Source organism: Pseudomonas sp. B21-019 (assembly GCF_024749225.1).
In the GTDB taxonomy this organism is placed as follows: Bacteria; Pseudomonadota; Gammaproteobacteria; order Pseudomonadales; family Pseudomonadaceae; genus Aquipseudomonas.
In genome coordinates this window covers 980,362-1,038,032 of the sequence record NZ_CP087193.1, presented here as the reverse complement: position 1 = coordinate 1,038,032, position 57,671 = coordinate 980,362, and the positions used below count along the sequence as shown (strand labels likewise).

At 59.9% G+C, this 57,671-nt stretch carries 48 protein-coding genes, 1 other RNA gene, 1 pseudogene and 1 riboswitch (2 of these 51 only partly in view); of the genes and pseudogenes, 14 read left to right on the top strand and 36 right to left on the bottom strand.

Annotated elements, in window-relative coordinates; genetic code table 11:
* From ftsA to rsmI, 16 genes are all read right to left on the bottom strand, one after another.
* Positions 1 to 224, bottom strand: the 5' end (the start) of a protein-coding gene (ftsA, locus tag LOY36_RS04555; protein ID WP_007939849.1) for a cell division protein FtsA. It extends 1,036 nt beyond the left edge of the window; the window shows 224 of its 1,260 coding nt (coding positions 1-224); the start codon lies at positions 222 to 224; its stop codon lies off the left edge, out of view.
* Between the two features lie 15 nt (positions 225 to 239).
* Positions 240 to 1,109: a cell division protein FtsQ/DivIB gene (locus LOY36_RS04550; RefSeq protein WP_007939848.1), complete on the bottom strand. Its 870-nt coding sequence runs from the start codon at positions 1,107 to 1,109 to the stop codon at positions 240 to 242.
* A 4-nt stretch (positions 1,110 to 1,113) separates the two neighbouring features.
* Entirely contained in the window at positions 1,114 to 2,070 is a 957-nt protein-coding gene (locus tag LOY36_RS04545) for a D-alanine--D-alanine ligase (protein ID WP_258672400.1), read from the bottom strand.
* Complete coding sequence (murC, locus tag LOY36_RS04540; protein ID WP_018930135.1) at positions 2,067 to 3,527, bottom strand: UDP-N-acetylmuramate--L-alanine ligase; 1,461 nt, start codon at positions 3,525 to 3,527, stop codon at positions 2,067 to 2,069. The genes LOY36_RS04545 and murC overlap by 4 nt, the downstream gene beginning before the upstream one ends.
* Complete coding sequence (murG, locus tag LOY36_RS04535; protein WP_258672399.1) at positions 3,520 to 4,590, bottom strand: undecaprenyldiphospho-muramoylpentapeptide beta-N-acetylglucosaminyltransferase; 1,071 nt, start codon at positions 4,588 to 4,590, stop codon at positions 3,520 to 3,522. Before murG ends, murC begins: the two co-directional genes overlap by 8 nt.
* On the bottom strand, positions 4,580 to 5,797 hold the full coding sequence (gene ftsW, locus LOY36_RS04530; protein ID WP_408981106.1) for a putative lipid II flippase FtsW: 1,218 nt from the start codon (positions 5,795 to 5,797) through the stop codon (positions 4,580 to 4,582). Before ftsW ends, murG begins: the two co-directional genes overlap by 11 nt.
* On the bottom strand, positions 5,794 to 7,140 hold the full coding sequence (gene murD / locus LOY36_RS04525; protein ID WP_258672398.1) for a UDP-N-acetylmuramoyl-L-alanine--D-glutamate ligase: 1,347 nt from the start codon (positions 7,138 to 7,140) through the stop codon (positions 5,794 to 5,796). The genes ftsW and murD overlap by 4 nt, the downstream gene beginning before the upstream one ends.
* Before the next feature lie 5 nt (positions 7,141 to 7,145).
* Entirely contained in the window at positions 7,146 to 8,228 is a 1,083-nt protein-coding gene (gene mraY / locus LOY36_RS04520; RefSeq protein ID WP_008016698.1) for a phospho-N-acetylmuramoyl-pentapeptide-transferase, read from the bottom strand.
* The gene (gene murF / locus LOY36_RS04515; RefSeq protein ID WP_258672397.1) at positions 8,228 to 9,595 is read right to left on the bottom strand and encodes a UDP-N-acetylmuramoyl-tripeptide--D-alanyl-D-alanine ligase; all 1,368 of its coding nucleotides are present in this window, start codon (positions 9,593 to 9,595) and stop codon (positions 8,228 to 8,230) included. Before murF ends, mraY begins: the two co-directional genes overlap by 1 nt.
* A complete protein-coding gene (locus tag LOY36_RS04510; RefSeq protein ID WP_258672395.1) occupies positions 9,588 to 11,051 on the bottom strand; it encodes a UDP-N-acetylmuramoyl-L-alanyl-D-glutamate--2,6-diaminopimelate ligase in 1,464 nt (487 codons plus the stop codon). The genes murF and LOY36_RS04510 overlap by 8 nt, the downstream gene beginning before the upstream one ends.
* A complete protein-coding gene (locus tag LOY36_RS04505) occupies positions 11,051 to 12,790 on the bottom strand; it encodes a penicillin-binding protein 2 (protein ID WP_019651807.1) in 1,740 nt (579 codons plus the stop codon). The genes LOY36_RS04510 and LOY36_RS04505 overlap by 1 nt, the downstream gene beginning before the upstream one ends.
* Positions 12,790 to 13,083: a cell division protein FtsL gene (gene ftsL / locus LOY36_RS04500; RefSeq protein ID WP_003205353.1), complete on the bottom strand. Its 294-nt coding sequence runs from the start codon at positions 13,081 to 13,083 to the stop codon at positions 12,790 to 12,792. Before ftsL ends, LOY36_RS04505 begins: the two co-directional genes overlap by 1 nt.
* Positions 13,080 to 14,027: a 16S rRNA (cytosine(1402)-N(4))-methyltransferase RsmH gene (gene rsmH / locus LOY36_RS04495; RefSeq protein WP_408981105.1), complete on the bottom strand. Its 948-nt coding sequence runs from the start codon at positions 14,025 to 14,027 to the stop codon at positions 13,080 to 13,082. The genes ftsL and rsmH overlap by 4 nt, the downstream gene beginning before the upstream one ends.
* Positions 14,024 to 14,479, bottom strand: coding sequence for a division/cell wall cluster transcriptional repressor MraZ (gene mraZ, locus LOY36_RS04490; RefSeq protein WP_003205355.1), 456 nt, complete (start codon positions 14,477 to 14,479; stop codon positions 14,024 to 14,026). Before mraZ ends, rsmH begins: the two co-directional genes overlap by 4 nt.
* A 354-nt stretch (positions 14,480 to 14,833) precedes the next feature.
* Positions 14,834 to 15,187: RNase P RNA component class A (rnpB, locus tag LOY36_RS04485), an RNA gene on the bottom strand.
* A 76-nt stretch (positions 15,188 to 15,263) separates the two neighbouring features.
* On the bottom strand, positions 15,264 to 16,169 hold the full coding sequence (gene rsmI, locus LOY36_RS04480) for a 16S rRNA (cytidine(1402)-2'-O)-methyltransferase (RefSeq protein WP_018930125.1): 906 nt from the start codon (positions 16,167 to 16,169) through the stop codon (positions 15,264 to 15,266).
* Positions 16,170 to 16,346: 177 nt separating this feature from the next.
* Between rsmI and LOY36_RS04475 the strand changes: the two genes are divergently transcribed.
* The 4 genes from LOY36_RS04475 to LOY36_RS04460 all read left to right on the top strand — a co-directional run bounded on the left by LOY36_RS04475 (position 16,347) and on the right by LOY36_RS04460 (position 19,814).
* The gene (locus tag LOY36_RS04475; protein ID WP_258672394.1) at positions 16,347 to 18,179 is read left to right on the top strand and encodes a penicillin-binding protein activator; all 1,833 of its coding nucleotides are present in this window, start codon (positions 16,347 to 16,349) and stop codon (positions 18,177 to 18,179) included.
* Positions 18,179 to 18,541 (top strand): YraN family protein, encoded by a 363-nt coding sequence (locus LOY36_RS04470; RefSeq protein WP_019582357.1) that lies wholly within the window; start codon positions 18,179 to 18,181, stop codon positions 18,539 to 18,541. The genes LOY36_RS04475 and LOY36_RS04470 overlap by 1 nt, the downstream gene beginning before the upstream one ends.
* 104 nt (positions 18,542 to 18,645) lie before the next feature.
* Positions 18,646 to 19,239, top strand: coding sequence for a phosphoheptose isomerase (locus LOY36_RS04465; RefSeq protein ID WP_007904374.1), 594 nt, complete (start codon positions 18,646 to 18,648; stop codon positions 19,237 to 19,239).
* Positions 19,236 to 19,814, top strand: a complete 579-nt coding sequence (locus LOY36_RS04460) for a BON domain-containing protein (RefSeq protein ID WP_258672393.1) — start codon at positions 19,236 to 19,238, stop codon at positions 19,812 to 19,814. Before LOY36_RS04465 ends, LOY36_RS04460 begins: the two co-directional genes overlap by 4 nt.
* A gap of 127 nt (positions 19,815 to 19,941) precedes the next feature.
* Here LOY36_RS04460 and LOY36_RS04455 read toward each other — a convergent pair whose 3' ends face one another.
* From LOY36_RS04455 to rplM, 7 genes are all read right to left on the bottom strand, one after another.
* The gene (locus LOY36_RS04455) at positions 19,942 to 20,355 is read right to left on the bottom strand and encodes a ClpXP protease specificity-enhancing factor (RefSeq protein ID WP_007939829.1); all 414 of its coding nucleotides are present in this window, start codon (positions 20,353 to 20,355) and stop codon (positions 19,942 to 19,944) included.
* Positions 20,356 to 20,371: 16 nt separating this feature from the next.
* Entirely contained in the window at positions 20,372 to 20,989 is a 618-nt protein-coding gene (locus LOY36_RS04450; RefSeq protein WP_007905304.1) for a glutathione S-transferase N-terminal domain-containing protein, read from the bottom strand.
* Between the two features lie 150 nt (positions 20,990 to 21,139).
* Positions 21,140 to 21,922 (bottom strand): cytochrome c1, encoded by a 783-nt coding sequence (locus LOY36_RS04445; RefSeq protein WP_258672392.1) that lies wholly within the window; start codon positions 21,920 to 21,922, stop codon positions 21,140 to 21,142.
* Entirely contained in the window at positions 21,922 to 23,133 is a 1,212-nt protein-coding gene (locus LOY36_RS04440; protein WP_018930119.1) for a cytochrome bc complex cytochrome b subunit, read from the bottom strand. Before LOY36_RS04440 ends, LOY36_RS04445 begins: the two co-directional genes overlap by 1 nt.
* On the bottom strand, positions 23,133 to 23,726 hold the full coding sequence (gene petA / locus LOY36_RS04435; protein ID WP_007939825.1) for a ubiquinol-cytochrome c reductase iron-sulfur subunit: 594 nt from the start codon (positions 23,724 to 23,726) through the stop codon (positions 23,133 to 23,135). Before petA ends, LOY36_RS04440 begins: the two co-directional genes overlap by 1 nt.
* Positions 23,727 to 23,993: 267 nt before the next feature.
* Positions 23,994 to 24,386, bottom strand: a complete 393-nt coding sequence (gene rpsI, locus LOY36_RS04430; RefSeq protein WP_003228056.1) for a 30S ribosomal protein S9 — start codon at positions 24,384 to 24,386, stop codon at positions 23,994 to 23,996.
* Between the two features lie 14 nt (positions 24,387 to 24,400).
* Positions 24,401 to 24,829 (bottom strand): 50S ribosomal protein L13, encoded by a 429-nt coding sequence (gene rplM / locus LOY36_RS04425; protein ID WP_007939824.1) that lies wholly within the window; start codon positions 24,827 to 24,829, stop codon positions 24,401 to 24,403.
* A gap of 245 nt (positions 24,830 to 25,074) precedes the next feature.
* Here rplM and LOY36_RS04420 point away from each other — a divergent pair, with 245 nt between their 5' ends.
* Entirely contained in the window at positions 25,075 to 26,115 is a 1,041-nt protein-coding gene (locus LOY36_RS04420) for an NADP(H)-dependent aldo-keto reductase (RefSeq protein WP_258672391.1), read from the top strand.
* A 50-nt stretch (positions 26,116 to 26,165) separates the two neighbouring features.
* Here the strand turns inward: LOY36_RS04420 and LOY36_RS04415 are convergent, their stop codons facing one another.
* Positions 26,166 to 27,302, bottom strand: a complete 1,137-nt coding sequence (locus LOY36_RS04415; protein WP_018930117.1) for an acyl-CoA dehydrogenase family protein — start codon at positions 27,300 to 27,302, stop codon at positions 26,166 to 26,168.
* A 244-nt stretch (positions 27,303 to 27,546) separates the two neighbouring features.
* On the opposite strand from LOY36_RS04415, the gene LOY36_RS04410 reads away from it, so the two are divergent.
* Positions 27,547 to 28,443, top strand: a complete 897-nt coding sequence (locus LOY36_RS04410) for a GlxA family transcriptional regulator (RefSeq protein ID WP_258674137.1) — start codon at positions 27,547 to 27,549, stop codon at positions 28,441 to 28,443.
* A 183-nt stretch (positions 28,444 to 28,626) separates the two neighbouring features.
* Here the strand turns inward: LOY36_RS04410 and zapE are convergent, their stop codons facing one another.
* From zapE to LOY36_RS04395, 3 genes are all read right to left on the bottom strand, one after another.
* Positions 28,627 to 29,721 carry a cell division protein ZapE gene (zapE, locus tag LOY36_RS04405; protein ID WP_019582361.1) on the bottom strand — a complete coding sequence of 365 codons (1,095 nt, stop codon included), beginning with the start codon at positions 29,719 to 29,721 and terminating at the stop codon, positions 28,627 to 28,629.
* A 90-nt stretch (positions 29,722 to 29,811) separates the two neighbouring features.
* A complete protein-coding gene (locus tag LOY36_RS04400; protein WP_258672390.1) occupies positions 29,812 to 31,167 on the bottom strand; it encodes a tryptophan--tRNA ligase in 1,356 nt (451 codons plus the stop codon).
* A gap of 24 nt (positions 31,168 to 31,191) precedes the next feature.
* Positions 31,192 to 31,821, bottom strand: coding sequence for an alpha/beta hydrolase (locus tag LOY36_RS04395; RefSeq protein ID WP_258672389.1), 630 nt, complete (start codon positions 31,819 to 31,821; stop codon positions 31,192 to 31,194).
* A 144-nt stretch (positions 31,822 to 31,965) separates the two neighbouring features.
* Here LOY36_RS04395 and LOY36_RS04390 point away from each other — a divergent pair, with 144 nt between their 5' ends.
* Complete coding sequence (locus LOY36_RS04390) at positions 31,966 to 32,400, top strand: YhcB family protein (RefSeq protein WP_258672388.1); 435 nt, start codon at positions 31,966 to 31,968, stop codon at positions 32,398 to 32,400.
* 150 nt (positions 32,401 to 32,550) lie between these two features.
* On the opposite strand, the gene LOY36_RS04385 is transcribed toward LOY36_RS04390, so the two are convergent.
* Complete coding sequence (locus LOY36_RS04385) at positions 32,551 to 33,282, bottom strand: OmpA family lipoprotein (RefSeq protein WP_007939811.1); 732 nt, start codon at positions 33,280 to 33,282, stop codon at positions 32,551 to 32,553.
* 104 nt (positions 33,283 to 33,386) lie between these two features.
* The gene (locus LOY36_RS04380) at positions 33,387 to 34,031 is read right to left on the bottom strand and encodes an MBL fold metallo-hydrolase (protein ID WP_258672387.1); all 645 of its coding nucleotides are present in this window, start codon (positions 34,029 to 34,031) and stop codon (positions 33,387 to 33,389) included.
* A gap of 202 nt (positions 34,032 to 34,233) precedes the next feature.
* Between LOY36_RS04380 and LOY36_RS04375 the strand changes: the two genes are divergently transcribed.
* Positions 34,234 to 40,500, top strand: coding sequence for a M10 family metallopeptidase C-terminal domain-containing protein (locus LOY36_RS04375; RefSeq protein ID WP_258672386.1), 6,267 nt, complete (start codon positions 34,234 to 34,236; stop codon positions 40,498 to 40,500).
* Positions 40,501 to 40,613: 113 nt separating this feature from the next.
* Here the strand turns inward: LOY36_RS04375 and LOY36_RS04370 are convergent, their stop codons facing one another.
* The 5 genes from LOY36_RS04370 to LOY36_RS04350 all read right to left on the bottom strand — a co-directional run bounded on the left by LOY36_RS04370 (position 40,614) and on the right by LOY36_RS04350 (position 50,213).
* Entirely contained in the window at positions 40,614 to 43,352 is a 2,739-nt protein-coding gene (locus LOY36_RS04370; protein WP_019651174.1) for a LuxR C-terminal-related transcriptional regulator, read from the bottom strand.
* A 230-nt stretch (positions 43,353 to 43,582) separates the two neighbouring features.
* Positions 43,583 to 44,947, bottom strand: a complete 1,365-nt coding sequence (locus LOY36_RS04365; protein ID WP_258672384.1) for a DUF1329 domain-containing protein — start codon at positions 44,945 to 44,947, stop codon at positions 43,583 to 43,585.
* Between the two features lie 28 nt (positions 44,948 to 44,975).
* Entirely contained in the window at positions 44,976 to 46,865 is a 1,890-nt protein-coding gene (locus LOY36_RS04360) for a DUF1302 domain-containing protein (RefSeq protein ID WP_019651172.1), read from the bottom strand.
* A 333-nt stretch (positions 46,866 to 47,198) separates the two neighbouring features.
* On the bottom strand, positions 47,199 to 48,881 hold the full coding sequence (locus tag LOY36_RS04355; RefSeq protein ID WP_019651171.1) for a fatty acid--CoA ligase: 1,683 nt from the start codon (positions 48,879 to 48,881) through the stop codon (positions 47,199 to 47,201).
* Positions 48,882 to 49,028: 147 nt separating this feature from the next.
* Complete coding sequence (locus tag LOY36_RS04350) at positions 49,029 to 50,213, bottom strand: MFS transporter (RefSeq protein ID WP_258672383.1); 1,185 nt, start codon at positions 50,211 to 50,213, stop codon at positions 49,029 to 49,031.
* Between the two features lie 84 nt (positions 50,214 to 50,297).
* On the opposite strand from LOY36_RS04350, the gene LOY36_RS04345 reads away from it, so the two are divergent.
* The gene (locus tag LOY36_RS04345) at positions 50,298 to 51,068 is read left to right on the top strand and encodes a helix-turn-helix domain-containing protein (RefSeq protein WP_019651169.1); all 771 of its coding nucleotides are present in this window, start codon (positions 50,298 to 50,300) and stop codon (positions 51,066 to 51,068) included.
* A gap of 13 nt (positions 51,069 to 51,081) precedes the next feature.
* On the opposite strand, the gene LOY36_RS04340 is transcribed toward LOY36_RS04345, so the two are convergent.
* Positions 51,082 to 51,711, bottom strand: coding sequence for a LysE family translocator (locus LOY36_RS04340; protein WP_019582369.1), 630 nt, complete (start codon positions 51,709 to 51,711; stop codon positions 51,082 to 51,084).
* A gap of 290 nt (positions 51,712 to 52,001) precedes the next feature.
* On the opposite strand from LOY36_RS04340, the gene LOY36_RS04335 reads away from it, so the two are divergent.
* The 3 genes from LOY36_RS04335 (at position 52,002) to LOY36_RS04325 (ending at position 54,851) form a co-directional block, all read left to right on the top strand.
* A complete protein-coding gene (locus LOY36_RS04335) occupies positions 52,002 to 52,967 on the top strand; it encodes a 2-hydroxyacid dehydrogenase (protein WP_204125520.1) in 966 nt (321 codons plus the stop codon).
* 33 nt (positions 52,968 to 53,000) lie between these two features.
* Complete coding sequence (locus LOY36_RS04330) at positions 53,001 to 53,999, top strand: class I SAM-dependent methyltransferase (protein WP_019651167.1); 999 nt, start codon at positions 53,001 to 53,003, stop codon at positions 53,997 to 53,999.
* A 52-nt stretch (positions 54,000 to 54,051) separates the two neighbouring features.
* A riboswitch (yybP-ykoY riboswitch) is annotated at positions 54,052 to 54,174 on the top strand.
* Positions 54,175 to 54,266: 92 nt separating this feature from the next.
* Positions 54,267 to 54,851: a TMEM165/GDT1 family protein gene (locus tag LOY36_RS04325; protein ID WP_026286682.1), complete on the top strand. Its 585-nt coding sequence runs from the start codon at positions 54,267 to 54,269 to the stop codon at positions 54,849 to 54,851.
* A 129-nt stretch (positions 54,852 to 54,980) separates the two neighbouring features.
* On the opposite strand, the gene LOY36_RS04320 is transcribed toward LOY36_RS04325, so the two are convergent.
* A complete protein-coding gene (locus LOY36_RS04320) occupies positions 54,981 to 55,799 on the bottom strand; it encodes a M48 family metallopeptidase (protein ID WP_018929596.1) in 819 nt (272 codons plus the stop codon).
* A 275-nt stretch (positions 55,800 to 56,074) separates the two neighbouring features.
* On the opposite strand from LOY36_RS04320, the pseudogene LOY36_RS29095 reads away from it, so the two are divergent.
* Positions 56,075 to 57,361 (top strand): annotated as a pseudogene (locus LOY36_RS29095) (HAMP domain-containing protein); the annotation flags it as partial.
* Between the two features lie 12 nt (positions 57,362 to 57,373).
* Positions 57,374 to 57,671 carry the 5' portion of a methyl-accepting chemotaxis protein gene (locus LOY36_RS29090; protein ID WP_370695251.1) on the top strand. It continues 545 nt past the right edge of the window, so only the first 298 of its 843 coding nucleotides appear in the window; the start codon lies at positions 57,374 to 57,376; its stop codon lies off the right edge, out of view.

Sequence of the window (57,671 nt, the reverse complement as noted above, 5' to 3'; positions counted from 1 at the left end):
CGGCAACCGGCCATCAGCTGCGCTTCTTCGATAGCGCGCTGGATCGACTGGACGGTGGACTCGATGTTCACCACTACGCCTTTTTTCAGGCCGCGGGACGGATGTGTACCGATCCCGACGATTTCGAGCGTGCCGTCGTCCGCAACCTCGCCGACCAGCGCCACCACCTTGGAGGTGCCGATATCGAGACCGACGATCATTTTGCCGCTTTGCACGTTTGCCATGGGTCCTGCCTCTTCTTAATTCTTTGCGACAGCGGGTTGGGCTGTCGTCGGCGCTACAGGTTCCCGCCAGCCAACGGCGAGGCCGTTGGCGTAGCGCAGATCGATGCGCGCAATGTTCGTAATCTGCTCTTTGAGCGTCTTGTCATAGATGGCAATGAAGCGGCGCATCTTTTCCACCAGGTTGCCGCGTCCCAGCAGCAGTTCGATTCCGGGACCGGCGCTGCCTGCGCCGGTGGTCAGGAACCAGCTGCCTCGTTCACGCAACTCCAGGCGTGCAATCGAGAAACCCAATGGCCTGAGCATCTGGCTCAGCACCTGGTATTGCTGCATCACTTGCTGCTGGGCCCGCTGGGGGCCGAACAGCTGTGGCAAGTGTTCGTAGTTCGCCAGCTCGCGCGGGGTGAACGCCTGCCCCTGGTTGTTCAACAGCGACTCATCGCCCCAACGGGCCACCGGCAGTTGTTCTTCCAGGCGAATCACGACCTGATCCGGCCACACCCGACGCACTTCGGCGTGGGCAATCCATGGCATCTGTTCCAGCTCGGTGCGCATGCTCGCCAGGTCGATGGTGAAGAAGCTCGACGCCACGTACGGGGCGATCCGCTGCTGCACCGCTTGCTGGCTGATGTAACTCAAGTCGCCCTGCACGGCGATTTTGGTGATCGGCCGGTCGGCGTACGGCAGCAAACGCTGTGCGCCTTCGTAAGTACCGAACCCCAACGCCACCAGCAACACGGGCCAGAACAGGCTTTTCAGAAAACCGAAGTTGGCTTTCGGCAGGCGCACGGACATCGGCTCTTTGGCCACCATTCGGCTGGCACCCCGCGGCACCGGCTTGCGGCCGGGTGGTGCGGAGGGCTGATGTCTCAGCTGTGCGCCTTGCATGGTCTTACCCTCGTGGCTCAATGCTTGCGGCCAGAATCGCCAGAACCAGTTGCTGGAAATCCAGGCCGGCGGCACGGGCCGCCATTGGCACCAGACTGTGATCGGTCATGCCCGGTGCGGTGTTGACTTCCAGGAACCAGAACTGCCCGTCGGCGTCCTGCATCACGTCTGCCCTGCCCCAACCGGCGATACCCAGCGCCTCACAGGCTTTGGCCGTGAGCTCCATGAGTTCCTTTTCTTTGTCGCTGTCCAGGCCGCACGGAATGCGGTACTGGGTATCGTTGGCGATGTACTTGGCGTCGTAGTCGTAGAAACTGTGCGTCGTGCCCAGGGCAATTGGTGGCAACACCTGGTCACGCAAGGTGGCGATGGTGAACTCCGGACCATGAATCCATTGCTCGACCAACACTTGCGAATCGTAGGTACTGGCCGCTTTCCACGCCTCGATCAACTCGGGCGCGGACGTCACTTTGGCCATCCCGATACTGGAACCTTCATGGGCCGGTTTGACGATCAGCGGGAAGCCCAGTTCCGTGGCCGCCGAAATACAATCGGCCTCGGAGCTCAGTACCGCGTGGCGTGGCGTCGGAATGCCGAGGCTGTGCCAGACCTGCTTGGTGCGCAGTTTGTCCATGGCCAGGGCCGAGGCCAGAATGCCGCTGCCGGTGTACGGAATCCCTGCGCATTCGAGCAGGCCCTGCATGCTGCCGTCTTCACCGCCACGACCGTGGAGGATGATGAAGGCGCGGTCGATTTTTTCGTTCAGCAGGCGTTGCAGAAGGTCATCGCCCACATCAATACCGAACGCGTCCACACCGGCGCTTTGCAGTGCATCGAGCACCGCGTTACCCGACTTCAGGGACACTTCACGCTCGGCACTCTTGCCGCCGAACAGCACGGCAACGCGACCGAAATCCTTCGGCGCGACAGTGGAGACGAGGTTGGCGTAAGCAGCAGTCATTTCAACTTCCCCTCTACCGGTGCGGCAACGGCCCCGGCGAACAACGGACTGTTCAACAGTTTGGGTGCGAGGCCACCGATATCACCGGCGCCCTGGCACAGCAGAATGTCGCCGGCACGCAGCAGCGGCTTGACGATCGGCGCGAGGTCGATGCCGCGCTCGATGTAGATCGGGTCGAGCTGACCGCGCTGACGGATGCTGTTGCACAGCTTGCGGCTGTCGGCGCCTGGAATCGGCTCTTCGCCGGCCGGATAGACTTCCATCAGCAGCAGCACGTTGGCATCGGCCAGCACATTGACGAAATCGTCGTACAGATCGCGGGTGCGGCTGTAACGGTGCGGCTGGTAGACCATCACCAGACGGCGCTCCGGCCAGCCACCGCGCACGGCTTTGATCACGGCCGCGACTTCGGTCGGGTGGTGACCGTAGTCGTCCACCAGCATCACGTTGCCGCCTTCGACCGGCAGTTCGCCGTACACCTGGAAGCGACGGCCAACACCCTGGAACCCAGACAAGCCCTGGACGATGGCTTCATCGCTGACGCCTTCGTCGGTGGCGATGCAAATGGTCGCCAGCGCGTTCAGCACGTTGTGGTTGCCCGGCATGTTTACCGAGACATCCAGCGGCTCGCGATCAGGGCGCAGCACGGTGAAGAAAGTCTGCATGCCTTGCTGGCGTACGTTGATGGCGCGTACGTCGGCGTCATCGCCGAAGCCGTAAGTGACCGTCGGACGCTTCACCAGCGGGAGGATTTCACGCACCACCGGATCGTCCAGGCACACCACCGCCAAACCGTAGAACGGCAGGTTGTGCAGGAACTCGACGAAGGTTTTCTTCAGCTTGTTGAAGTCGCCGTCGTAGGTCGCCATGTGATCGGCGTCGATGTTGGTGACCACGGCCACCAGCGGCTGCAAGTGCAGGAAGCTGGCATCGCTTTCGTCGGCTTCGGCGATCAGGTAGCGGCTGGTGCCAAGCTGAGCATTGGTGCCCGCGGCATTCAGACGGCCACCGATGACGAACGTCGGGTCCAGGCCACCGGCGGCGAACACCGAAGCGATCAGGCTGGTGGTGGTGGTTTTGCCGTGGGTACCGGCGACGGCGATGCCGTGGCGGTAGCGCATCAGCTCGGCGAGCATCTCGGCACGCGGCACCACCGGAATCCGGCGTTCCAGCGCGGTCGCGACTTCCGGGTTGGACGTGTTGACGGCGCTCGACACCACCAGCACGTCGGCGGCTGCGGCGTTCTCGGCACGGTGGCCGATGAAAATATGCGCACCAAAAGATTCCAGGCGCTCGGTCACCGGCGAAGCTTTCAGGTCGGAACCGGACACTTGATAGCCCAGGTTCAGCAACACTTCGGCGATACCGCACATACCCACGCCGCCAATTCCGACGAAGTGGATACGACGGATACGGCGCATTTCCGGTTGTGGCATGGCTTTCTTGTTCTCAACCATGGGCCACCTCAAGGCAAGTATCGACCACGTTACGAGTGGCATCGGGTTTGGCCAGGCGGCGTGCCGCGCTGGCCATGTCGTTGAGTCGTTGCGGTTGCATCAAGACCTCTGTCAGGCGAGCGGCAAGGTCCGCTGCGCCAGTCGTTCTTTGCGGCATCAGGAAGGCAGCGCCTTCACGGGCCAAATAATCGGCGTTGCGGGTCTGGTGATCGTCGATCGCGTGGGGCAAAGGCACCAGCATCGAGGGCAGACCGGCGGCCGCCAGTTCACTGATGGTCAGCGCTCCTGCGCGGCACACCACCAGGTCGGCCCAGCCATAGGCTTGGGCCATGTCTTTGATGAATGGCTGCACTTGTGCCTCGACGCCAGCTGCGCGATAGCGCTCTGCAGTCACTTCATCGTGGTTTTTGCCGGCCTGATGGAACACGTCCGGGCGCAGGTCGGGGGCGACTTGCGACAGGGCTTCAGGCAGCAACTTGTTCAACGGCTCTGCGCCCAGGCTTCCGCCCAGGATCAGCAAACGCGCCTTGCGACCGGCCAGGGCAGGTCGCGGTGTTTCGAGGAACAGCTCGGTGCGCACCGGGTTCCCGGTGGTCCGACGGCTGTCCGACAGGGTAAAGGTGTCGGGGAACGCTTCACAGACTCGGGCGGCCAACGGCACCAGCAACCGATTGGCGGTACCGGCCACGGCGTTCTGCTCGTGAACGATGACCGGCACGCCGGCCAGTCTGGCTGCAACGCCGCCAGGACCAGTCACAAAACCACCAAAGCCGACCACACAGACTGGCTGCAGCTGACGAATGATCGCCCGCGCCTGCCAGATCGATTTGAGCAACATGACCGGCGCCTTGAGCAGGGACAATTTGCCCTTGCCGCGCAAACCGCTGGCGTGGATCCGATGCAATTCAATACCGGCCGCCGGCACCAGATCGTTTTCGATCCCGCGGGGCGTGCCGAGCCAGTGCACGGTGTAGCCGCGGGCCTGGAACTCACGCGCACAGGAAAGTGCCGGGAACACATGGCCCCCGGTGCCGCCGGCCATGATCAGTACGTTAGCGCCCATGCTTCGGCTCCTCGGCGAAGTCGCTCTCATGGAATTCCATTTCTTCGCTGCCCAAATGGGTTCGACTCTCCCACTCGATGCGCAGCAACAAGCCAAGACAGGCACAGCAGATCACCAACGAACTGCCGCCATAACTGAGGAATGGCAGGGTCAGACCTTTGGTCGGCAGCAGGCCGACGTTCACGCCGATGTTGATCAGGAACTGGCCGATCCACAGGAACGACAAGCCGTAAGCAACGTAGGCGGCAAAAAACTGTTTGGCTTTCTCGGCCCACAGGCCAATGTACATGCCCCGAATACACACGAAGACGAACAGCGCCACCGTGCACAAGGAACCCACGGCCCCCAGCTCTTCAGCCAGCACCGAAAACACGAAGTCGGTGTGGGCTTCCGGCAGGTAGAACTGTTTCTGCACGCTGTTGCCCAGGCCGACGCCCAGCCATTCGCCGCGACCGAAAGCGATCAAGGCCTGGGAGAGCTGATAGCCGGCACCGAACTGGTCGGCCCACGGATCGGCAAAGTTGGTCAGACGCGCCATTCGATACGGCTGCATCTGAATCAACAACACCACCGCCGCGACAGCCAGGACCACCATCAGGGAAAACCGGAACAGCCCGACCCCGCCGAGGAACAGCATCGCCGCAGCTGCCCCCATCATCACGACGGTGGCACCGAAGTCCGGCTCCATCAGCAACAGACCCGCCATTGGCAACAGCACGATGAATGGCTTGAAGAAGCCCATCCAGCTTTCACGCACTTCTTTCTGGCGACGCACCAGATAACCGGCGAGGTAGATCACCACGAACACCTTGGCGATCTCGGAAGGCTGAACGTTGAAGAAACTGAAGCCGATCCAGCGCATCGAACCGTTCACTTCCCGACCGATCCCCGGGACGATCACCATCACCAGCAAGCCGAACGCACCAATCAGCATCAGCCAGCCCAGGCGTTGCCAGGTGGCAATCGGAATCATCATGGTGACGATGCAGGCACCCAGGCCCAGCACAACGTAGATCAGGTGGCGAATCATGTAGTACAGGGCACTGCCCGACTGCACCGCCCCCACCTCGGTCGATGCCGAGGCAATCATGATCAGCCCCAGGCCGAGCAGTGCCAGGCAACCGGCGAGCATCGGGAAATCGAGGTCGATACCGCGTCCGGTGATCAGCGGCGATGGATACGGCTTGATGATGTTCTTCAAGCTCATGCCAGATCCTCCACGGCGCGGACGAACTGGTGACCACGGTCTTCATAGTTCTTGAACATGTCGAAGCTGGCGCAAGCCGGCGACAGCAGCACCGCGTCGCCCTTTTCGGCGATGGCGCGGCATTGCTCGACCGCTTCGATCAGCGAGCCGACGCGAATCAGTGGCACGGCATCGCCGATGGCCTCACCGATCTTGTCGGAATCACGGCCCATCAAAATGACGGCGCGGCAGTTGGCCGCCACCGGATCACGCAAATCCTTGAATTCGGCGCCCTTGCCATCGCCACCGGCGATCAGCACAAGCTTGCCGTCGATGTCCGCCCCCAGGCCTTCGATGGCCGCCAATGCGGCGCCGACGTTGGTGGCTTTGGAATCGTTGTAGTAGCTCACGCCATCAAGGTCGCGGACCCACTGGCAGCGATGCTCGAGCCCGGCGAAATTGCGCAGGGCTGAAAGCATGGCGTCGAATGGCAGGCCGACGGCGTGGCCGAGCGCCAATGCCGCGAGGGCGTTGGACTGGTTATGCGCACCACGAACTTTCAGCTCGCGTACCGGCATCAGGTTCTGGAATTCAAAGGCCAGGTATTTCTCGCCATCCTCTTCCCGAATGCCGAAGGCCTTGAAGTCGGGTTTGTTCAAACCGAAGGTCCAGCACGGCTGACCTTCACCCATCAGCGGACGGCTCAGGGCGTCCTGACGGTTGACCACAAACTGCCTGGCGCCCCGGAAGATCCGGTGCTTGGCCAAGTGATAGGCCGGCAGACCGCTGTAGCGGTCCATGTGGTCTTCACTGATGTTGAGCACGGTCGCCACTTCGGCGTTGAGCTGATCGGTGGTTTCGAGCTGGAAGCTCGACAGTTCCATCACGTACAGCTCGATGTCGTCGCTGAGCAAATCCAGCGCCGGTGTGCCGAGGTTGCCACCAACGGCAACACGCTTGCCGGCCGCAGCCGCCATCTCGCCGACCAGGGTGGTGACGGTGCTTTTGGCGTTGGAACCGGTAATGGCGACAATCGGCGCTTTCGCGTTACGCGCGAACAGCTCGATGTCTCCGGACATTTTCACGCCACGGGCGGCGGCAGCCTGCAGGGCCGGGGTCGCCAGCGCCAGGCCGGGGCTCACGTAGAGCTCGTCGGCACGGCACAGGAATTCGACGTCCAGCTCGCCACAACGCACTTCCACGTGCGGATAGTCACGCTTGAGCGTGGCCAGTTCCGGTGGATTTTCCCGCGTATCGGCGACAGCAAACGACACGCCCCGGTTCGCCAGGAAGCGAACCAGGGACATGCCGCTCTTGCCGAGGCCGACAACGATGCGGAAGTGGTCAGAAGCGATCAGAGACACTCGTTCTACCTCAGCTTCAGGGTGGCAAGGCCGATCAACACGAGAATCACGGTGATGATCCAGAAACGGACGATCACACGCGGCTCGGGCCAGCCCTTGAGTTCAAAGTGGTGGTGAATCGGTGCCATGCGGAACACACGGCGACCGGTCAGCTTAAAGGAGGCGACCTGAATGACGACTGACAGGGTCTCCATCACGAACACACCGCCCATGATGAACAGGACGATTTCCTGACGGACGATCACTGCGATGGTGCCCAGGGCCGCACCCAGCGCCAGCGCGCCAACGTCGCCCATGAAGACTTGTGCCGGATAGGTGTTGAACCAGAGGAACCCCAGGCCAGCACCGATCAAGGCGCCGCAGAACACAATCAGCTCACCCGCGCCCGGTACGTAAGGAATCAGCAGGTATTCGGCGAACTTCACGTTACCCGACAGGTAGCAGAAGATCCCCAGGCCGCCGCCGACCATCACGGTGGGCATGATCGCCAGACCGTCGAGGCCGTCGGTCAGGTTGACCGCGTTGCTCGAGCCGACAATCACGAAATAGGTCAGGACGATGAAGCCTGCGCCCAGCGGAATGCTGTAGTCCTTGAGCATCGGCAGGATCAGGGTGGTTTCCACCGGCGTCGCGGCAGTCATATAAAGGAAGATTGCCGCGCCCAGGCCGAACACCGACTGCCAGAAATATTTCCAGCGGCTCGGAAGGCCGCGGGAGTTTTTCTCGATGACTTTGCGATAGTCGTCAACCCAGCCGATGGCGCCGAACAGCAGGGTCACCAACAACACGACCCAAACGTAACGGTTGGTCAGGTCAGCCCAAAGCAAGGTGCTGACGCCGATGGAGGAAAGAATCAGCGCGCCGCCCATGGTCGGGGTGCCCGACTTCGACAGGTGCGATTGCGGGCCGTCGTTGCGAACGGATTGACCGATCTGACGGTTCTGCAGAGTGCGGATCATCCACGGGCCATAGCACAGCGACAAGACCAGCGCGGTCAGTACACCGAGAATCCCGCGCAGGGTCAGGTACTGAAAGACCGCGAAGCCTTTGTAGAACTGTTGCAGATACTCCGCTAGCAGCAGCAGCATTAATGTTTCTCCAGACTGGTCCCGCACAAAGCGGCAACGATGTTTTCCATCGCAGCGCTACGCGAGCCCTTGATCAAAAAGGTAGTGTTTGTGTCCTGCTCAGCTTCCAGCGCCTTGATCAGTTCAGCCTGTGTGCTGAAGTGAAAGGCCTGCTCGCCGAAAGCGTTCACGGCGTGAGCCATCATTGGCCCGACGGCGTAAAGCGCGGAAACCTTGCCGCGGGCGTACTCGCCCACATCGCGGTGCCCCTGCTCTGCCCACGCGCCCAACTCGCCGATATCCCCGAGCACCAAAACGGTGCGGCCGGAAAAGCCGGCGAGTATATCAACGGCGGCGCACATAGAGGTGGGGTTCGCGTTGTATGTGTCATCGATTACGCGCATGCCGTTAGGCGCCAGTTGCGCGACGGTGCGGCCCTTGACCGGTTGCACCGCGCCAAGGCCGGTGGCGATGCCGAACAGCGACACACCCAAGGCATGCGCGGCAGCGGCAGCGGCCATGGCATTGGCCACGTTGTGGGTGCCGAGCAGATTCAGCTGAACCCGTTCCACACCTTCAGGGCTGTGCAGGTTGAACGCCGGGCAACCGCGGGCATCGCGGTCCAGGTCGCTGGCATGGAAATCGGCGTTGACGTTGCTCAGGGCAAAAGTCAGCACTTTTCGACCGGCGGCACGGGTCTTCCAGATGTCGAAGGCCTTGTCGTCGAGATTCAGCACGGCGATGCCATCGGCATCCAGCCCTTCGAGAAGCTCGCCCTTGGCTTCGACGATTTTTTCCGGCCCGCCGAACTCACCAACGTGGGCGGTCCCGGCGTTGTTGATGATGGCCACGTGGGGTTTGGTCATGGCGACGGTGTAGGCAATCTCGCCAATGCGCGAAGCGCCGAGTTCGATCACGGCGGCGGTGTGTTCCGGCGCCAGTTCGAGCAGGGTCAGCGGAGCACCGAGGTCATTGTTCAGGTTGCCACGGGTCGCCAGCACCGGACCGCGCGTGCGCAGGATGCTTGCCAGCATTTCCTTGACCGTGGTCTTGCCGCTGGAACCGGTAACGGCCGCGACCGGCTGAGTGAACGCGGCACGGTTGATCGCACCCAACTGGCCGAGGGCCTGGCGGGTGTCCTTGACCAGCAGTTGCGGCAGCGAGCTGTCGGCAACTTCGCGTTCGACCAGAGCACCCACGGCGCCTTTGGCGGCGACGTCATTCAGGTAGTCATGGCCATCGAAACGCGGGCCGGCCAGAGCAATAAACAATTGGCCGGGCTTGATCGCCCGGCTGTCGATGCTGACGCCGTCGAAGCTGGTATCACCGGCAATCAAACGAGCATTCAGTGCGCCGGTCAGTTCGCTCAGTTTCAAGGCTTTAAGCATGGGCCACCTCCCACGCGGTCAGGGCATGATCGGCCTCGACCAAATCGGAGAAAGCGAGGCGTTCGCCATTGATTTCCTGATAGTCCTCATGACCTTTACCAGCCAGGACAATCACGTCATCCGCCGAAGCGCTGGCGATCAACCGGGCAATCGCCTGGCCACGACCGGCGACGAAGGTGACTTTATCCACAGCGGTGAAACCGGCACGGATGTCGTCGAAAATCGCGGCCGGGTCTTCGGTGCGCGGGTTGTCGTCGGTGACCAGCACACCATCGGCCAGACGCTCGACCACTTCAGCCATCAGCGGACGCTTGCCGCGGTCGCGATCACCGCCGCAACCGAACAGGCACAGCAACCGGCCTTTGGCGTGAGGACGCAGGGCCATCAAGACTTTTTCCAGCGCATCCGGTGTGTGGGCGTAATCGACCACCACCAACGGCTGAGTGCCGCCGCCCAGACGCTGCATGCGACCGGCCGGGCCTTCGAGTTTCGGCAGCACGTTGAGGATTTCGTCCAGCGCGTAGTCCAGACCGAGTAAGGCACCGACCGCGGCCAACACGTTGCTCAGGTTGAAACGGCCGAGCAAGGTGCTGCGCAAATGGTGTTCGCCCTGCGGCGTAACCAGCGTGGCGCGCACGCCTTCGTCACTGAACTGCGCTTCGCGGCAATACAGGTAAGCGCGGGAGTCTTCCAGGCTGTAAGTGATCAGCCGCGACTCCCCCTCATCAGCCGCCAGTTGCCGGCCAAAATCGTCGTCGAGGTTGACCACCCGGCACTTCAGATCATTCCAGGCAAACAACTTGGCCTTTGTTTCGCCATAGGCCTGCATGGTGCCGTGGTAATCCAGATGATCGCGCGACAGGTTGGTCATCACCGCCACATCGAAGGCCAGTGCGGTTACGCGGCCCTGATCCAGCCCATGGGAAGAGACTTCCATGGCCACGGCTTTGGCACCGGCCTTTTTCAGGTCGGCGAGGGTTGCTTGCAGCGCAATCGGGTTCGGCGTGGTGTGCAAGCCGCTTTCCAGCGCGCCATGGAAACCGGAGCCCAGAGTGCCAACGATACCGCAGTGTTGACCGAGCAAATCGAGGGCTTGCGCGACCAATTGGGTCACGCTGGTTTTACCGTTGGTGCCGGTCACGCCGATCAGGTTCATGTGACGGCTCGGGTCGCCGTAAAAGCGCCCGGCGATATCCGACAGCTGCGCCGCCAGGCCTTTGACCGGAATCAGCGGCACGTCGGTAATCGGCAGCACGGTCGCGCCTTCGACTTCATAAGCCACGGCGGCAGCACCGCGCTGCAAGGCGTCGGCGATGTGCGCACGACCGTCGAACTTGCCACCAGGGACCGCAAGGAACAAATCACCTGCCCGTACGTTACGGCTGTCCAGCGCCAATTCGCGGATCAATAGATCATGGCCGGCGTGGGCGAAAATCTTGTTCAGGCTCAGCGACATCAGCCGCGCCCTCCATTAGCTTTCAGCGGAACGACCGGTGCGGCGTTCGCTTGTTGAGTGGCTGGCAGGTTGTCCGGGGTGATGTTCATCAGGCGCAAGGTCCCGGACATCACTTTGCTGAACACCGGCGCCGATACCAGACCACCGAAGTAACCGGCCTTGGTCGGTTCGTCGATCACCACCACGATCGCGTAACGCGGGTCGCTCATCGGGCCGAAACCGGCGAACAGCGAGCGGTAGGAGTTCTCGGCGTAGCCTTTGGTTCCGACCGACGTCTTACGCGCAGTACCCGACTTGCCGCCCACGTGATACGCCGGCACCTGCGCACGGAATACGCCGCGCGGGGCTTCGATCACTTGTTGCAGCATGCCTTGCATGGTTTTCGCGACGGCTTCCGGCAGCACCTGAGTGGTTTGCGGCGCCTTGTCGGTTTTGATCAGGGTCAACGGCGCGAGGCGACCATTGTTGGCCAGGGCCGAGAAGGCGTGGACCAACTGGATCGCGGTCACGGAAATACCGTAGCCGTAGGACAGCGTGGCGGTTTCAGCCTTGCGCCATTCGCGGTAGTTCGGCAGGTTGCCGACGCGCTCACCCGGGAAACCCAAGCCGGTGTCCTGGCCGAGGCCAACTTTCTGTGCCAGGCGGAAAATCGTTTCGCCACCGATATCGAACGCGACCTTACTCATGCCGACGTTACTGGAATTGATCAGGATACCGGTCAGGTCGAGCACCGGACCTTCGGTCTTGGATACGTCCTTGATGGTGTATTTACCAATCTGCAAGCTGCCCGGGTACACCTCGACGGTGTCGCTCGGTTTCCAGCGCCCGGTTTCGATCGCGGCGCTCATGGAGATCGCTTTCATGGTCGAACCCGGCTCGAACACGTCGATCATCGCGCGGTTGCGCATCATCGCCGGTTGCAGGTTGCGACGGTTGTTCGGGTTGTAGGTCGGCTGGTTGACCATGGCGAGAATCTCGCCGGTCTTCACGTCCATGATCACCAGGCTACCGGCCTTGGCGCCGTTCTCGATGATCGCGTTGCGCAGCTCGCGGTTGGCCAGGTATTGCAGGCGCAGGTCAATGGACAACGCCAAGGGCTTGCCGGCCTTGGCGTTTTTGGTGACCTGGACATCTTTAATCAACCGGCCGCGCCGGTCCTTGATGACCTGTCGCTTGCCGGGCACCCCGGCCAGCCATTCGTCGTAGGCCAGCTCGACGCCTTCGCGCCCGTGATCGTCGATGTCGGTAAAGCCGACCATGTGGGCAGTGACTTCACCGGCCGGGTAGAAACGCCGGAACTCTTCGATGCCATAGACGCCCGGCACTTTCAGATCGAGCACAGCCTGGCCCTGCTCGGGGGTCAGCCCGCGCACCAGGTAAATGAATTCTTTGTTGGCCTGGGCTTCGAGACGTTCGGCCAGGGCTTTGGGGTCCTGCCCCAGGGCAGCCGCCAGTGCCGGCCATTTCTCTTTGGCCAGCTGCATTTCCTTGGCGTTGGCCCACAGGGTGGTGACCGGGGTACTCACGGCCAATGGCTCGCCGTTACGGTCGGTGATCAGACCACGGTGAGCCGGAATCGGAATATGACGAACACTGCGCGCGTCGCCCTGACCTTTAAGGAAGTCACGGTCGACCACTTGCAGATCAATGATGCGCCAGGAAATCGCCGCCACCATGATGCCGAGCAAGCCCAGCACCAGACGGAATCGCCACGGGAAGAGTGCGCCTTCGAGTTTCATCATGGCGCCACCATCTGCACTTCAGCAGCGCCAGGAATACGCATCTTCAGTTGCTCGGTCGCCAACACTTCGATACGGCTGTGGGCGGTCCAGGTGCTTTGTTCGAGAATCAACCGGCCCCACTCCGCCTGCGCCTTGTCGCGCACGCTCAATTCGTTGTACAGCGAATTCAACAACTGACGGTTCCAGTGGGCGCTATAGGACACGCCGATGGCCGATACGAGCACACCGATAAACAGCAGCAGCATGAAAAAGCTTCCGCCGGGAAGTGGTTTGGCGAAAAGCTTGCTCACCGCAGTTTCTCCGCGACGCGCATGATGGCGCTACGGGAACGTGGGTTGGCTTTGAGTTCGGCCTCGGAGGCGGACTGCGCTTTGCCATGGACTTTGATTTTCGGTTCGAAGGCGACGTGACGGACCGGCAAGTTGCGCGGCAGGTTATCAGCCTCGCCCTTCACCAGTTTGCGCATGAACAGTTTGACGATGCGGTCTTCCAGCGAGTGGAAGCTGATCACTACCAGACGACCGCCGACTTCCAGGCACTCCAGCGCGGCTTCGAGACCGGTTTCCAGATCGCCCAGTTCGTTGTTGACGTGAATACGCAGCCCCTGGAATGCACGGGTCGCCGGGTTCTTGCCCTTTTCCCACGCAGGGTTGGCGACTTTCAGCACTTCCGCCAGATCGCCAGTGCGTTCGAATGGCTTGATGTCGCGACGTTCGGCCACGGCACGCGCCATGCGGCCGGAGAAACGTTCTTCGCCGTACTCCTTGAACACCCGGGCGATTTCTTCCACCGGCGCGGTGTTGACGAACTCGGCGGCGCTGATCCCGCGGGACGGGTCCATACGCATGTCCAACGGGCCGTCGTTGAGAAAACTGAAGCCGCGCTCAGGGTCGTCGAGCTGAGGCGAAGACACGCCCAGGTCAAGCAGAACACCGCTGACCTTGCCGGCCAGACCGCGTTCGGCGACTTCCGAACCGAGCTCGGCAAAGCTGCGCTGTACAACGACAAAGCGGCCGTCTTCGGCCGCTAGCGTTTGCCCGGTGGCAATCGCTTGAGGATCTTTGTCGAACCCGAGCAACCGACCATCGGGCCCGAGCTTGCTGAGGATCAACCGGCTATGTCCGCCGCGTCCGAACGTGCCGTCCAGATAGCAGCCATCAGGACGTACGGCGAGAGCCTCGACGGCTTCGTCAAGCAGTACGGTGATGTGGTTAAAGCCGCTATCAATAGTCACAGGATCAAATCACGCAGTTCATCAGGCATGGCGCCCGGTTGTTGAATAGCAGCCAGGTCAGCGGCAGAAACCGCATTCCAGGCATCCTCGTCCCACAATTGGAACTTGTTCAGTTGGCCTACCAACATCGCGCGCTTATCCAACTTGGCATATTCGCGAAGACGCGGCGGAACCAGAAAACGACCACTGCCATCGAGTTCGAGGTCGACGGCATTACCAATGAGTAAACGTTGCAGGCGGCGGTTTTCTTCGCGAAGCGAAGGCAGTGCGCGCAGTTTGGTTTCGATAATTTCCCACTCATCGAGGGGATAAACACACAAACACGGATCAACGGCATCGATGGTGACGATTAATTGACCGGAACTACGCGAAACGAGCTCGTCACGGTACCGGCTCGGCATGGCGAGACGGCCCTTTGCATCGAGACTGATAGCGTTAGCTCCGCGAAACACGTCAGCGTTTCTCCAAATATTAGCGTTTTGCGCTCAAAAAACCCACTTCATGCCACTTTCCGCCACTTGCGCACACTATAGGAATGCGCCCACCACACCGTCAAGGCGCGGATAGAAGGAAAAGCCTTACAGAACGGAGATTTAGGAGCGTAAAAGGAGGGGAAACGAGAATCTGACGGGTGAATTTGTTCAATAACTTGAGTCAGCACAGAAGGCTGCGCTCAGAAGTTAAAGTAGTTTGTTAAGAGTAAGATTTTTTCGGTATTACAAAAGCGCTTCTGCTATTGATTCAGCAGGGAGGGAAATTGCCATTACGCATATCGCTGCCAATGATTGAAGCAGAGAAGAAAAAAGGTGGAGAGTCGATCTGTAAGCCGGGTTCTGTCTTGAACAGTCATTCGTCTACGATGGCCATCACTGGACATCTTTAGCAACCTACCCGGTCCCAGCGCGGGCCACGCCTTGGGACCCTATTTGGTCTTGCTCCAAGTGGGGTTTACCTAGCCACGAACTGTTGCCAGACGTGCGGTGCGCTCTTACCGCACCTTTTCACCCTTACCGGCGCCGAAGCGCTTAGGCGGTTATTTTCTGTGGCACTTTCCGTAGGCTCACGCCTCCCAGGCATTACCTGGCACTTCGCCCTATGGAGCCCGGACTTTCCTCCCCCCCCTAATTTTCATAGAGGGCAGCGACTGTCCGATCGACTCTCCGCCGCGAAGGTTAACGGCAGAGCGGCCGAAGAACAAGCTCTAAAAGCCTCTGGCCGGCGCTGCGCGTCGCTTTTTTACTCGCCCTTCTGCTTATCCAGCGCAACCTGATAGAGCACATTCTTGCGCTCGCCAGTAATTTGCGCCGCCAATGCCGCCGCACGCTTGAGCGGCATTTCTTCAAGCAGCAGATTGAGAATACGCATGGCTTCGCTGCTGACAGCGTCCTCAGTCTCGGGAGCAGACCAGCCAGCGACCAGCACTACGCACTCGCCGCGCTGCTGGTTGCTGTCCGATTCGACGAACTCGCGCAACTCGGCCAGCGGCAAGCCTTTAAGGGTTTCGAAGGTCTTGGTCAGCTCGCGCGCCAGCAATGCCGGACGATCGGCGCCGAATACCAGCTCCATGTCTTGCAGGCATTCAAGGATGCGGTGTGGAGCCTCATAAAAAATCAGCGTGCGCGGCTCTTCTTTTATCAGTTCCAGGCGAGCGCGCCGGCCGACAGCCTTGGCCGGTAGAAACCCTTCGAAGATGAAACGGTCCGATGGCAACCCCGCCGCCGAGAGCGCCGCAATCAATGCACAGGCCCCCGGAACCGGCACCACATTGATCCCAGCGGCACGGGCCTGACGCACCAGGTGATAACCCGGATCGGAAATCAGCGGCGTCCCGGCATCGGAGATCAATGCCACATCGTCGCCAGCGAGCAAGCGAGTGATAAAGCGGCTGCCTTCATCCCGTTCATTGTGTTCATGGCAGGCCGCCAGCGGCGTGGGGATGCCGAAGTGCTGCATCAATCGCTGGGAATGGCGAGTGTCTTCGGCAGCAATCAACGAAACCTCGCGCAGGATCTTCAGCGCACGCGCACTGATGTCGTCCAGGTTGCCGATGGGCGTCGCCACCACATAAAGCGAGCCAGCAGCGGAATTCAAAGCACCTGGAGCAGTCAAAGCGCACACCTCATGATCGGTAAAAGCCGCCATTGTAGCGCGTAGCGACATTCGCGATACCTGCAAGCAACCCTCGGTTTTCCAGCCTTTTGTGCAGTGCCGCAACATTTGCACGAGCTAAATTGATCGATTCACGCCAGTAACATCGCGCCCCGGCCAGCGCTTGGGTACAATTCCACGCTTATTTGATCGAGTATCAGGAACACTTACATGATCGCTTGCCTGCGGCTGTTCTCTGCCCTCTGCCTCGCTGCCTTGCTGGCGGCTTGCGCCAGCTCGCCCTCCTCCAGCCTTGGCGAACTTCCACGGACCCCGGATGCCAGTGTCGAGCAACTGCTCGAACAGGCCACTCAAAGTAAAACGCCGGACAAGGCAGCCTTGCTGCGCTTGAGCGCGGCAGACCTGGCTTATCGTCAGGGCAATGCCGGCCAATCCGCGCAAATCCTGCAACAAGTACCGATGGAACAACTCAAGCCTGGCCAACAGGTCTTCGCCAGCACCCTGGCGGCTGAATTGGCCATGGTGCGCAATCAGCCCAAAGCGGCGCTGACGGCCCTGAGCCATCCGAGCCTGCAACGCCTGGGTGAACTGCCGGTCGAGCAACAGGTTCGCACTGGCACCGTCCATGCCCGCGCCCTTGAGGCTGACGGCCAGACCCTGGCCGCCGCACGGGAGCGCATCTTCATCGCCCCCATGCTGAGCGATCAAGCCGCGAGCAAAAACCACGAAGCCATCTGGACCCTGATCGCTTCACTGCCGACCGATCAATTGCAACCGACCACCGACGACGACCTCGGCGGCTGGTTGAGCCTGGCCCGGGCAGTGAAAACAGCCGGCACCCTGGAACAGCAGCAAGCCGCGATCGACAACTGGCGCGCGAACAATCCAAAGCACCCGGCCGCCATCCAGCTGCCGCTGCCATTGACCAAACTCAAGGATCTGGCCAGCCAGCCCCTGAGCAAAATCGCCGTGCTGCTGCCTCAAGCAGATGGCCCGCTGGCGGCTGCCAGCAAGGCACTGCGTGAAGGTATCGTGGCTGCTCACTACCAGGCGCAACAAGCCGGGCAGAATCCGCCAGCCATCGTATTTTATGACAGCTCGATAATGACCACTGTGCCGCCGCGGATGTCGCTGGACGAGTTCTATCGCAAGGCCCAGGCCGACGGCGTGCAATTGGTGATCGGCCCGCTGGAAAAACCGCTGGTCAAGCAGCTCAGCGCTCGCCCGCAACTGCCGATCACCACCCTGGCGCTGAACTACAGCGAAGGCGAACAAGGTCCGGCCCAGCTGTTCCAATTCGGCCTTGCCGCTGAAGACGAAGCCCGCGAAGTGTCCCGTCGTGCGCGCGCCGATGGCCTGCATCGCGCCGCCATCATGGTGCCGAAAGGCGAATGGGGTGACCGCGTACTCAGAGCATTCAGCCAGGATTGGCAAGCCAACGGCGGCAGCATTGTCGCGACCGAGCGCGTCGACCAACCGGTGCAACTGGCCCAGCAAATTGCCGACATGTTCCAGCTGCGTCAGAGCGAAGGCCGCGCCAAGAGCCTGCAAAACACCGTTGGCTCGCAGGTAGCCGCCCAGCCTTCGCGTCGTCAGGACATCGAGTTCATCTTCCTGGCCGCGACGCCGCAACAGGCTCAACAGATCAAACCGACCCTGAACTTCCAGTACGCGGGTGACGTGCCGGTTTACGCCACCTCTCACGTATTCAGCGCCAGCGGCGACCAGAACCAGTACAACGACATGAACGGTATTCGCTTCTGCGAAACCCCATGGCTGCTGGATGCCAACGACCCGCTGCGCAAACAGGTCACCGCACAATGGCCACAAGCCGCTGGCAGCCTGGGCCGCCTATACGCGATGGGCGTTGACGCCTATCGCCTGGCACCACGCCTGGGGCAACTCAAGGCCTTGCCGGACAGCCGCATCGAAGGTCAATCGGGCAGCCTGGGCATGACTCAGAATCAACGGGTCGTGCGTCAGTTGCCATGGGCAGAGTTCGTCAACGGTCAGGTTCAACGCCTGCCGGACACCTCGCACTGATGCCCGACAGGTCACGCCAGCAAAGCGGTAAGGATGCCGAGCGCCATGCGCTCGAGCATCTTCAGCAACAAGGTCTGCGCCTGCTGGCGCAGAACTGGTTATGTAAACGCGGCGAGCTTGATCTGGTCATGCTTGATGGCGATACAGTAGTATTCGTCGAAGTCCGCTACAGAAAAAACACCCAATGGGGTGGCGCGCTCGATAGCATCGATGAGCGCAAACGGCAGAAACTGATTTTCGCCGCGCAGTATTTTCTTCAGCGCGAGTCGCGTTGGGCCAATTCCCCTTGCCGCTTCGACGTGGTTGCCATCGACAGCAACCTTGATCAGTTGAACTGGTTGCAGAATGCCTTCGACAGCTGATCGCTTGCGCCCCGAACCGGACACCTTCACCCAACACTTTTGCTCTTTGCTTTGCGGGCTGCACATTCATGTGCCGAGTAGCCGCGCTAATTAAGGTCACACAGATGGACATGCAATCGCGAATTCGCCAGCTTTTTCAGGCCAGTATCGACACCAAGCAACAGGCGATGGACGTACTTGCACCGCACATCGAGCAAGCCAGCCAGGTCATGGTCAACGCCCTGCTCAACGAGGGCAAAATGCTGTCCTGCGGCAACGGCGGTTCCGCCGGTGACGCACAGCACTTCTCGTCCGAACTGCTCAACCGCTTCGAGCGCGAGCGCCCGAGCCTGCCGGCCATCGCGCTGACCACCGACAGCTCGACGATCACCTCGATCGCCAACGACTACAGCTACAACGAAATCTTCTCCAAACAGATCCGCGCCCTCGGTCAACCGGGTGACGTATTGCTGGCCATTTCCACCAGCGGCAACTCGGCGAACATTATTCAAGCGATCCAGGCCGCACATGATCGTGAAATGATTGTCGTAGCATTGACGGGTCGTGATGGCGGCGGCATGGCGTCACTGCTTTTGCCGGAGGACGTCGAGATTCGCGTACCGGCCAACGTCACTGCACGTATTCAGGAAGTCCACCTGCTGGCGATCCATTGCCTTTGCGATCTGATCGACAGCCAACTGTTCGGGAGTGAAGAATGACCCCTAATCGCCTAGGCCTTCTGGCCTTGACCCTGTGCCTCGGCATCAGCGGCTGCACATCAGTGGTTAACGCCAGCCGTGAAGCGCCGATCGAAGATGACCGCGGTACGCGCACCTTCGGCAGCAAGATCGACGACTCTCTGATCGACACCAAGGTCGGCGTGAACATCGCCAAGGCCGATCCGGCCCTGGACAACGATTCGCACATCGTCGTCACCAGCTTCAACGGTGTTGTGTTGCTCGCCGGGCAAACCCCGCGCGCCGACCTCAAGGCCAAGGCCGAACAGGTCGCCGCCTCCGTTCAGCGCGTGAAGAAGGTGCATAACGAACTGCAAGTGCTGCAGCCCTCCTCGCTGCTGGCGCGCCAGAACGACACCTGGCTGACCACCAAGATCAAGACCCAGATGCTCACCGATCCATCCATCCCGGGCTCGCGCATCAAGGTTGTGACCGAAAACGGCATCGTTTATCTGCTCGGCCTGCTGACCAAGCAGGAAGCGGCGCAGGCGACCAATCTGGTGCAAGGCGTATCCGGCGTGCAGAAGATTGTGAAGTTGTTCGAATACATCGACTGACACACACACTCTGTAGGAGCTGCCGCAGGCTGCAATTTTTTGACTTTGCTTTTCAAGATCAAGAGATCGCAGCCTTCGGCAGCTCCTACGTAATAAAAAAGGCGATCCTTGCGGATCGCCTTTTTTATTACTTCACCACTTTCAAACTGGGTCGACCGCTGGGACGCGGCGGCTCGCTGTCGGGTGGCGGGATATCATCATCCGGCTCGATCTCTTCCTCGTCGTCCAGAGGCGATTCCATATCGAACACCATGCCTTGGCCGTTCTCCCGAGCGTAAATACCCAGGATCGACGCGATAGGCACGTACAGGGTATGCGGCACGCCACCGAAGCGCCCTTCGAAACTGACCGCCTCGTTATCCATGTGCAAATGACGCACGGCAGCCGGGGATACGTTCAGGACTATCTGCCCGTCACTGGCAAAACCCTGAGGCACCTGCACCGACGGATACTCGGAATTGACCAGCATGTGCGGGGTGCAATCGTTGTCCACAATCCACTCGTAGAGCGCGCGGACCAGATAAGGTCGACTGGAGTTCATAGCGGCTCCTTAAGCCTTAGCGCATATCGCGTTCGACACCAGACAGACTCGCCTGGAAAGCCTCACGCGCAAACGAGCGCTCCATGTAATCAAGCAGCGGCTTGGCAGGCCGCGGCAGTTCTATACCCAAAATCGGCAATCGCCAGAGTATTGGTAATAGGCAGCAATCCACCAGACTTTGTTCCTCACTAAGGAAAAACGGCTTGTCGGCGAATAACGGCGACACGCCTGTCAGGCTTTCGCGCAGCTCTTTACGAGCTACCACGCGGGCTGCTTCCTTGGTCCGCGAATCCAGAATCAGATCCACCAGGCCACACCAGTCACGCTGAATGCGATGAATCAGCAGACGACTGTTGGCACGCGCCACGGGATAAACCGGCAGCAGTGGCGGATGCGGGTAACGCTCATCCAGATATTCCATCACCACGGTCGACTCCCACAACGCCAGGTCACGATCGACCAGGGTGGGCAGGCTTCCGTAAGGGTTCACTTCAATCAGTTTAGGCGGCTGACGACCAGCCTCCACGTAAATGATCTCGGCGCTGACACCCTTCTCTGCAAGTACGATGCGCACTCGGTGGGAATAGTGGTCGGCGGGGTCGGAGTAACAGGCCAACCGATTGGTCACGCCCATGGCGGTCCTCCTCGCTTGTTGAAATTATCGGAAACGGAAAAACACGCGCGCCCAGAGGGCGCCTCCCGTAACGCCTGGATCACCAGACTCGTTACACCTTCAGAGACGCCCCTGGGCGCGCGCGATTAACAGCAATGGCTTACAACGTTATCAATGGACGTCTTTCCAGTATTCACGCTTGAGCAAGTAAGCGAATACGAAGAAGAACGCCAGGTACAGCAACACATAGGTACCGATGCGCTGATGCTGCAGCTTCACCGGGTTGGCCGAGTAGGCCAGGAAAGTCACCAGATTCTTGACCTTCTCGTCGAACTGCTCTTCGGTCAGCGTACCGGTTTTCGGCAATACAGTCAGCTGATCGCAGGCTTCATGAGTCAAAGCGGTACCGGTCAGCGGATCGAATTGCTTCTTGCCGCCTTCGACGATTTGAACCTGTTTACAGCCTACCACCTGACGACCCTGCAAGCCGACCAGAACGTTAGGCATGCCGACGTTCGGGAACACCTTGTTGTTCACGCCCCATGGACGCGACGGGTCTTCATAGAACGAACGCAGGTAGCCATAGAGCCAGTCGGTGCCACGAACGCGAGCCACCAGTGTCAGGTCGGGTGGCGCTGCACCAAACCAGGTCTTGGCGTCAGCCGGCTGCATGCCGATGCTCATGTGGTCGCCGATCTTGGCGCCAGTGAACACCAGCTTCTCGAGCATCAGCTCGTGAGGAATGCCCAGGTCATCGGCGACACGCTCGTAACGCTGGAACTTGGCACTGTGGCAGCCCATGCAATAGTTGGCGAACGTACGTGCGCCATCCTGCATGGCAGCCTTGTCGGAAACGTCGATGTCGACTTTTTCCAGCTCGGGACCACCATGTTCAGCCGCGAAGGACAGTGCTGGCAGAGCAGCAAGAATCAGTACAGCAAATAGTTTTTTCATCAGCCAGTCACCCTTTCCGGAACCGGTTTGGTCTTCTCGAGCCTGGTGTAGAACGGCATCAGAATGAAGTAGGCGAAGTACAGGAAGGTACATACCTGCGACAGCAACGTACGTTCCGGGGTAGGTGCCATGACACCCAGCCAGCCAAGAATCACGAAGGAGATGCAGAATACCCAGAGCCAGATCTTGCTCAGCCAGCCCTTGTAGCGCATGGACTTGACCGGGCTACGGTCAAGCCAGGGCAGGACGAACAGCAACGCAATCGAAGCACCCATGGCAACAACACCCAGGAGCTTGTCCGGAACTGCCCGCAGAATCGCGTAGAACGGCGTGAAGTACCAGACCGGAGCGATGTGCTCAGGGGTCTTGAAAGCGTTCGCCACTTCAAAGTTCGGTTTCTCGAGGAAGTAGCCGCCCATTTCCGGGAAGAAGAACACGATCGCGCAGAAGATGAACAGGAACACCACCACGCCGACGATATCTTTCACGGTGTAGTACGGATGGAAGGCAATGCCGTCCAGCGGTACGCCGTTTTCGTCTTTGTGTTTCTTGATGTCCACGCCGTCCGGGTTGTTCGAACCCACTTCGTGCAACGCCAGAATGTGCAGCACCACCAGGCCGAGGATCACGATCGGCAAGGCAACCACATGCAAGGCGAAGAAACGGTTCAGGGTAATACCGGAAATCAGGTAGTCACCACGGATCCACTGGGTCAGGTCGTTACCGATGACCGGGATCGCACCGAACAGCGAGATGATCACCTGGGCACCCCAGTAGGACATCTGGCCCCACGGCAGCAGGTAACCCATGAAGGCTTCAGCCATCAGCGCCAGGTAGATCAGCATGCCGAACACCCACACCAGCTCACGCGGTTTCTGGTACGAACCGTAGAGCAGGCCACGGAACATGTGCAGATAAACCACGATGAAGAACGCTGAAGCGCCAGTGGAGTGCAGCAGACGCAGGATCGAGCCGTACTCGACGTCGCGCATGATGTATTCGACGGAAGCGAATGCTTCTTCCGCCGACGGGGTGTAGCTCATGGTCAGCCAGACACCGGTAACGATCTGGTTGACCAGAACGAGCAGCGCCAGGGAGCCAAAGAAATAGAAGAAGTTGAAGTTCTTCGGGGCGTAATACTTGCTGAGATGGTCTTCCCACATTTTGGTCGCGGGGAAGCGCGCATCAACCCAATCCATGAACTTGCTCATCACGCTTTCTCCGTATCGACGCCAACGACAATGATGTCATCGGTCTCATAGGAATGCGGGGGAACTGGCAGGTTCAAAGGCGCGGGTTGCGACTTGTAGACGCGGCCAGCCAAATCGTAGTGGGAACCGTGGCAAGGGCAGAAGTAGCCCCCGACCCAATCCTTGCCCAGATCGGCAGGTGCCACTTCCGGACGGAAGGTCGGTGAACACCCCAGGTGAGTGCAGATACCGATCAGCAGCAGGACTTCTGGCTTGATCGAACGCGTCTGCGGGTCGACATAGGTCGGTTGCGTCGAGTTCTTGGAGGCGGGGTCAGACAGCTGGCCCTCAATCTTTTTCAGATTCCCCAGGATTTCCTCGGTACGGCGGACGATGAACACCGGCTGACCGCGCCACTCAGCAATCATTTGCTGGCCTGGCTCGATTTTGCTGACATTCACTTTCACCGGTGCACCTGCGGCTTTCGCCTTGGCACTGGGAAACCATGACCCCACGAACGGGACCGCAGCCCCCACCGCTCCTGCAGCACCCACCACGGATGTGGCTGCTACCAAGAAGCGACGCCGGCCTGCATTCACGCCGTCATTGCTCATTCAGTCCTCTCCCATCAGCTTTGTGGCCTGTTAAATCAGGCGTCTACTAAGTAAAAATCTGAACTTATAAAAATTTTGCCGAATGGTAATGAAAAGCCCCAATTCTGACAAGGTAATTACCGAAGGGCTCCACTGCCAAGCCTTGTAGTATAGGGCCTCTGCGGATGTGGCAAGTTGTCACAGCGCAATTCGTTGATAAATAGCGCCCATAAAAAAACGCCCAGCTTCGCAAGGAAACTGGGCGTTCTTTTTGAACGTGAAAGCGAATTAACGCTTCGAGTACTGCGGACGCTTACGCGCTTTACGCAGACCGACTTTCTTACGTTCAACTTCACGAGCATCGCGGGTTACGAAGCCAGCTTTGCGCAGAGCAGAGCGCAGAGTTTCGTCGTAATCCATCAGAGCGCGAGTGATACCGTGGCGGATTGCGCCAGCTTGACCACTTACACCACCGCCGATCACGGTGACGTAGATGTCGAACTTCTCGACAGTCTCAGTCAATTCCAGCGGCTGACGAACTACCATGCGGGCAGTTTCGCGGCCGAAGAAATTATCCAGCGAACGGTTGTTGATGGAGATGTTACCAGTGCCCGGACGCAGGAAAACGCGTGCGGTTGCAGTCTTGCGACGGCCAGTGCCGTAATTTTGAGTCGCCGACATAATGAACTATTCCGTTAAAACTTCAGTTCTTGGGGCTGCTGAGCAGTATGAGGGTGAGCAGCGCCCGCATAGACTTTCAGCTTACGATACATGTCGCGACCCAGCGGGTTCTTAGGCAGCATGCCTTTGACCGCGGTCTCGATCACGCGCTCAGGGGCTTTAGCGATCAGCTTTTCGAAGTTGATCGACTTGATGCCGCCCGGGAAACCGGAGTGGGAGTAGTACATTTTGTCAGTGGTTTTAGCGCCAGTAACACGTACTTGCTCAGCGTTGATTACGACGATGTAGTCGCCGGTGTCAACGTGAGGAGTGTACTCAGCCTTGTGCTTGCCACGCAGACGGCTCGCGATTTCAGTGGCCAGACGACCCAGGGTCTGACCAGCAGCGTCGACGACAAACCAGTCGCGCTTTACTGTTTCCGGTTTAGCAGTAAAAGTTTTCATTCTTTATAGCCTCAGGGGCCGCCCTGTAAATTAGACGGCGGATCTTACTGAATAGTGCGTACTTTGACAAGTCAAAGGCAGCCGGATACAGACGCTTTCGGGGGCTCGGGTCGGCGCGTCCGTTCAACGGCAAGATTCTTCGGCGGCGGCGCATCACTTCCACTGCAGAAAGAGGTGCGCAATTATGCAGATTGCGAAAAATATTTCAACCTGCTTTTATGATTGTTTTGCCCAAGGAGCACCCGATGGACTATCGCCAGCTAGGCCGTACCGATCTGAACGTGAGCGCCATCTGCCTCGGCACCATGACCTGGGGCGAGCAAAACAGTGAGGCTGAAGCCTTCGCCCAGATCGAACGCGCCAAGGGCGCCGGGGTCAATTTCATCGACACCGCCGAGATGTACCCGGTGCCGCCCAAGGCCGACACCTACGCCACCACCGAGCGCTACATCGGCAACTACTTCAAAAGTCGCGGCGATCGCGCCGACTGGATCCTGGCGAGCAAGATCGCCGGCCCCGGCAACACCATCGATTACATTCGCGACAAAAACCTGCGGCACAACCGCCAACACATCCGCGAAGCCGTGGACGCCAGCCTCAAGCGCCTGCAAACCGACTACATCGACCTGTATCAGTTGCACTGGCCGGAACGCAGCACCAATTTCTTCGGTCAGCTCGGCTACAAGCACAAGATCGAAGCCAATCTGACGCCACTGGAGGACACCCTCGAAGCGCTGGACGAGCAGGTCAAGGCCGGCAAGATCCGCCACATCGGCCTGTCCAACGAAACCCCGTGGGGCACCATGCGCTTCCTTGCCCTCGCCGAAGCCCGTGGCTGGCCCCGCGCGGTATCCATCCAGAACCCCTACAACCTGCTCAATCGCAGCTTCGAAGTCGGCCTGGCGGAAATTGCCATCCGCGAACAGTGCGGCTTGCTGGCCTACTCGCCACTGGCGTTCGGCTTTCTGTCGGGCAAGTACGAAGGTGGCGCGCGTCCGCCCAAAGGTCGCCTGAGCCTCTACAGCCGCTTCAGCCGCTATTTCAACCCGCAGTCGGAAGCGGCGTGCAGCCGTTACGTGGCACTGGCCCGTCAACACGGTCTGGACCCGGCGCAGATGGCGCTGGCGTTCGTCACACAACAGCCATTCGTAACCAGCAACATCATTGGCGCCACGACGCTTGAGCAACTGGACAGCAACATTGCCAGCATCGATTTGAAGCTGTCGGATGAAGTGCTGGCAGGCATTGAGGCGATTCACCAGGATCAGCCGAACCCGGCACCGTAACTTACGTCGACGATCGTTCCCACGCAGAGCATGGGAACGATCACGCTGCATTACAGCGACCGCGCAATAATCTCCTTCATGATTTCATTGGTCCCGGCATAAATCCGCTGCACCCGCGCATCCGCCCATGCCCGGGCGATCGGGTATTCCCACATGAATCCGTAACCGCCATGCAACTGCACGCATTCGTCGAGCACCTTGCATTGCAGGTCCGTGCCCCAGTACTTGGCCATCGCCGCCGTCGGCACGTCGAGCTTGCCTTGCAGATGCAGTTCCAGGCAGCGATCGACGAAAACCCGGCCGATCTGGATCTCGGTCGCCATTTCAGCGAGCTTGAAGCGGGTGTTCTGGAAGTCGGCGATGGCCTTGCCGAAAGCCTTGCGTTCACGGGTGTAATCCAGCGTCCACTGCAGCGCCGCTTCGGCTGACGCCAAGCCTCCCACCGCGACCGTCAAGCGCTCCTGCGGTAATTCCTGCATCAGGTAAGCGAAGCCCATCCCCGCTTGGCCCAACAGGTTTTCCTTGGGCACCCGAACGTCCTGGAAGAACAGCTCCGAGGTGTCTTGAGCCTTCATGCCGACCTTTTCCAGGCGCTTGCCCTTGGCGAAACCCGGCGTGTTGGCCTCCACCAGAAACAGACTGGTGCCCTTCGCCCCCGCCTTCGGATCAGTCTTGGCCACGACGATCACCAGGTCAGCCAGAAAGCCGTTGGTGATGAAAGTCTTCGAACCGTTGATCACGTATTCGTCGCCCTCCAGCACCGCGGTAGTCTTCACCCCCTGCAGGTCGGAGCCAGCACCCGGCTCGGTCATGGCGATCGCAGTGACCATCTCGCCAGACACCAGCTTGGGCAGGTATTTGTGTTTCAGCGCCTCACTGCCGTAATGCAGGATATAAGGCGCAACAATGTCCGAATGAAGAGAAAATCCGATCCCGGTCAGCCCCAGACGACCGACTTCCTCGATCACCACTGCGCTATAGAGAAAGTCTGCCCCCAGCCCGCCGTATTCTTCCGGCAGATGCGAACAGAGCATCCCCGCCTCCCCCGCCTTGTTCCAGAGATTGCGGTCGATATAGCCTTGTTTTTCCCATTGCCCATGGAACGGCACGGCCTCTTTTTCGAGGAACGTTCGCACGCTGTCGCGAAAAAGCTCGTGCTCGGGGCTGAACAAGGTTCTGGGGATCATGCGTCACCTGTCGTTATTGTCAGACGGAATTGATCTTCAGAGACTAAGCCTCGCTTCCGATACAGGACACTGGACACATCCGACAAAAAATAAGACGATCCAGCCGTCTGGTGACCACTTTCCCCTATAAGAATAAAGTTGAATTATGTCTAACCAAGCCTCCAAGCCCTTGCGGCGCGTCAGCATCCTGGCTATCGACCGGGTTTTCGCTTCCACCCTCATGCAAGCCAAGGATTTCTTCCATCTGGCCAGCCTGCGCTATGGCAAACAACTGGGCCACGGCCTGACACCGGCGTTCGAAACCCGGCTGGTCAGCCCCGACGGCAAACCGGTGAACAGCTTCAGCGATGTGATCATGCCGGTGGATGGCGACCTGGAAAATGCCGACGTCATCATCCTCCCCGCCTTCTGGGACGATTTCGACACACTCTGCAAACGTTATCCACAGGTCCTGCCGTGGCTGCGCGAACAACACGCCCGCGGGGCAGTGCTGTGTGGCGAGGCCACGGGGGTGTTCTGGCTCGCCGAAGCCGGGCTGCTCAACGGCAAGGAAGCGACCACGTACTGGCGCTTCTTCAATGCTTTCGCCGAGCGCTTCCCGCAGGTTCAGCTCAATCAGGACAAACACCTGACCGACGCCGACAACCTGTATTGCGCTGGCGGCACCACCTCGGCCTGCGACCTCTACATTTACCTGATCGAGCGCTTTTGCGGCGCTAACGTGGCCCAGGCCGTGGCCCGCGACATTCTCTATGAAGTGCAGCGTAGCTATGCGCCGGGGCGGATCGGTTTCGGCGGGCAGAAACTGCACCAGGACGTGATCATCCTGCAGATCCAGCATTGGCTCGAAGAGCACTTCGCCGATAAATTCCGCTTCGAAGACGTAGCCCGCGAACACGGCATGAGCATCCGCAACTTCATGCGGCGCTTCCAGACCGCCACCGGCGATAAACCGCTGCATTACCTGCAACGCCTGCGCATCGAGACCGCCAAGGGCTTGTTGTCCGGCAGCCGCAAGAGCATCAAGACCATCAGCTATGAAGTCGGATACGACGATGCGAGCTTCTTCGCCCGGCTGTTCCGCCAGCACACGGAACTGTCGCCGAACCAGTATCGGCAGCAGTTTCAGCAGGCGGCATAGCACAGCGTAATCGCACCACCATGCTTCTTCGGCGCAAAGGAGATCGATAAAGATCGCAGCCTTCGGCAGCTCCTACGCGGTGTACGGCATGCCCCTGTAGGAGCTGCCGAAGGCTGCGATCTTTTGATCTTCGCCCATAAAAAAGGGCCTGCATTGCAGGCCCTTTTTATTTTCCGAAATGTCCTACGGCTTGTGCGCCCGGGACAGGAATTCGTGAGACTGCATTTCCAGCAAGCGGCTAAGCGTGCGCTGGAACTCGAAGGTCAGGCGACCGCCGGTGTAGAGGTCTTTAAGCTCGACTTCGGCAGAGATGATCAGCTTCACGTTGCGGTCGTAGAACTCGTCGACCATGTTGATAAAGCGTCGGGCGATGTCGTCGGTGGTGACGCTCATCTGCTCGACGCCGCTGAGCAACACGGCATGGAAGATCTTGCCCAGTTCGATGTAGTCGTTCTGGCTGCGCGGGCCGTCGCACAGTTCGCGGAAGTCGAACCAGGCCACGTCATCGCAGGTGCGCACGGCGCGGATTTCACGGTTCTCGATCATCAGCACGTCGTTCTCGACGGCAGCCGTGCATTCCGGCGTCAGGGCCCGGAAGCTCTTGCGCAGGCTTTCCTGGGCGGCTTCGTCCAGCGGGAAGTGGAACAGCTCCGCTTGCTCGAGGTGACGCAGACGGTAATCGACGCCGCTGTCGACGTTGACGATTTCGGTGTTCTGCTTGATCAGCGCAATGGCCGGCAAGAAGCGCGCACGTTGCAGGCCGTCCTTGTACAGACCGTCCGGCACGATGTTCGAGGTCGCGACCAGGGTCACGCCGTTCTTGAACAGTTCTTCCATCAGCGTGCCAAGGATCATGGCGTCGGTGATGTCGGAGACGAAGAATTCATCGAAACAGATCACTCGCGTTTCGTCGGAAAAGCGCTTGGCGATGATCGTCAGCGGGTTTTTCTCGCCGCCCAGAGTCTTCATCTCTTCGTGCACGCGCTTCATGAAGCGGTGGAAGTGAGTGCGGGTCTTTTCCTTGAACGGCAGCGCTTCGAAGAAGGTGTCGACCAGGTAAGTCTTGCCGCGACCCACGCCACCCCAGAAGTACAGGCCCTTGACCGGCGCCTGGTCCTTCTTGCCAAACAGTTTGCCGAGCAGGCCCGGTTTGTTCTGCGAGGCCGCGACCAGATCGTCGTACAGGCGCTGCAAATGACGCACTGCCGTTTCCTGCGCAGCATCGTGGAAGAATTCCGGGCGTTTCAGATCAGCTTGGTATCGTTCTAGGGGCGTCATAATTCGTTAGCAAGGCAACAAAAACGGGGCGTCACTGTAGCGACGGCCCGTGGGAATGGCAATCGGCCCTTGGTCGGACCGAACCGTTGTTTATTCCTGAACCGGTGTCAGCGCAACACGCAATGCGCCGATGGCAGCATCGCGAGCAGCACTGTCGGCGAAGGCCGGACTGTCGGCCACACACTCGCCTTCCAGCCAGACGCTGAAGTTCAGGTCTTCACTGCGCACGTCCAATGGCTGGCCGGATTGCAGTTGTTTGGTCACCTGACCTGCGGTTTTGCCATCGGCGAAGTGCCGCGACAGCAGCAGCTGCTCACCATCAGCCGCCAGCAGACGGAAACGGAAACTGCCATCGTCTTCACGGAAGCTGACAAAACGCGCGGCTTTCGCGGCTTTCTTCTTGGTGGTGGCAGCGACTTGAGTCTGGGCGACGAAAGAACGCAGGCCGACCGCTTCACGCAACTCGTTGAGAAACGGCGTGGCCACTGCACGGGCCTTTTTCGCGCCGTGCTGCAGGATGTCTTCCAGATCCGCCGGACGCTCGATCAGTTGGTGATAACGCTCGCGGGACTCGCCCAACTCGTTGTCCAGCAATTGGAACAGGCGATTCTTCGCCTCGCCCCAACCCAGGCCCTGGAGCAATTCGCTGCGGAATTCGTCGGCTTGTGCCGGTGTAGCGAAGGCCTGGAACAAGGTGAACAGGTGCGAGTTGTCCGGATCTTTGGCTTCGCCCGGGGCACGGGAGTCGGTCACGATCCGCGAAATCGCGTCTTTCATCTCTTTGGCGCTGCTGAACAACGGAATGGTGTTGTCGTAGCTCTTCGACATTTTGCGACCGTCGAGGCCTGGCAGCGTAGCGACACTCTCCTCGATCAGCGCTTCGGGCATGGTGAAGAACTCCTTGCCCTGGCCGAACAAGTGGTTGAAGCGCTGGCCAATGTCCCGGGCCATTTCCACGTGCTGGATCTGGTCACGGCCGACCGGCACCTTGTGAGCGTTGAACATCAGGATGTCCGCGGCCATCAGCACCGGGTAGCTGTAGAGGCCCATGGTGATGCCCGCATCCGGGTCTTCGCCGGTCTCAACGTTTTTGTCCACCGACGCCTTGTAGGCGTGGGCGCGGTTGAGCAGGCCCTTGGCGGCCACACAGGTCAGCAGCCAGGTCAGCTCCGGGATTTCCGGAATGTCGGACTGGCGATAGAACGTCACACGATCCACGTCCAGGCCACCGGCCAGCCAGGTCGCGGCGATTTCCAGACGCGAGCGCTGGATGCGCTGCGGGTCATCGCATTTGATCAGGGCGTGGTAGTCGGCCAGGAAGTAGAACGAATCGGCATTGCTGTCACGGCTGGCGAGGATCGCCGGGCGGATAGCCCCGGCGTAGTTGCCCAGGTGCGGCGTGCCGGTGGTGGTAATGCCGGTGAGAATACGGGTACGAGTCGTCATGGGTAATCGCTTGTCAGACTGCAATCAATTCGAAAGACGCGGCAGGATCAGATCCTTGAGATCGGTCAGCTTGCCATGAAAAAAGTGTCCGCATTCTGCCACTTTCAGCAGCTCATGGGGGCGATCGAGTGCCTCGGACCAATCGTAAACGAGTTGCGGATCGATCACTTCGTCGGTTTCCGGCTGGATCAGGGTCAATGTACCTTGTTGCGGCAGTTGATCCTGATCGCCCAGACGCATGACGGCAGGCGCGACCATGAACAGATGCTTGAGTTGTTCGCCCTTGGCTTCCAGGCGTCCGCCGAGACTGGCTGCAACAAAACCGCCGAAAGAAAAACCGAACAGGCTCAGCGGCAATTCCGGGTGTCTGGCGCGAAACCATTCCGCGACAGCCTGGGCATCATCGACTTCACCGCTGCCCATGTCGTGGGAGCCTTCGCTGGCACCGACGCCACGGTAGTTGAAGCGCAGGGTGATCAGTCCGGCGTCGCGCGCGGTGCGCTGCAGGGTCGAGACCACTTTGTTGAGCATGGTGCCGCCTTGCACCGGGTTCGGATGGCAGATGAGCGCCAGGCCGCGCGGCTGCTCGTTGTCCAGGTACAGTGCTTCCAGTTGGCCGACCGGGCCATCAATCACTACAGGGGTTTCGCGCATAAGCAAGGAAGGAACTCCGTGACCTCGAATCGGGTCGACTCGTCTAGCAAATTGTCTGTGCCAATCTATTGCGAGTGAATCGCGGTATACAGCGCAGGTTCGAGCCGTTAACGTAAAGCAAAGCCGTTTATAGAGGAAGGACTCGTGGAACACTCGCTCTTAGTTTGGTTGTTGCCGACTCTTGCCCTGGTTGTGGGTGTCGCCATTGGATTCCTGATCGCTCGCCTGGTGCCGAATGCCGCTCCGAGCAGCACACAACGTCAGCTGGATGACATTCAGGAACGTTTCGACAGTTATCAGAACGAGGTGGTCACCCACTTCAACAGCACTGCAAACCTGGTCAAGAAACTGACTCAGAGCTATCAGGAAGTGCAGGATCATCTCGCCGAGGGCGCCAACCGTCTGGCCCTGGACGAGCAGACTCGCCAACGCTTGCTGGCTGCCCTGCACGCCGACGCGGTGCAGGCTCCACGGGAACGCCTGACGCCGCCGCGCAATCAGGAACCGCCTCGCGATTACGCTCCCAAAGCCCCGAACGCGCCGGGCATGCTCGATGAGCATTACGGCCTGAAGAAGTAATCAGGTTTCGCGCACCACAAAAAGCCCTCGGACGAGTGATTGTCCGAGGGCTTTTTTTATTCTGAAGTTTTCATCGCCTGAACAAGCGGCACAAAAAATGCCCGATCCTTTAAGGATCGGGCATTTTCATTTCAGGGAGAGGTCAGCCTCTCATGGGTACTGCTGAACAGTGCCTTGCTGTTGCTGGCCGCCGTATTGCTGGCCCGGAATCGCCTTCAGGTTGACCTCGACGCGGCGGTTCTGTGCCCGGCCATTGGTATCACCGTTGCTGGCAATCGGGTTATCCGGCCCGGCACCACGTGCCGACAGGTTGGCGCCGCTGACACCCTGGGAAGTCAGGTAGGTCGCCACGCTCTGGGCGCGACGCTGGGACAGGTCCATGTTGTGCTGGCGGCTGCCGGTGCTGTCGGTGTAGCCGACGATCTCGATCTGGTTCTGGTTGAACTCCTTGAGCGAGCCCGCCAGGTTGTTCAGCGGCTGGTAGAAGCTTGAGGCAATGTTCGCCGAATCGGTGGCGAACGTGATGTTGCCCGGCATGATCAGCTTGATCTGATCGCCCTGGCGCTGCACCTCAACCCCGGTGTTGGCCATGCTGGCGCGCAGCTTTTTCTCTTGCTGGTCGGCGTAGTAACCGTAACCGGCGGCAGAAGCACCCACCACGGCGGCGCCAATCAGCGCGCCCTTGCCACGGTTATCGTGACTGATGGCAGCACCGGCTAGCGCACCGGCCAGGGCGCCAAGGCCACCGTATTTGGCGGTTTTGCTCATGCCCGTGGAGCTGCCATCGGCCTGCCCCTGGTTGTCATAAGGGTTCGGCGATGCACAACCGGACAACAGAGCCACTGCAGTAGCGACAACGATCAAACGACGCGAGGTGAACATGGAGGAGCTCCTACTTTTTTGCATTCTGTGGTGCAACGGACTTAAGCAATGAACCTTTGCGGGCGTTGGATCACTGGCAATGACAAAAATTCCGTCAGAGCCCTTCAAGCTCTTACAAAGGGGTTACCGCGCATTTCATCGCCCAGACAGGTGTCCGGGCCATGCCCGGCCACCACGGTTGCCTCTTCGTCGAGGGTATACAACCGCTGCTTGATCGATCGCACGAGTGTTGCCTGATCACCACCCCACAAATCCGTGCGCCCTACCCCACGCTTGAACAGCGTGTCACCGGCAATCAGCAGCTTAGCCTCTGAAAACCAAAAGCTCATGGAACCTGGCGTATGACCCGGCGTGTGCAACGCCACGCCACACCCGCACGCCAACTCTTCATCATCGGCCAACCAGCGATCCGGCGATGGCACCGGGGTGTAAGGCACACCGAACATCTGGCACTGCATCTCCAGATTGTCCCAGAGAAATTGATCTTCTTTATGCAGGTGCAGGGTCGCGCCGGTTTTCTCCTTCAACTGGCCGGAGGCCAGGAAGTGATCGAGGTGTGCGTGGGTATGGATGATGCTGACCACCTTCAGGCCCAGGGCGTCGAGACGGGCGAGGATCAGCTCGTGATTGCCGCCCGGGTCGACCACGATGGCCTTTTTGGTGATCGGGTCGCCGATGATTGTGCAGTTGCACTGCAAAGGGCCGACGGGGAAGGTTTCGCGGATGAGCGTTGGAGCGATGACGGTCATGGGCAATCCTGAGCAAACACTGGAGTTCCGGCTTCACGATTCTACGTCACTCGCCGATACAGATCGCAAGGTCAGCAATTTGACGCCACCAAATAAAAAGTAGCGGCCTTTTGATATCAAACTCATAGATTCTCATGCAAAATCGTATTTTTTGTAGCGGCCGCACTCAGGAAGGGCCGCAGACCTCATCTAGGAATGTCCCATGCCACGCCCTCTCAGCTACTCGTTTACCTCGTTTACCAGTATGACCGGCAATAAGTTCGTCGACAGCTTACTCGCGGATGATCATTGGTATGGTCCGCGCTGGCACGAGCAAGGCACGCCAACAATGCTGACCTATAGCTTCGCTGGCACGGGCTCCTTATTCGCCCGAGACTACAGTCCATCGAATGAGTATGAAAACGGCTACTCATTGACTGGAGCACAACAAAGCGCTGTCACCAGTGCCTTGGGGGGGTGGAGCGCTGTGGCCAACGTGCAGTTCTCTCTCGTTCAGGAAACTGTCGTCAATGTGGGTGACTTACGCTTCGGCGGCTATTACGGGATGGACAGCAAGTATGCCGCCTGGGCCTATTTCCCTGACACGACCCCTGCGGGTGGCGACGTCTGGATCGGCCCATCGACCAATGACCCTTCTCCCGTCAAAGGCTCGTTCGATTACCTGACCTTTGTGCATGAAATCGGTCATGCGCTGGGTCTCAAGCATCCATTCGACACAACCCCCGACAACAAGCTGGTGCTGGACCCATCGCTTGATGACGTGCGGTTCACGGTCATGAGCTACAACGACTCCTATTCGTACCAACCCACCACCCCAATGCTGCTGGATATCCTCGCCATTCAAAGCCTTTATGGCGCCAACACCCAATGGCAGGCCGGGAACACCGTTTACTCGTGGGCCCCCACGCAGTCGGTGTTCGAAACCATCTGGGATGCCGGCGGGAACGACACAATCGACGCCAGCAACCAGTTGGCGGCAGTGCGCATCAACCTCAATGAAGGTCAGTTCAGCCAGATCGGCAAAGCGTTCACCGACCCGAATGGCGATGCTTTCAATGAAGGGCTGGCGATTGCTTATGGCGCGAAGATTGAAAACGCCTATGGCTCGGCTTTTGATGACTCGCTGATTGGCAACTCGCTGGGCAATTTACTCAACGGCATGGCCGGCGCGGATACCATGGATGGCGGTGCAGGTAATGACAACTATGTCGTCGACAACACCGGCGATGTGGTCATTGAGCGGAGCACGTCGATTTCGGAGATCGACACGGTCTACTCCTTCATCGATTACACCCTGGGCAGTAACCTCGAGAACCTGACACTGCTGGACGGCGCCAACCTCAACGGCACCGGCAACGCCCTGAACAACGTGATCACCGGCAATAACGGCAACAACATTCTGGACGGCGGCATCGGTGCCGACTACATGGCTGGCGGTACCGGTAATGACACCTACATCGTCGACAACATCCGCGACGTGATTGTTGAAACCAGCACCCTGGCCAGCGAAATCGACATTGTGCGCTCTTCGGCGACCTTCACCCTGAGCGCCAACCTGGAAAACCTCACGCTGACCGGCGCGGCCAACATCGATGGCATCGGCAACGCCCAAAACAACGTGATCACCGGCAACGATGGCAACAACCAACTCGTTGGCGGCGCCGGTCTCGACACCCTGATCGGCGGCAAGGGCAACGACGACTACGGCCTCGATCAGGCCGGCGAGCTGGCCCTGGTCCAGGAAAATGCCAACGAAGGCACCGATACCCTTTACATCACCTACGCCGCCACGGCACAGACCAGCACGGTCGACCTGAACCTGAGCAACCTGCATAACGTCGAGAACGTGCTGTTGCTCGGCACCGGCGCTTTTACCGTACTCGGCAACGACCTGAACAACACCCTGACCGGCAACAGTGCTGACAACGTCCTCAATGGCGGCCTCGGTGCCGACCTGATGATCGGCGGCGCCGGCAACGACACCTACGTCGTCGACAACCTCGGCGACGTGATCATCGAGACCAGCGCCCTGGCCAGCGGAATCGATACGGTTTCGTCCTCTCTCGATTACACCCTGGGCAGTAACCTGGAGAACCTGACACTGTTGGGCGCAGCCAACCTCAACGGCACCGGCAACGCCCTGAACAACGTGATCATTGGTAATACCGGCAACAACATCCTGGACGGCGGCATCGGTGCCGACACCCTGGCCGGCGGTACCGGTAACGACACCTACATCGTCGACGACACCCGCGACGTGATTGTTGAAACCAGCACCCTCGTCGGCGAGATCGACACCGTGCGCTCTTCGGCGACCTTCACCCTGAGCAACAACCTGGAAAACCTCACGCTGACCGGCGCGGCCAACATCGATGGCATCGGCAACGCTTCGGACAACGTGATCACCGGCAACGATGGCAACAACCAGCTCGTTGGCGGCGCCGGTCTCGACACCCTGATCGGTGGCAAGGGCAACGACGACTACGGCCTCGATCAGGCCGGCGAGTTGGCCCTCGTCCAGGAAAATGCCAACGAAGGCACCGATACGCTCTACGTTCTCTACAACGCCACGGCACAGGCTGATGTCGTCGACCTGAACCTGAGCAACCTGCAGAACGTCGAGAACGTGCTGTTGCTCGGCACCGGCGCTTTTACCGCGCTGGGCAACGACCTGAACAACACCCTGACCGGCAACAGTGCTGACAACGTCCTCAATGGCGGCCTCGGTGCCGACCTGATGATCGGCGGCGCCGGCAACGACACCTACGTCGTCGACAACCTCGGCGACGTAATCAGCGAGACCAGCACCCTGGCCAGCGAAATCGACACCGTGCGCTCTGCGGTGACCTTCACGCTGGGCGCCAACCTGGAAAACCTCACGCTGACCGGTTCGGCCAACATCGATGGCATCGGCAATGCCCAAAACAACGTGATCACCGGTAACGATGGCAACAACCAGCTCGTTGGCGGCGCCGGTCTCGACACCCTGATCGGCGGCAAGGGCAACGACGACTACGGCCTCGATCAGGCCGGCGAGCTGGCCCTGGTCCAGGAAAATGCCAACGAAGGCACCGATACCCTTTACATCACCTACGCCGCCACTGCACAGACCAGTACGGTCGACCTGAACCTGAGCAACCTGCAGAACGTCGAGAACGTGCTGTTGCTCGGCACCAGCGCTTTTACCGCGCTGGGCAACGGCCTGAACAACACCCTGACCGGCAACAGTGCTGATAACGTCCTCAATGGCGGCCTCGGTGCCGACCTGATGATCGGCGGCGCCGGCAACGACACCTACGTCGTCGACAACCTCGGTGACGTAATCAACGAAACCAGCACGCTGGCCAGCGAAATCGACACGGTTTCATCCTCCCTCGATTACACCCTGGGCAGTAACCTGGAGAACCTGACACTGTTGGGCGCAGCCAACCTCAACGGCACCGGCAACGCCCTGAATAACGTGATCATCGGCAATACCGGCAACAACATCCTGGACGGCGGCATCGGTGCCGACTACATGGCTGGCGGTACCGGTAACGACACCTACATCGTCGACAACATCCGCGACGTGGTCGTCGAGTCCAGCACCCTGGCCAGCGAGATCGATACTGTGCGCTCTTCGGTGAGCTACACGCTGGGCAACAACCTGGAAAACCTCACGCTGACCGGCGCGGCCAACATCGATGGCATCGGCAACGCCCAAAACAACGTGATCACCGGCAACGATGGCAACAACCAGCTCGTTGGCGGCGCCGGTCTCGACACCCTGATCGGCGGCAAGGGCAACGACGACTACGGCCTCGATCAGGCCGGCGAGCTGGCCCTGGTCCAGGAAAATATCAACGAAGGCACCGATACGCTCTACGTTCTCTACAACGCCACGGCACAGGCTGATGTCGTCGACCTGAACCTGAGCAACCTGCAGAACGTCGAGAACGTGCTGTTGCTCGGCACCGGCGCTTTTACCGCGCTGGGCAACGACCTGAACAACACCCTGACCGGCAACAGTGCTGACAACGTCCTCAATGGCGGCCTCGGTGCCGACCTGATGATCGGCGGCGCCGGCAACGACACCTACGTCGTCGACAACCTCGGCGACGCGATCATCGAGACCAGCGCCCTGGCCAGCGAAATCGATACGGTTTCGTCCTCTCTCGATTACACCCTGGGCAGTAACCTCGAGAACCTGACACTGTTGGGCGCAGCCAACCTCAACGGCACCGGCAACGCCCTGAACAACGTGATCATCGGCAATACCGGCAACAACATTCTGGACGGTGGCATCGGTGCCGACTATCTGGCTGGCGGTACCGGTAATGACACTTACATCGTCGACAACATCCGCGACGTGATTGTGGAAACCAGCACCCTGGCCAGCGAAATCGACACCGTGCGCTCTTCGGTGACCTTCACCCTGGGCGCCAACCTGGAAAACCTCACACTGACCGGTGCGGCCAACATCGATGGCATCGGCAACGCTTCGGACAACGTGATCACCGGCAACGATGGCAACAACCAACTCGTTGGCGGCGCCGGTCTCGACACTCTGATCGGCGGCAAGGGCAACGACGACTACGGCCTCGATCAGGCCGGCGAACTGGCCCTCGTCCAGGAAAATGCCAACGAAGGCACCGATACGCTCTACGTTATCTACAACGCCACGGCACAGACTGATGTCGTCGACCTGAACCTGAGCAACCTGCAGAACGTCGAGAACGTGCTGTTGCTCGGCACCGGCGCCTTTACCGCGCTGGGCAACGACCTGAACAACACCCTGACCGGCAACAGTGCTGACAACGTCCTCAATGGCGGCCTCGGTGCCGACCTGATGATCGGCGGCGCCGGCAACGACACCTACGTCGTCGACAACCTCGGCGACGTAATCAGCGAGACCAGCACCCTGGCCAGCGAAATCGACACCGTGCGCTCTGCGGTGACCTTCACGCTGGGCGCCAACCTGGAAAACCTCACGCTGGCCGGTTCGGCCAACATCGATGGCATCGGCAATGCCCAAAACAACGTGATCACCGGTAACGATGGCAACAACCAGCTCGTTGGCGGCGCCGGTCTCGACACCCTGATCGGCGGCAAGGGCAACGACGACTACGGCCTCGATCAGGCCGGCGAGCTGGCCCTGGTCCAGGAAAATGCCAACGAAGGCACCGATACCCTTTACATCACCTACGCCGCCACTGTCCAAGCCACGGGCCTGCCCAGCACGGTCGACCTGAACCTGAGCAACCTGCACAACGTCGAAAACGTGCTGTTGCTCGGCGCCGGCGCTTTTACCGTACTCGGCAATGATCTGAACAACACCCTGACCGGCAACAGTGCTGACAACGTCCTCGATGGCAGCCTCGGTGCCGACCTGATGATCGGCGGCGCCGGCAACGACAGCTACAGCGTCGATAACCTCGGCGATGTGGTCGTCGAGACCAGCACCCTGGCCAGCGAAATCGACACTGTCTATTCCTTGATCGATTACACCCTGGGCAATAACGTCGAGAACCTGAACTTGGTGGGCAGTACCAACCTCAATGGCACCGGCAACGCCCTGAATAACGTGATCAACGGTTACATCGGCGACAACATCCTGGACGGCGGCATCGGTGCCGACTACCTGGCTGGCGGTACCGGTAACGACACCTACATCGTCGACAACATCCGCGACGTGGTCGTCGAGTCCAGCACCCTGGCCAGCGAGATCGATACTGTGCGTTCTTCGGTGACCTTCACCCTGGGCGCCAACCTGGAAAACCTCGCACTGACCGGCGCGGCCAACATCGATGGCATCGGCAACGCTTTGGACAACGTGATCACCGGCAACGATGGCAATAACCAGCTCGTTGGCGGCGCGGGTCTTGATACCCTGATCGGCGGTAAGGGCAACGACGACTACGGTCTCGATCAGGCTGGCGAGCTGGCCCTGATCCAGGAAAACGCCAATGAAGGCACCGATACGCTCTACGTTCTCTACAACGCCACGGCCCAGACCAACACCGTCGACCTGAACCTGAGCAACCTGCACAACGTCGAGAACGTGCTATTGCTCGGTACCGGAGCCTTTACCGCGCAGGGCAACGACCTGAACAACACCCTCACCGGCAATGCCAATAACAACGTCCTGGACGGTGGCCTCGGCGCCGACATCCTCACCGGCGGCGCGGGTGCGGACAAGTTTGTGTTCAGTGCTGTGAACGAAATGGGCACAGGCGCCAATCGCGATGTCATCACCGACTTCAATAGCCTGCAAGGCGATAAAATCGATCTGACGAAGTTCGACGCCAATTTGCTGAGTGCTGGTTTCAACGGCTTCAGCTTTATCGGCGCGAATGACTTCACCGGTGCAGGACAACTGCGCTTCGTCGACCATGTGCTCTATGGCAACGTCAATGGCGACCTGGGCTCGGACTTCGAAATCCAGCTGGTGGGTGTCAATACCTTCGGTGCTAACGATTTGGTAGCCTGACGATTCGTCACGTAAGTAAATTCCAGCCTGTCATGCAGGCCGGAATGTACAAATGAAAACGCCCCGACTCGTCCGGGGCGTTTTCGTTTTTGTGGGGGACTGTTCTTGCGATGCTAAACCAACACCCCCAACTCCTTCGCCCGCGCCACCGCCTGCGTACGCCGCTCGACCCCCAGCTTGCTGTTGATATGGCTGGCATGGGTTTTAACGGTATGCAGCGAAATGAACAACTGCTCACTGATTTCCTGATTCGAACACCCCAGTGCGATCAGTCGCAGAACGGCCAACTCACGTGTACTGAGTTGTTCGGCGACTGGCGATGACTCCACCACCGAACGGGAAGCCATGACTGGGAGCTTTTCCAAGAGGTTTTGCGCAACGGCCGCCGGCGCACAGAGTTGAAGTTGCCCGCGCAGCCAGTCCGGGTGCTCGACCAGCAATCGGTCAAACGGTTGCAGGACGCCTCCGGCGGCTGCTTCCAGAGCCTGGACCAAGGCCTTGCGGGCCTCGGGCTCGCGTCCGCCTGCCAACAACAGTGTGACTTTCTGACTCAGTGCCATCACGCTGAGCATCTGCCGGCCGCTGCGCTGACCGTGTTCATGCAGCGCATCCAGGCGCCCCTCCGCGAGCATGAGCTGGCCCTTCATCATGTCCAGCACCGCCTGTTGCAACTCAATGTGCAGCGGCAGTTGCGGATGGAATTCCGGCGGTGCAGCCGGGCGCTCGCCGTTGTAGGTCTGGCCCAGTCTCGCAAGCCAGGCTTCAGCCAGATCGGTGCGGCCCTGGGCCAGCCAGAGTTCACATTTGACCTGGGTAATCATCGCCAGATAGTAGATCGGCGGGACATCCCAGATGTGCATCAGGCGCTCGGCCTCGGCAAGTTCGGCGAAGGCCTTCGCGAATTCGCCGATGTTGCCCTCCAGCCGGGCAATCACGCAGTGGCCGATCAATACGCTGATGTCGCGACAGGCCCGGGCTTCACCCAGCCCTGCTTGCAATCGCACCCGCGCAGCCTGGGGTTGCAAGCGCAGCGCCAGCAAAAAACCCTCGTACAAGGTCAGGCGCGCGCGCACCGCATAAAGCCGTTGTGGGGATAAACCTTGCAGGCGCTGCAGCCCCTGGCGAACTTCGTCCAGCGAACGCAGAATCTCCCCGCGCGCTTGCAGCACGCGGGCGCGGTCGTAATGGGCCAGCGCTTCAAACAACGGATTGCCGACCCGTTGCGCCAGCTCAAGGGACTCACGATTCAACCCCCTCGCACGCCAGAGGTCGCTGTCGGCAATCGCCAGATTGGACAATGTCGACAGGCACATCAGTCGCTGCCCATACCGTTTGGCCGGCAGGCTATCCAGCGCTTCGGTGCAATAGAGCATGGTCAGCTCGCGATTGCCTCGCCCCCGGGCAATGATCCCGCTCAGGGCCAGCCATTGCGCCAGCATGGATTTTTGCGCAGTAGCCGACGGTGCCGGCAGGAAGCGGCTCAGGTGACTGGCCAGCTCCTCGGCGGCGTCCAGTTGACAGGCCAGCCCCAATGCCCAGCTGTAGAGCACGATCAACCGTGGCGTGCTGATTAACAGACTATCGGGCAAGTCCATTTTCCAGCGCAGCAGCATGCCGACGTTCTGCTCGGCCAGCAGTTGCTCTTCAGAAAGGTTTTGCACCAGATTCGCCGCGACATCCAGATGCCCGGCGCGCAACGCCTGCTCCACCGCCTCATCGAGCAGCCCTTGGGCGTTGAACCAGCGGCAGGCGCGCAGGTGCAGACTGGCCGTCGGCACCATCGCCTGGGCGGTGGGCCGGCTGCGCAGCAGATCGGAAAAAAGGTGGTGATAACGATACCAGTGACCGTGTTCGTCCAACGGCACCAGAAACACCTGATGCGCCAGCAGGAAACGCAGGATCTCGGCGCTGTCATGGGCTTCGCGCACAGCGTCGCACAGCTCACTGCAAAAGCGTTCCTGGGGCGCGGTGTCGTACAGGAATGACTGCACCTCGGCGGGCAGGCAATCGATGACTTCTTCGAGCAGGTAGTCGCGAATCAGCCCTTCCCCGCCGTACAGCGACTGGGGCAATGCCCCCTCACTGCCCGCCTCGGAGGCCGCCAATAGCCAAAAGCGCAGCCCTGCCACCCAGCCTTCGCTGCGCTGGATCAAACTCTCCAGCGCCTCGCCACGCAATGAAATGCTGTGTCGATCAAGCAGGCTCAGGGCTTCATCATGGGTCAACCGAAGATCCTGCTCATGCAACTCGAGCAGTTGCCGCGACAGCCGCAGGCGTGCCAGATGCCAGTCCGGGCGCTGCCGACTGGTGACCATGACCAACAGGCCATCGGGTAAATGATTGAGGAAAAACTGCAGACAACGATCGAGCACCGGGCCCTGGGCCAGATGATAGTCATCAAGTACCAACAGCAGCGGCGTGTTGGGTGAGAGGTGCACGGCCAGTTCATCGAGCAAACCGTCCAGCCATTCTTCAAAAGCGAACGGTTGATGACGTTGGCGCATTTTCAGCAGCCCCAACGCCTGGCTGCCCAGTTGTGGAAAGTAGTCCTGAAGACCTTCGAGCAGGCGCTCAAGAAAACGGCCGGGATCACTGTCCCGCAGACTCAAGCCCAGCCACAGGCTTTGCCAGTGATCTGGCAACCCCTGACAAAACTCCACCGCCAATGAACTCTTGCCGAACCCTGCCGGCGCGCTGACCAGCAACAGCCTGCCACCGAGACCTGCACTCAGGCGCTCGCACAGACGCGGCCGCAGCACATGGCCGGCAGGCAGCGGGGGCCGGAAAAAGCGCCCGTCCAGTGCCGCGACGGCAACGCTTGCAGGGCCCGGAAGTGGAGACAGATCAGTCATGGCCGGCTCTTGTTTGAAATACTGATGGCGGCGTTACAGATGTCCGCAGCCTAGCGGTAAACGAAGAGCTATTGAAGGTTATTGCTACAAATGGCTACAAAAAGACTACGAGCAAAAATGTCGGTAAACCGGACAACCACACCGGACAACGATCTTTATGAACTGCCCAAAAAAACGCCCCGAACCAGTCGGGGCGCTTTTTCGAGGATGCGGCCTCGGGTTACAACGTTTTAGCGAACGCCTTCCTGACGCAACGCGGCCGGAGTGAAGTCGGCGGTGCTGGCGGTGAAGCCGAAGTTATAGGCCGACTTCTCTTCGTTCTTCATGCCCAGTGCCAGGTAGCGGCCCGATTGCAGGTCGTACAGGGTTTCGAGGGCGTACCACGGCACTTGCTTGTCGTAGTAGTTCTCGGAGTGAGCCTCGGCGACGCGCCACAGTTGCCCGCGACCGTCGTAGTGGTCGACCACTGCCGCCTGCCAGGTGTCTTCGTCGATATAGAAGTCACGTTTGGCGTAGATATGACGCTGACCTTCCTTCAGTGTCGCGACCACATGCCAGACCCGGCGCAGTTCATAGCGAGCCAGGTCCTGGTTGATGTGACCAGCCTTGATGATGTCGGCGTACTTCAGCTGTGGCGAATCGAGCTTGTAGCTGTCGGAGGCGATGTACATCTCTTTCTTACCTTCGAGCTTCCAGTCATAGCGATCCGGCGCACCGTTGTACATGTCCAGGTTGTCGGAGGTACGCAGGCCATCGGCAGCGGTACCCGGCCCGTCGTAGGACACTTGCGGCGCACGACGCACACGGCGCTGCCCGGCGTTGTAGACCCACGCCGAACGCGGCTCTTTAACCTGGTCGAGGGTTTCGTGCACCAGCAGCACACCACCGGCCAGACGAGCCGGCGCGGTCACTTTCTGCTTGAAGTAGAACAGAATGTTGCCCGGGTTCTTCGGGTCGTAATCCTTCATCCTGTCGCGGAACACGAACTGGTCCTCGAAGTACACCAGGCTGAACGAGCCGTTCGCCTGCGGCGTGGCCTGGGTTATCAGACGGGTCACACTGCCGCCGCGATAACGGGTGATATGGTTCCAGATGACTTCAACGCCACTTTTCGGAATCGGGAACGGGATCGCGGTTTCGAAATTCTCCAGACCGTTACCGCCGGACACCAGATTAGTGTTGGTGGCGTTCTTCTTGATGGAGGCAAACACGTCATCCGGCACGGTGGCACCGCGATGGGACGGGTAAACCGGCATCTTGAAGGTTTCCGGGTAGCGCTTGAACATCGCGTACTGGCCCGGCGCAAGCTTGTCCTTGTACTGGTCAACGTTCTGCGCGGTGATGGTGAACAGCGGTTTTTCACTCGCGAACGGATCAGACAGAAAACCCTTGCTGTCCACGCTACCGGCGTTTTTTGGCATCGGTTTCCAGGCCGGGATCGAGCCGTCGGCGTTGCCTGCCATCTCGGCCCCCATCGGGGTCAGGCTCTTGCCCAGCTTGTCCGCTTCGGCCGCAGGGACCGCCGCCATGACAGCGGTCGCCAGCAGCGAAAGCCCCAGAACACCAACATGGAACAGACTCTTTGTTATTTTCATAAATGTGTTCGTCCTGAAAATGCAGTGCTTAGAAGTTCACGCCGAAGCTGAGCGCAACGAAGTCGCGGTCATCTACGGTGGTGTACTTGCCGTCAAAGAAGTTGGTGTACGCCAGGCTCGCGGTGTAGGTGTTCTGGTATTCGGCATCGAGCCCCAGGCTTACCGCTTTACGACCTTCCTCGAAGTTGCCGCCAGGGCCTGGCGAGTAACCGCTCACGTCGTGGGACCAGGCCACGTTCGGCTTGAGGTTCACACCGGCGAATACGTCGGGGTATTCCCAAATGGCCCGGGCGCGATAACCCCACGAAGTGGCCGTAGTGAAGCCGTCGTCGTTGCAATTGCGGCTGCGGTTATTGGTAGCGGCACCTGGGCCGGCACCGTTGATGGTGCTGGTGTTGAGGATCGCCGAGCAGGTATCGAGGCCACCGGTGGACGGCAGTTCACCAGGCCCGTAGACCGGATCGCGGCCGTAACGGACGTCGGAGCTGCTTTCCAGGCCGCCGACGTGGGTCACGCCCAATTCGCCCACCAGGGTCAGACGGCTGGCGCCCATGACCTGATCGAAGAAGTGCGTCAGGGTGGTCTGGAACTGGGTGATTTCCTTGCGGCGATAGCCGTGCAAGTCCTGACCCGGCACACCATTAAGCAGCGAAGCATTGGTCAGGGCGCCGCCCAATGGACGCACGCCGGCGAACAGAATGTCGGTGGAGTTGAGCTGCACCGGCGCGTTCGGACGGTAGCTAAGCTCACCGCTCCACGCCGTGCCGGTAGGCAAGGTAGTGGAGAAGCTCAAGCCGTAGAGGCGGATGTCTTCCGGGTATTCGACGAAGTAGTTCGAGTTACCCGCGACTACCAATGGCGCAAGAGCCCGAAGCGCCCCCGGCAAGGCCGCTGCCCGTGCATAGGCCGACGCTGGAGCACCCGTGGCGCTGAAGATCGGCGCACGGCTGTGATAGTTCATGAAGTAGGCGCCGAACTCGGTATCCAGCGGCTCAAACATGTATTTGAGGGACGCGCCCCACTGGCCACTGTCCCGAGCATCGCGATCCGCGCCACGGCGCACCAGCACACCTTCTTGGTTGACGTCGACACCCAGCCTGGTCAGTGTCGGCAGAGCGGCGGCCGGAATGGTCGAGCGCTTGTTCAGCACGCGCAGGTTGTTGTCGCAACCGTCGGCAATGATGTCGGGCTGGGAGAAAAAGGTGCCGCAGTTATCGACGACGGTCTGGTCCCATTCCAGTTGATAGAAGGCTTCGGCCGACAGAGTGTCGGTGAGGCTCTGGGACACGTAGAACATGTTGACCGGAATCAGACCTTCCTTGACCTCGGCGCCTGGGCGACGGAACGCGGACACGTCGATCGGGTTGATCGAGTTGATGCCACCACCGATGAAAGTACTTTCACCCCAGCTCACAACCTGCTTGCCCAGGCGCACGGACCCCGGCTGATCGGCAATGGAGTAGTTGTGGTAGACGAAGGCGTCGAGGATCTCGCCGCCGGAGGATTTGGCGCCTTCCTTGCGGTTGCTGTCGCTGATGTCCTTGAACTCACGGCTTTCATCCTTGAGTTCGAAGTCGTACCAGTATTTGCCTCGGACGAAGACACCGGTGTCGCCGTATTTCAATTCAAGATCATGAATGCCCTTGAAGATCTTCGAGAAGGTTTCGCCACTCTTGAAGTTGGCGTGACCGTCATCGGACGTCTGGGACAGGCCATGGCCCCCGTTATTGACGCCGATCAGGTTTTTGTTGGGACTCTGAGTAGACCAACTGGCTCCGATCGACAGGGATGAGTCGAATTGACCTTCGATTTCACCAACGTTGAAACTGACGCCGAATGCGGGCCCGGCGAGCGAAGAGGCAAGACTGACCGCCAGGGGCAGTTTCGCCCGGCGCCAGAACTGGTTTACTGATGTCATCGACGCTACTCCATGTGCATTATTGTTATGGCTTAGTACTTTTAAAAACGCTGTGGGTAACCGGAAGCCAAGCGGTCCGAAGTCACTCCAAAGTTGCATCGCCCCGTTTATTGCGTGAGCTCCGTTCTTAAAAATCCTTGAGCGGACTATAGCCAGCAGGTAGTAGTGCTTGATCCCTCTAAAGTGTGATTTGCGCTGCCGGCCACTCTGGAACAGTCCTTTCGCCAGTCCGACATATGTCGGCACGGCAAGGATGGCTGAAAATTCGGATTTCACAAGCCAAGCGCTTGCTTGGTGGCTCTGGCGTGCCCTTTCGGGCACGCCAGATGACGCTTAAAGCGTCGAGAGGAAGGTGCTGTTGTTGGCCTGCCATTCGGTGATGTCGACGCGGATACGCTTCTTGTCGAGCTTGCCGACGCTGGTCTTGGGAATTTCAGTAACAACGGCGATCTGACTCGGGATAGCCCACTTGCTCAGGTGCCCCTGTTCAACGTACGGCTTGAGGTGCTCCTTGAGTTCCCTGGCCCCGATCTGATGCCCTTCGCGAACCACCAGCAGCGCAAATGGGCGCTCGCCCCACTGTGGATCGGCGATGCCCACCACTGCTACCTCGCGTACCGCAGGGTGGCGACTGATCAAGTCTTCCAGGTCCAGGGAAGAGATCCACTCGCCACCGGTCTTGATCACATCCTTGATCCGGTCACGGATGTCGATCACGCCCATGCTGTCCAGGGTTGCCACGTCGCCGGTGTGCAGCCAGCCCCCGGCCCAGAGCTCGGCGCCTTTTTGCGGCTCGTTGAAGTAACCCTCGGTGAGCCACGGCGCACGCAGCACCAGTTCGCCCTGGGTTTCGCCATCGGCTGGCAGGAAGTTGCCCTCGGTGTCGACGATTGCCGCCTCAACCAACGGCCCCGGCACACCCGCCTTGATCCGGTAGGTGGTGCGTTCGTCTTCGGTGCCAGCCATCAGCTCATCGTTGAGGTGAGCGCAGGATACCAATGGCCCGGTTTCCGACATGCCGTAAGCGGCGGTCAATTGGATGCCCTTGGCCTTGGCGGCGTCGTACAGCGCATGGTTGAGCGCACTGCCGCCGATGACGATTTTCCAGCCACCGAAATCGACGTTTTGCGCCGCCTTGGCATTGAGGACCATTTGCAGGATGGTCGGCACGCAGTGGGAAAAGCTCACCTTCTCCTTGCGCCACAGCTCCACCAGATACTCGGGGTCGTAACGGCCCGGATAAACCTGCTTGAGCCCGAGCATGGTCGCCACATACGGCAAGCCCCAGGCGTGCACATGGAACATCGGGGTGATCGGCATGTACACGTCGTTGGTGCCCAACAGCCGCACGCTGTCGATGGCGCCCATGATGGTCGACACGCCCATGGTATGCAGGACCAGTTGCCGATGGGTGAAATACACGCCTTTGGGGTTACCGGTGGTGCCAGTGGTGTAGAACGTGGTGGCCACCGAGTTTTCGTCGAAGTCCTGGAAGTCGTACTGCGGGCTCGCCGCGGCCAGCAGTTGCTCGTACTCGCCGACAAGGTTCGGCAACTCGGCAGTCTTTTCCGGCAAGTCGGTCAGCAGCAGGGTTTTCTCCACCGTGGTCAGGTGCCCCGCAATTGCCTTGTACAACCCGACGAACTCGCTGTTGACCAGCACAAAGCGGTCCTCGGCGTGGTTCATGGTGTAAAGAATCTGTTCTGGCGACAGCCGCACGTTGATGGTGTGGATCACCGCGCCGATCATCGGGATAGCGAACATGCACTCCAGGTAGCGATGGCTGTCCCAGTCCATTACCGCCACGGTATCCCCGGCCTTCACGCCGGCTTCTGTCAGCACATTGGCGAGCCGTGCGACCCGCTCGATCAGGGTCGGATAGCTGTAGCGCAACTGATCGCGATAGATGATCTCCCGAGTTTTTTCGTAACGGGCGCCGGACATCAGCAGCCGTTTAATCAACAACGGATACTGGTAAGCGCCCTCGGCTGGAGGAATAACGCGAGTCTGCAACATAAGAGTCCCTTTTTGACTGCACAGTCTTGGCTGCTAAAGCTAAGCACTCTAGAGGCCTTGAACGCCAGCCAAATCAGCCAAAGGTATGATTTGCAGAGCCGTACAAATGCTAGCTTTGCGCCAGCATTTGCGAGAGTTCGTCAACCGTTACGCCATTTTTCCTACGCCAGCCTCGGCTGGTGTCCGGGGGAAAACCATTGCAGCCACGAAGGTCAACGCCGCAATACTCGCCAATATCAGGTAAAGGCCTACAAAACCTTGGCGCGGTTCGACGAACGAAATCAGCGGAATCGCGGTAGCACTGGCACCGAACGATAAACAGTAACGCAGCGCGAAGACTCGGGATTGCCATTGCGGCGCGACAAAGTTGGCGACCATCGCATCATTCACCGTGACCTGGCCAAACACCACGAACATGAACGCCGCACCCAGCACGATCACGGCCCAGCCGTCGACATAGGCCAACCCGAACAACAGTGGCGCCTGGCACAGCGTCAACACTATGAACGGCCATTTCAAACTGAAACGATGCAAGACCCGGCCGATGCTCAACTGCGCCACGGCGCCGAAGGCATACGCCAGGCTGACCACGACGCCAAGGATTTGCGGTGAAGTAAACAAATCGTGCAGGCGTTCCTCAAACAATTTCGGATAGGTCATGGTCGTGGCGTTGAACACCACACCGCCGGTCGCGGTGGCCAAGGCCAGTACGCCGAACACCATGACCATGGAAATCCGCTGGCCAGCCGCATCTTTGAGCGGTGTGTGCGCACGCTTGGGGATCGGTTCTTCGCGCACCTGAAACGCGAAACCGATGCCCAGCCCAATCGCCACCACGCCAGGCAAAACGAACGCCGAACGCCAGCCGAGTTGCGCCACCAGCAACCCGGTGATCAGCGCCGAAAACGCCACGCCAAGGTTGCCCCACATGCCGTTGATACCGATTTCACGGCCCCGGTTCTGCGCGTAAGCCACCAGCATCGCGGTGCCCACCGGGTGATAGATCGCGGCGAAAATACCGATCAGCGTCAGGCCGAGTACCAGCATCGGTGCGCTGCTGCTCACGCCGGTAAAGATCGCCGAAGCGCCAATGCCGAAAAAAAACACCAGCATCATTTTCCGTCGGCTCCAGCGATCCCCCAGCCAGCCGGCCGGCAGCGAACAGGCGCCAAAGGCAATAAAACCACCGAGAGACAGGCCGATCAGCACGGCGTAGTCCTGCGCGAAGGCCTGGGTCATGCCGAGAACGGCGGCAGGGAAAATCAGCATGAACATGTGATCGATCACATGGGCTGCGTTGATATAGCGGAGGACATTTCTGGACTGGTTCATCGCGGCACGCTTACGTTGTAGTGAGCGGCTTATGCTAAGTTGGCGAAAAAGAGTAATCCTGACAACAAAGTCATTGGATCTGACATGTTAATCAGCCATTTCCTGCACGGGCCGGTCAGCGCCTATCCGCGAGACTACGTGGATGGTGCTCACCAGGAACTGCATCAACACCGCGAAGCTCAGTTGCTGTACGCCGTTTGCGGCACCATGCGAGTGGTCACTGCGCAAGGTGCCTGGGTCATTCCACCAACCCGAGCCGTGTGGATTCCACCATTGGTGGCGCATGAAATTTTCATGTCGGGCGAGGTGCGCATGCGTTCGCTGTTCATTGCCCCCGAACTGTCGCCGCCAACGCTGCAGCAGTGCTGCGTGCTGGCCGTCACGCCGCTGCTGCGCGAGCTGATCCTGCGCGCGGTGCAAGGTCCGCGACACGCGGAAAACTCATTGATTCAGAAGCTGATGCTGGAAGAGATCGCCAGCCTGGAAAACCTTCCGCTACACATTCAAATGCCCGAGGACCGACGCCTGCAGGGCATCTGCATGGCGCTGCTGCGCGCACCGAATCACTCCAACACCCTGGAAGACTGGGCGCAACAGGTCGGCGCCAGTTCTCGAACCTTGGCGCGGCTGTTCCAGCAGCAACTGAAGATGAATTTCAATGCCTGGCGCCAGCAACTGCGCCTGATGGAAGCACTGCCGCGTCTGCTCGCCGGGGAAAGCGTGCAGAGCGTGGCGCGCGATCTGGGCTACGGCAGTGCTCGGGCGTTCAGCGCAATGTTTCGCCGTTTGCTCGGGGAAAACCCTCGGGAATACCTGAACGCGCTGAACAAATTGAGCGAACTCAATCCCCCATAGACGCTCAGCACTGTCAATGCATCTCGGTGAACGCGAGTTTCACGCCGATGGCGATCAGCACCGCGCCCATCGTCCGGTCGAACCAGTGGCCCATGCGGGCGAAACCGGCGCGCACGCGTTGTTGACTGAACAACATCGCTACCAGGCAAAACCAGAGCGCCGTTGCCGCTGCCAGATAGATCCCGTAACCGGCCTGTACCGCCAACGGCGTGTGCGGGTTGATCACCACGGTGAACAGCGACAGGAAAAACAGCGTGGCTTTCGGGTTCAGGCCATTGGTCACGAACCCCGCAGTGAAGGCGCCCCGCGCGGTGCGCTCACCCGCTTCCTGGTGCAGATCGTCAGCCGCAGGTTTGGCCGGTTGCGCGCGCAGGGCCTTGTAGCCGATGTACAGCAGGTACGCGGCAGCGGCCCATTTCAAGGCGTTGAACAGCACGATCGACTGAGACACGATCAGCCCGATCCCCAGCAGCGAATAACCGACGTGCAGGAAAATCGCCGAGCCAACGCCCAACGCCGTCCAGGTCCCGGCACGGCGACCGTGAGTCACGCTCTCTCGCACCACCACGGCGAAATCCGGGCCGGGGCTTGCAACAGCCAGCAGGTGAATCAGCGCAACGGTCAAGAATTCTGTCCAGTACATGGGGGCTCCTTTTGGGCAGGTCGATCAATAAAAATCTTCGAGGCAAACCTCACCTATTTGCCACGTTTCATATCTGTGGCGAGGGAGCTTGCTCCCGCTGGGTTGCGCAGCGGCCCTAACCCAGGCGACCGAGTATTGTCAGGCATACCGCGTTATCCGGTTTGCGACTGCTTCGCAGCCGAGCGGGAGCAAGCTCCCTCGCCACAGGTTTTGTGCCAGACCAGGCACTACATTCATCTGGTAGGCTCGGCAGATTACGCCTTCAGTTCAATGCACAAAAGGTACAGTTGATGACGAACTCTCGCCGCGCCGTTTTCCTCGACCATCCGTCCCTGGACCTCGGCGATCTCGACCTCAGCCCACTACGCGAGTGCTTCAGCGACTTGCAGCTGTTCGCCCAGACCACGCCTGCGCAGGTGATCGAACGCCTCAAAGGCGCCACTGTCGCCATCACCAATAAAATCCTGATTGATGCGGCGGCCATGGCGGCCAGCCCCGAGTTGAAGCTGATCCTGATTACCGCCACCGGCACCAACAACGTCGACCTTGCTGCAGCCCGCGCCCACGGAATCACTGTTTGCAATTGCCAGGGCTACGGCACGCCGTCGGTGGCTCAGCACACGATCATGTTGTTACTGAACCTGGCGACGCGCCTGGGCGACTATCAAAAAGCCGTCGCCGAAGGTCGCTGGCAACAGGCGAAACAGTTCTGCCTGCTGGATTACCCGATCGTCGAACTCGAAGGCAAAACCCTCGGTTTGCTCGGACACGGTGAGCTGGGCGGTGCCGTCGCGCGGCTGGCCGAAGCGTTCGGCATGCGCGTCTTGTTGGGGCAGATTCCGGGCCGCCCTGCCCGCCCGGATCGCTTGCCGCTGGACGAACTGCTGCCGCAAATCGACGCCCTGACCTTGCATTGCCCGCTCAACGAACACACCCGACACTTCATCGGTGCCCGTGAACTGGCCTCGATGAAGCCCGGTGCTTTCGTGGTCAACACCGCGCGCGGCGGCTTGATCGACGAACAAGCATTGGCCGACGCCCTGCGCAACGGCCACTTGGGCGGCGCGGCCACCGACGTGTTGAGTGTCGAACCACCGACTGCGGGCAACCCGCTGCTGGCCCAGGACATTCCACGGCTGATCGTCACCCCGCACAACGCTTGGGGCAGCCGCGAGGCACGGCAGCGAATCGTTGGCCAGTTGACGGAAAACGCTCAGGCTTATTTCAGCGGTAAAGCGCTGCGGGTCGTCAGTTGATAAACTGCGGCACTTTTTTTCAAGGAGCAGAGTATGGATCCGCGCAGTGAAGTACTGCTTCGTCAGGCCGAGTTGTTCCAGGGTTCGGTATTGCTGGCCGGTTTGCCCGCCGACGACTTGCTGGGTCGCTTGCCCGATGCCCACGGCTGGTGCTGGCACGCCGGTGATCAAGCAGCACTGGACGCCCGTTTCGCCGGGCGCAGCCATTTTGGCGTGAATGCGCCCGAGCGCGAATTCGACAGCGCCGTGGTGTTTCTGCCCAAGTCCAAGGACCTGACCGACTATATCCTCAACGCCCTCGCCTCTCGTCTGGCCGGTCGTGAGTTGTATCTGGTCGGCGAAAAACGCAGCGGCATCGAAGGCGCGGCCAAGCAGTTGAACCCCTTCGGCAAACCACGCAAGCTCGACAGCGCACGGCATTGCCAGCTCTGGCAGGTCACCGTGGCCAATGCGCCAGAAGCCAAGTCGCTGGAAAGCCTGGCCCAGACCTATGAACTGCCATTGGCCGAAGGGCCGTTGAAAGTCATCAGCCTGCCGGGCGTGTTCAGCCACGGTCGACTGGATCGCGGCAGCGCCCTGTTGCTGGAGCATCTGGACAAACTGCCTGGCGGCCACTTGCTGGACTTCGGTTGCGGCGCAGGCGTGCTGGGGGCTGCGGTCAAGCGGCGTTATCCGCACAACCAGGTCACCTTGCTCGATGTCGACGCATTTGCCGCCGCCAGCAGTCGCCTGACCCTGGCCGCCAACGGTCTGGAAGCGGAAGTGCTGACCGGTGACGGCATCGACGCAGCGCCCATGGGCTTGAGCGCGATTCTGAGTAATCCACCGTTCCATGTCGGCGTACACACCGACTACTTCGCCACAGAGAACTTGCTGCGAAAAGCGGCTAAACATCTGAAAAACGGCGGCGAACTGCGCTTGGTAGCGAATAGCTTCCTGAAGTATCAGCCACTGATCGAAGAGCACTTGGGCGTGTGTGCAATCAAGGCTGAAGGCCAGGGTTTCCGAATCTACCGGGCCAAGCGCGGCTAAAAACGCTTTTGCAAAAGAGGGCTTGCCCAATCGGATTTGCCTAGGCAGAATCCGCTCCGTCCTAGGGGAGTAGTCTCCCACGAGCGCCATGCTCGTCCGGCATACGTCAACATACTTGGTCCTCAGACCATGGCGTATGCGACCCACGCGTCCGCATCAGACGGATCGCAGGGTTTGACAAGACCTATGACACGAACACCTTACCCGGGGCGGGAAGGCTGTACGTGTCATAGCCGTGTCGACCCGCCCCTTAGGAAAACCCTGATGATGCTGGACTCTCTACTCGTTCCCACCGCAATCGTTGCCTTGGCCGAAATCGGCGACAAGACGCAACTGCTCGCGCTCATTCTCGCGGCACGCTTTCGCAAACCCTGGCCGATCATTGCCGGCATCGTCGCCGCGACCCTGGCCAACCACGCGGCGGCCGGTGCGGTAGGCGCCTGGTTCGGCAGTTTCTTCTCGAATGCGACGCTGCACTGGATCCTCGCCGCGAGCTTCGCCGCCACCGCGTTGTGGACCCTGGTGCCGGACAAGATGGACGAAGACGAAGCCAGCACCGCCCGCAAGTTCGGACCGTTCCTGACCACGCTGATTGCGTTCTTCCTCGCGGAGATGGGCGACAAGACTCAGGTCGCGACCGTGATGCTCGCCGCGCAATACCCGGATTTGTGGTTGGTGATCCTCGGCACCACCGCCGGGATGTTGATTGCCAACGTGCCGGTGGTACTGGCGGGTAATTTTGCCGCGGAAAAACTGCCTCTGACCCTGATCCGCCGCCTGGCAGCCTCGGCGTTCTTCATCCTGGCGATTGTCGCGGTGTACAAGGCGATGCAGAGCAGTGGCTGGGTTTGACACAACAACCCGATCGTTCCCACGCTCGGCGTGGGAATGCATCCGGTGACGCTCCGCGTCACGACGTTAAAGCGGACGCGGAGCGCCCATGGCTGCATTCCCACGCAGAGCGTGGGAACGATCACTTACTCAGGATTTCCTGGCTTTCTCGTACAACGGCATGACTTTAGGAATCGCCGCCTGCAACGACGCAATCCGACTGGCCGACGCCGGGTGAGTGCTCAAGAACTCTGGCGGCGCGCCTTCCGAGGCCTTGCTCATTTTGTTCCACAGGGTGATCGCAGAGTTCGGGTTGTAACCGGCGCGGGCGGCCAGTTCGAGACCGATCAAGTCAGCTTCGTTTTCGTTCTCGCGACTGTTGGGCAAGGTCATGCCGTATTTGGCCACGGTGTCCGCCAGAGCCAGGCTGTCCTGCCCCAGACCGAGCAACGCACCGGCGCCCTGCTTGGCCATTTCGAGACCGTAAGCCCTGGACATCGCTTCACGGCTGTGCTCGCGCAAGGCGTGAGCGATTTCATGGCCAATGATGGCGGCGATTTCGTCATCAGTGAGTTGCAGGGTGTCGATCAGCCCGCTGTAGAAAATGATCTTGCCGCCAGGCCCGCAGGAGGCATTCAGCTCGTCGCTCTTGATCAGGTTCACTTCCCATTGCCACTGGGCCGAATCCGGACGGAACACCGGTGCCTGGGCAATCAGGCGATTGGAGATGGCCTGGACGCGCTTCGCATTGTTACTGGATTTATCCAGCACGCCTTTGGTGCTCGCCTCCCCGATGGTCTGTTGATAAGACTGGGCGTACATCTGGTTGACCTCGGAGGTCGACAACATACTGAACATGTATTGCGTGCGCTCAACGCCCACGGCGCCACCGCTGGTGGTGTTGACCGACTGACAACCGGCAAGCAGCAGACTTGCACTCAGTGCACACAAAACCAATGTCTTACTCATCAAGAAGCTCCCTGGAAACATGCCGCGTATCCTAGGTGGGGATTTGTATCGGCGCTAGATACAACGGACGTGTAGCACGTACATTTCAGACAAAGCCCCGGTCACCGTAGGAAAAAATTCACACAACAGCGTCCGCCGCGGCTGATCACGGCCAGCAAATGATTCATTTACGACATCCAGCACTCTAAAACAGCCAGTTCGTTACACCTGGCTCATGCCCCACCGCCCCAGTGCCGATACAGCTCTGCAGACGTCCTCTTGCGTGCGGAGCACCCATGAAATTCAAGTCGATCCAGTTTTCCGTTGCCGCCCTGGCCGGCGCCATTGTGCTCAGCGTTGTCGCAGCCCTGGTGCTGTACGCGCTGTTTTCCGGCGCCCGGACCCAAGACATGGTCCAGCAACGGACTCAGGCGCAGTTCGAGCAAGTCATCGAACAGCGCCTGACGTCGCTGGCGCAAACCCAGGTCAGCCAGATCCAGCGCGAACTCGAAGCGCCGCTGCTGATTGCCGGCGGTCTGGTGCGGGTCAACGCATTGATCGGCACACCGGGCGCCGACGGCCAGCCGCAACTGAGCCTTAGCCGCGAGCAACTGATCAGCCTGATCAAGGAAAACGTCGCCCGGAACCCGAAAATTCTCGGTACCTACATTGGGTGGGAAAAAAACGCCCTCGACCACAACGATGCGGCCTACGTCGACACCAAAGTAGTCGGCATCGACGCCAGTAACGGGCGTTTCCTGCCATGGTGGTTCCGTAACGAAGACGGCAGCCTGGGCCTGGACAAACTGGTGGACGTCGACGACCAGAAAACCCTGTCCACCGGCGTGCGCGCCAGCGAGTACTACCTGTGTTCCAAGGAAACCAAAAAATCCTGCGTGATCGATCCGGCGCCCTACAAGGTCGGCGACAAGATCGTCATGCTCGCTTCCTTCATTGAACCGATCATGCTCAACGGCGCGTTCCAGGGCATCGTCGGCGCTGACCTGTCGGTGAACTTCATCCAGGAAATGCTCCTGGGGGCGAATCAGAAACTGTACAGCGGCGCCGGGGAAATGGCCCTGATCGGCGGTAATGGCCGGATCGTCGCCTACACCAAAGACCCGAGCAAATTCGGCGAAAAAGTCAGCGACATCCTCGACAGCAAACAGATTGCCAACATGGCCAATCTCAAGCGCGGCGAAGTGACTTACACCGTCGACAAGGCCCAGGGCCGGATCGAGTTGTACCTGCCCTTCGGCATCGGCCAGACCGACGCCCGCTGGACCTTGATGCTGCAACTGCCGCTGAACGCGGTGATGGCCGACCTGCAAAAACTTCAGGGTGACCTGGACGCACAGCGCAAGTCCGACACCTTTGGCATGGCCATGGTCGGCCTGCTGATCGCCGGCATTGGTTTGTTGGTGATCTGGCTGGTGGGCCACGGCATTGCCCGGCCGCTGAAGCAGATGGTGACCATGCTCGATGACATCGCCCAGGGCGAAGGCGACCTGACCCGCCGCCTGACCAGCGACCGCAGCGACGAACTGGGTTCGATCGCGAAGGGCTTCAACACCTTCCTGGCCAAGTTGCAGGCGATGATTACTCAAGTGGTGACATCGGTGCAGAGCGTCAGCGACTCGTCGGAACATACCGCGGACATCGCCATTCGCACCAACATCGGTGTGCACAAACAAATGGCCGAGATCGATCAGGTCGCCACCGCCGTACACGAAATGACCGCCACCGCCCAGGATGTGGCGCGCAACGCCACCCAGGCCGCGCAAGCTGCCAGTCATGCGGATCAGGCGGCGGCGCAAGGCATGCAAATCGTCCGGGATACGTCGAATTCGATTGGTGTGCTGGCCATCGAAATCGGCAAAGCCGTCGGCGTGG

Bases quoted from the DNA above. Each gene is read 5' to 3' on its own strand.
- LOY36_RS04375 (WP_258672386.1), top strand. From the start codon at position 34,234: ATGCCACGCCCTCTCAGCTACTCGTTTACCTCGTTTACCAGTATGACC.
- petA (WP_007939825.1), bottom strand. From the start codon at position 23,726: ATGAGCAATGACGGCGTGAATGCAGGCCGGCGTCGCTTCTTGGTAGCA.
- LOY36_RS04550 (WP_007939848.1), bottom strand. From the start codon at position 1,109: ATGCAAGGCGCACAGCTGAGACATCAGCCCTCCGCACCACCCGGCCGC.
- LOY36_RS04380 (WP_258672387.1), bottom strand. From the start codon at position 34,031: ATGACCGTCATCGCTCCAACGCTCATCCGCGAAACCTTCCCCGTCGGC.
- LOY36_RS04345 (WP_019651169.1), top strand. From the start codon at position 50,298: ATGTTAATCAGCCATTTCCTGCACGGGCCGGTCAGCGCCTATCCGCGA.
- ftsW (WP_408981106.1), bottom strand. From the start codon at position 5,797: ATGAGCTTGAAGAACATCATCAAGCCGTATCCATCGCCGCTGATCACC.
- LOY36_RS04470 (WP_019582357.1), top strand. From the start codon at position 18,179: ATGCCCGACAGGTCACGCCAGCAAAGCGGTAAGGATGCCGAGCGCCAT.
- murF (WP_258672397.1), bottom strand. From the start codon at position 9,595: ATGCTTAAAGCCTTGAAACTGAGCGAACTGACCGGCGCACTGAATGCT.
- LOY36_RS04475 (WP_258672394.1), top strand. From the start codon at position 16,347: ATGATCGCTTGCCTGCGGCTGTTCTCTGCCCTCTGCCTCGCTGCCTTG.
- LOY36_RS04420 (WP_258672391.1), top strand. From the start codon at position 25,075: ATGGACTATCGCCAGCTAGGCCGTACCGATCTGAACGTGAGCGCCATC.
- mraY (WP_008016698.1), bottom strand. From the start codon at position 8,228: ATGCTGCTGCTGCTAGCGGAGTATCTGCAACAGTTCTACAAAGGCTTC.
- rplM (WP_007939824.1), bottom strand. From the start codon at position 24,829: ATGAAAACTTTTACTGCTAAACCGGAAACAGTAAAGCGCGACTGGTTT.
- murC (WP_018930135.1), bottom strand. From the start codon at position 3,527: ATGGTTGAGAACAAGAAAGCCATGCCACAACCGGAAATGCGCCGTATC.
- LOY36_RS04415 (WP_018930117.1), bottom strand. From the start codon at position 27,302: ATGATCCCCAGAACCTTGTTCAGCCCCGAGCACGAGCTTTTTCGCGAC.
- LOY36_RS04320 (WP_018929596.1), bottom strand. From the start codon at position 55,799: ATGAGTAAGACATTGGTTTTGTGTGCACTGAGTGCAAGTCTGCTGCTT.
- LOY36_RS04400 (WP_258672390.1), bottom strand. From the start codon at position 31,167: ATGACGACTCGTACCCGTATTCTCACCGGCATTACCACCACCGGCACG.
- LOY36_RS04385 (WP_007939811.1), bottom strand. From the start codon at position 33,282: ATGTTCACCTCGCGTCGTTTGATCGTTGTCGCTACTGCAGTGGCTCTG.
- LOY36_RS04440 (WP_018930119.1), bottom strand. From the start codon at position 23,133: ATGAGCAAGTTCATGGATTGGGTTGATGCGCGCTTCCCCGCGACCAAA.
- LOY36_RS04325 (WP_026286682.1), top strand. From the start codon at position 54,267: ATGCTGGACTCTCTACTCGTTCCCACCGCAATCGTTGCCTTGGCCGAA.
- LOY36_RS04465 (WP_007904374.1), top strand. From the start codon at position 18,646: ATGGACATGCAATCGCGAATTCGCCAGCTTTTTCAGGCCAGTATCGAC.
- LOY36_RS04455 (WP_007939829.1), bottom strand. From the start codon at position 20,355: ATGAACTCCAGTCGACCTTATCTGGTCCGCGCGCTCTACGAGTGGATT.
- LOY36_RS04510 (WP_258672395.1), bottom strand. From the start codon at position 11,051: ATGTCGCTGAGCCTGAACAAGATTTTCGCCCACGCCGGCCATGATCTA.
- rpsI (WP_003228056.1), bottom strand. From the start codon at position 24,386: ATGTCGGCGACTCAAAATTACGGCACTGGCCGTCGCAAGACTGCAACC.
- LOY36_RS04450 (WP_007905304.1), bottom strand. From the start codon at position 20,989: ATGGGCGTGACCAATCGGTTGGCCTGTTACTCCGACCCCGCCGACCAC.
- rsmI (WP_018930125.1), bottom strand. From the start codon at position 16,169: ATGGCGGCTTTTACCGATCATGAGGTGTGCGCTTTGACTGCTCCAGGT.
- LOY36_RS04370 (WP_019651174.1), bottom strand. From the start codon at position 43,352: ATGACTGATCTGTCTCCACTTCCGGGCCCTGCAAGCGTTGCCGTCGCG.
- LOY36_RS04545 (WP_258672400.1), bottom strand. From the start codon at position 2,070: ATGACTGCTGCTTACGCCAACCTCGTCTCCACTGTCGCGCCGAAGGAT.
- murG (WP_258672399.1), bottom strand. From the start codon at position 4,590: ATGGGCGCTAACGTACTGATCATGGCCGGCGGCACCGGGGGCCATGTG.
- LOY36_RS04445 (WP_258672392.1), bottom strand. From the start codon at position 21,922: ATGAAAAAACTATTTGCTGTACTGATTCTTGCTGCTCTGCCAGCACTG.
- LOY36_RS04355 (WP_019651171.1), bottom strand. From the start codon at position 48,881: ATGTTGCAGACTCGCGTTATTCCTCCAGCCGAGGGCGCTTACCAGTAT.
- LOY36_RS04395 (WP_258672389.1), bottom strand. From the start codon at position 31,821: ATGCGCGAAACCCCTGTAGTGATTGATGGCCCGGTCGGCCAACTGGAA.
- LOY36_RS04360 (WP_019651172.1), bottom strand. From the start codon at position 46,865: ATGACATCAGTAAACCAGTTCTGGCGCCGGGCGAAACTGCCCCTGGCG.
- LOY36_RS04340 (WP_019582369.1), bottom strand. From the start codon at position 51,711: ATGTACTGGACAGAATTCTTGACCGTTGCGCTGATTCACCTGCTGGCT.
- zapE (WP_019582361.1), bottom strand. From the start codon at position 29,721: ATGACGCCCCTAGAACGATACCAAGCTGATCTGAAACGCCCGGAATTC.
- LOY36_RS04330 (WP_019651167.1), top strand. From the start codon at position 53,001: ATGGATCCGCGCAGTGAAGTACTGCTTCGTCAGGCCGAGTTGTTCCAG.
- LOY36_RS04335 (WP_204125520.1), top strand. From the start codon at position 52,002: ATGACGAACTCTCGCCGCGCCGTTTTCCTCGACCATCCGTCCCTGGAC.
- LOY36_RS04460 (WP_258672393.1), top strand. From the start codon at position 19,236: ATGACCCCTAATCGCCTAGGCCTTCTGGCCTTGACCCTGTGCCTCGGC.
- LOY36_RS04350 (WP_258672383.1), bottom strand. From the start codon at position 50,213: ATGAACCAGTCCAGAAATGTCCTCCGCTATATCAACGCAGCCCATGTG.
- LOY36_RS04505 (WP_019651807.1), bottom strand. From the start codon at position 12,790: ATGAAACTCGAAGGCGCACTCTTCCCGTGGCGATTCCGTCTGGTGCTG.
- LOY36_RS04365 (WP_258672384.1), bottom strand. From the start codon at position 44,947: ATGAAAATAACAAAGAGTCTGTTCCATGTTGGTGTTCTGGGGCTTTCG.